At 62.6% G+C, this 57,026-nt stretch carries 48 protein-coding genes and 2 riboswitches (2 of these 50 cut by a window edge); of the genes, 11 read left to right on the plus strand and 37 right to left on the minus strand.

The window, feature by feature from the left end:
- The 18 genes from ABIE32_RS15970 to ABIE32_RS16055 form a co-directional block, all read right to left on the minus strand.
- Window positions 1–178 carry the 5' portion of a DUF411 domain-containing protein gene (locus ABIE32_RS15970; protein WP_429017597.1) on the minus strand. The gene continues 329 nt to the left of window position 1, outside the view, so only the first 178 of its 507 coding nucleotides appear in the window; it begins with the start codon at window positions 176–178; its stop codon lies beyond the left edge, outside the window.
- Window positions 179–215: 37 nt separating this feature from the next.
- Entirely contained in the window at window positions 216–698 is a 483-nt protein-coding gene (locus tag ABIE32_RS15975) for a cupredoxin domain-containing protein (RefSeq protein ID WP_224149257.1), read from the minus strand.
- 16 nt (window positions 699–714) lie between these two features.
- Complete coding sequence (locus ABIE32_RS15980) at window positions 715–2,112, minus strand: multicopper oxidase family protein (RefSeq protein WP_429017598.1); 1,398 nt, start codon at window positions 2,110–2,112, stop codon at window positions 715–717.
- 1 nt (window position 2,113) lies between these two features.
- Window positions 2,114–3,547: a TolC family protein gene (locus ABIE32_RS15985; RefSeq protein ID WP_429017599.1), complete on the minus strand. Its 1,434-nt coding sequence runs from the start codon at window positions 3,545–3,547 to the stop codon at window positions 2,114–2,116.
- Complete coding sequence (locus ABIE32_RS15990) at window positions 3,544–3,939, minus strand: hypothetical protein (RefSeq protein WP_429017600.1); 396 nt, start codon at window positions 3,937–3,939, stop codon at window positions 3,544–3,546. Before ABIE32_RS15990 ends, ABIE32_RS15985 begins: the two co-directional genes overlap by 4 nt.
- 111 nt (window positions 3,940–4,050) lie before the next feature.
- Window positions 4,051–4,479, minus strand: a complete 429-nt coding sequence (locus tag ABIE32_RS15995) for a hypothetical protein (protein ID WP_429017601.1) — start codon at window positions 4,477–4,479, stop codon at window positions 4,051–4,053.
- Window positions 4,480–4,620: 141 nt separating this feature from the next.
- Window positions 4,621–6,639: a diguanylate cyclase domain-containing protein gene (locus ABIE32_RS16000; protein ID WP_429017603.1), complete on the minus strand. Its 2,019-nt coding sequence runs from the start codon at window positions 6,637–6,639 to the stop codon at window positions 4,621–4,623.
- Between the two features lie 257 nt (window positions 6,640–6,896).
- On the minus strand, window positions 6,897–7,652 hold the full coding sequence (locus ABIE32_RS16005; RefSeq protein ID WP_429017604.1) for a sulfite exporter TauE/SafE family protein: 756 nt from the start codon (window positions 7,650–7,652) through the stop codon (window positions 6,897–6,899).
- Window positions 7,653–7,787: 135 nt separating this feature from the next.
- The gene (gene gcvP, locus ABIE32_RS16010) at window positions 7,788–10,682 is read right to left on the minus strand and encodes an aminomethyl-transferring glycine dehydrogenase (RefSeq protein ID WP_429017606.1); all 2,895 of its coding nucleotides are present in this window, start codon (window positions 10,680–10,682) and stop codon (window positions 7,788–7,790) included.
- A gap of 129 nt (window positions 10,683–10,811) precedes the next feature.
- Window positions 10,812–11,186: a glycine cleavage system protein GcvH gene (gcvH, locus tag ABIE32_RS16015; RefSeq protein ID WP_224149249.1), complete on the minus strand. Its 375-nt coding sequence runs from the start codon at window positions 11,184–11,186 to the stop codon at window positions 10,812–10,814.
- 72 nt (window positions 11,187–11,258) lie between these two features.
- Complete coding sequence (gcvT, locus tag ABIE32_RS16020) at window positions 11,259–12,395, minus strand: glycine cleavage system aminomethyltransferase GcvT (RefSeq protein WP_429017608.1); 1,137 nt, start codon at window positions 12,393–12,395, stop codon at window positions 11,259–11,261.
- 52 nt (window positions 12,396–12,447) lie between these two features.
- A riboswitch (glycine riboswitch) is annotated at window positions 12,448–12,561 on the minus strand.
- A 21-nt stretch (window positions 12,562–12,582) separates the two neighbouring features.
- Window positions 12,583–12,685, minus strand: a riboswitch (glycine riboswitch).
- A 110-nt stretch (window positions 12,686–12,795) separates the two neighbouring features.
- Window positions 12,796–15,087, minus strand: coding sequence for a hypothetical protein (locus ABIE32_RS16025; protein ID WP_429017609.1), 2,292 nt, complete (start codon window positions 15,085–15,087; stop codon window positions 12,796–12,798).
- A gap of 208 nt (window positions 15,088–15,295) precedes the next feature.
- Window positions 15,296–16,570: a TRAP transporter large permease gene (locus tag ABIE32_RS16030; RefSeq protein WP_429017611.1), complete on the minus strand. Its 1,275-nt coding sequence runs from the start codon at window positions 16,568–16,570 to the stop codon at window positions 15,296–15,298.
- Window positions 16,567–17,061, minus strand: coding sequence for a TRAP transporter small permease (locus tag ABIE32_RS16035; protein ID WP_224149245.1), 495 nt, complete (start codon window positions 17,059–17,061; stop codon window positions 16,567–16,569). Before ABIE32_RS16035 ends, ABIE32_RS16030 begins: the two co-directional genes overlap by 4 nt.
- A 167-nt stretch (window positions 17,062–17,228) precedes the next feature.
- The gene (locus tag ABIE32_RS16040) at window positions 17,229–18,206 is read right to left on the minus strand and encodes a TRAP transporter substrate-binding protein (RefSeq protein WP_429017613.1); all 978 of its coding nucleotides are present in this window, start codon (window positions 18,204–18,206) and stop codon (window positions 17,229–17,231) included.
- 312 nt (window positions 18,207–18,518) lie between these two features.
- On the minus strand, window positions 18,519–19,778 hold the full coding sequence (locus ABIE32_RS16045) for a glutamate carboxypeptidase (protein ID WP_429017615.1): 1,260 nt from the start codon (window positions 19,776–19,778) through the stop codon (window positions 18,519–18,521).
- Between the two features lie 134 nt (window positions 19,779–19,912).
- Window positions 19,913–20,689, minus strand: coding sequence for a nucleotidyltransferase family protein (locus ABIE32_RS16050; RefSeq protein ID WP_429017616.1), 777 nt, complete (start codon window positions 20,687–20,689; stop codon window positions 19,913–19,915).
- Between the two features lie 104 nt (window positions 20,690–20,793).
- The gene (locus tag ABIE32_RS16055) at window positions 20,794–21,918 is read right to left on the minus strand and encodes a sterol desaturase family protein (protein WP_224149241.1); all 1,125 of its coding nucleotides are present in this window, start codon (window positions 21,916–21,918) and stop codon (window positions 20,794–20,796) included.
- Between the two features lie 366 nt (window positions 21,919–22,284).
- On the opposite strand from ABIE32_RS16055, the gene ABIE32_RS16060 reads away from it, so the two are divergent.
- Entirely contained in the window at window positions 22,285–22,746 is a 462-nt protein-coding gene (locus ABIE32_RS16060; protein WP_224149240.1) for an Lrp/AsnC family transcriptional regulator, read from the plus strand.
- Between the two features lie 766 nt (window positions 22,747–23,512).
- Window positions 23,513–26,617: a DUF5979 domain-containing protein gene (locus tag ABIE32_RS16065; protein WP_429017619.1), complete on the plus strand. Its 3,105-nt coding sequence runs from the start codon at window positions 23,513–23,515 to the stop codon at window positions 26,615–26,617.
- Window positions 26,618–26,757: 140 nt separating this feature from the next.
- On the opposite strand, the gene ABIE32_RS16070 is transcribed toward ABIE32_RS16065, so the two are convergent.
- The gene (locus ABIE32_RS16070) at window positions 26,758–27,672 is read right to left on the minus strand and encodes a LysR family transcriptional regulator (protein WP_224149238.1); all 915 of its coding nucleotides are present in this window, start codon (window positions 27,670–27,672) and stop codon (window positions 26,758–26,760) included.
- Window positions 27,673–27,825: 153 nt separating this feature from the next.
- Between ABIE32_RS16070 and dkgB the strand changes: the two genes are divergently transcribed.
- On the plus strand, window positions 27,826–28,632 hold the full coding sequence (dkgB, locus tag ABIE32_RS16075) for a 2,5-didehydrogluconate reductase DkgB (RefSeq protein ID WP_429017621.1): 807 nt from the start codon (window positions 27,826–27,828) through the stop codon (window positions 28,630–28,632).
- A gap of 103 nt (window positions 28,633–28,735) precedes the next feature.
- On the opposite strand, the gene wrbA is transcribed toward dkgB, so the two are convergent.
- A complete protein-coding gene (gene wrbA, locus ABIE32_RS16080; RefSeq protein WP_224149236.1) occupies window positions 28,736–29,335 on the minus strand; it encodes an NAD(P)H:quinone oxidoreductase in 600 nt (199 codons plus the stop codon).
- 317 nt (window positions 29,336–29,652) lie between these two features.
- Entirely contained in the window at window positions 29,653–30,543 is an 891-nt protein-coding gene (locus ABIE32_RS16085; protein WP_429017624.1) for a LysR family transcriptional regulator, read from the minus strand.
- Between the two features lie 182 nt (window positions 30,544–30,725).
- On the opposite strand from ABIE32_RS16085, the gene ABIE32_RS16090 reads away from it, so the two are divergent.
- Window positions 30,726–32,186: an MFS transporter gene (locus tag ABIE32_RS16090; protein WP_429017625.1), complete on the plus strand. Its 1,461-nt coding sequence runs from the start codon at window positions 30,726–30,728 to the stop codon at window positions 32,184–32,186.
- Window positions 32,187–32,196: 10 nt separating this feature from the next.
- On the opposite strand, the gene ABIE32_RS16095 is transcribed toward ABIE32_RS16090, so the two are convergent.
- The gene (locus ABIE32_RS16095; protein ID WP_429017627.1) at window positions 32,197–32,856 is read right to left on the minus strand and encodes a helix-turn-helix transcriptional regulator; all 660 of its coding nucleotides are present in this window, start codon (window positions 32,854–32,856) and stop codon (window positions 32,197–32,199) included.
- A gap of 88 nt (window positions 32,857–32,944) precedes the next feature.
- Here ABIE32_RS16095 and ABIE32_RS16100 point away from each other — a divergent pair, with 88 nt between their 5' ends.
- On the plus strand, window positions 32,945–34,390 hold the full coding sequence (locus tag ABIE32_RS16100; RefSeq protein ID WP_429017628.1) for an MFS transporter: 1,446 nt from the start codon (window positions 32,945–32,947) through the stop codon (window positions 34,388–34,390).
- A gap of 99 nt (window positions 34,391–34,489) precedes the next feature.
- Here ABIE32_RS16100 and ABIE32_RS16105 read toward each other — a convergent pair whose 3' ends face one another.
- The 5 genes from ABIE32_RS16105 to ABIE32_RS16125 all read right to left on the minus strand — a co-directional run bounded on the left by ABIE32_RS16105 (window position 34,490) and on the right by ABIE32_RS16125 (window position 40,120).
- On the minus strand, window positions 34,490–35,284 hold the full coding sequence (locus ABIE32_RS16105) for an ABC transporter ATP-binding protein (RefSeq protein ID WP_224149231.1): 795 nt from the start codon (window positions 35,282–35,284) through the stop codon (window positions 34,490–34,492).
- Between the two features lie 21 nt (window positions 35,285–35,305).
- Window positions 35,306–36,190, minus strand: a complete 885-nt coding sequence (locus ABIE32_RS16110) for an ABC transporter permease (RefSeq protein ID WP_429017629.1) — start codon at window positions 36,188–36,190, stop codon at window positions 35,306–35,308.
- Between the two features lie 111 nt (window positions 36,191–36,301).
- Window positions 36,302–37,270, minus strand: coding sequence for an ABC transporter substrate-binding protein (locus ABIE32_RS16115; protein WP_377780044.1), 969 nt, complete (start codon window positions 37,268–37,270; stop codon window positions 36,302–36,304).
- Window positions 37,271–37,557: 287 nt separating this feature from the next.
- The gene (locus tag ABIE32_RS16120; protein ID WP_429017631.1) at window positions 37,558–38,217 is read right to left on the minus strand and encodes a lipocalin family protein; all 660 of its coding nucleotides are present in this window, start codon (window positions 38,215–38,217) and stop codon (window positions 37,558–37,560) included.
- Between the two features lie 196 nt (window positions 38,218–38,413).
- A complete protein-coding gene (locus ABIE32_RS16125; RefSeq protein WP_224149227.1) occupies window positions 38,414–40,120 on the minus strand; it encodes an electron transfer flavoprotein-ubiquinone oxidoreductase in 1,707 nt (568 codons plus the stop codon).
- A 281-nt stretch (window positions 40,121–40,401) separates the two neighbouring features.
- Here ABIE32_RS16125 and ABIE32_RS16130 point away from each other — a divergent pair, with 281 nt between their 5' ends.
- Window positions 40,402–40,824 carry an acyl-CoA thioesterase gene (locus ABIE32_RS16130; protein ID WP_429017632.1) on the plus strand — a complete coding sequence of 141 codons (423 nt, stop codon included), beginning with the start codon at window positions 40,402–40,404 and terminating at the stop codon, window positions 40,822–40,824.
- Window positions 40,825–40,908: 84 nt separating this feature from the next.
- Here the strand turns inward: ABIE32_RS16130 and ABIE32_RS16135 are convergent, their stop codons facing one another.
- From ABIE32_RS16135 to ABIE32_RS16170, 8 genes are all read right to left on the minus strand, one after another.
- Window positions 40,909–41,583, minus strand: coding sequence for a GntR family transcriptional regulator (locus ABIE32_RS16135; protein ID WP_429017633.1), 675 nt, complete (start codon window positions 41,581–41,583; stop codon window positions 40,909–40,911).
- A gap of 76 nt (window positions 41,584–41,659) precedes the next feature.
- On the minus strand, window positions 41,660–42,595 hold the full coding sequence (locus ABIE32_RS16140; RefSeq protein WP_429017635.1) for a 4-hydroxyproline epimerase: 936 nt from the start codon (window positions 42,593–42,595) through the stop codon (window positions 41,660–41,662).
- 44 nt (window positions 42,596–42,639) lie between these two features.
- Window positions 42,640–43,893 carry an NAD(P)/FAD-dependent oxidoreductase gene (locus ABIE32_RS16145; protein ID WP_429017636.1) on the minus strand — a complete coding sequence of 418 codons (1,254 nt, stop codon included), beginning with the start codon at window positions 43,891–43,893 and terminating at the stop codon, window positions 42,640–42,642.
- 52 nt (window positions 43,894–43,945) lie between these two features.
- On the minus strand, window positions 43,946–44,932 hold the full coding sequence (locus tag ABIE32_RS16150) for a TRAP transporter substrate-binding protein (RefSeq protein ID WP_224149222.1): 987 nt from the start codon (window positions 44,930–44,932) through the stop codon (window positions 43,946–43,948).
- Between the two features lie 26 nt (window positions 44,933–44,958).
- The gene (locus tag ABIE32_RS16155) at window positions 44,959–46,224 is read right to left on the minus strand and encodes a TRAP transporter large permease (RefSeq protein WP_184711566.1); all 1,266 of its coding nucleotides are present in this window, start codon (window positions 46,222–46,224) and stop codon (window positions 44,959–44,961) included.
- A 17-nt stretch (window positions 46,225–46,241) separates the two neighbouring features.
- Entirely contained in the window at window positions 46,242–46,877 is a 636-nt protein-coding gene (locus ABIE32_RS16160; protein WP_429017638.1) for a TRAP transporter small permease, read from the minus strand.
- Between the two features lie 14 nt (window positions 46,878–46,891).
- Entirely contained in the window at window positions 46,892–47,806 is a 915-nt protein-coding gene (locus ABIE32_RS16165) for a dihydrodipicolinate synthase family protein (RefSeq protein WP_224149220.1), read from the minus strand.
- Window positions 47,807–48,119: 313 nt separating this feature from the next.
- Complete coding sequence (locus tag ABIE32_RS16170) at window positions 48,120–48,497, minus strand: hypothetical protein (protein WP_429017639.1); 378 nt, start codon at window positions 48,495–48,497, stop codon at window positions 48,120–48,122.
- Window positions 48,498–48,794: 297 nt separating this feature from the next.
- Between ABIE32_RS16170 and ABIE32_RS16175 the strand changes: the two genes are divergently transcribed.
- A complete protein-coding gene (locus ABIE32_RS16175; RefSeq protein ID WP_429017640.1) occupies window positions 48,795–49,970 on the plus strand; it encodes a saccharopine dehydrogenase family protein in 1,176 nt (391 codons plus the stop codon).
- A gap of 343 nt (window positions 49,971–50,313) precedes the next feature.
- Window positions 50,314–51,387 carry a TRAP transporter substrate-binding protein gene (locus tag ABIE32_RS16180; protein ID WP_429017642.1) on the plus strand — a complete coding sequence of 358 codons (1,074 nt, stop codon included), beginning with the start codon at window positions 50,314–50,316 and terminating at the stop codon, window positions 51,385–51,387.
- A 218-nt stretch (window positions 51,388–51,605) separates the two neighbouring features.
- Here ABIE32_RS16180 and ABIE32_RS16185 read toward each other — a convergent pair whose 3' ends face one another.
- A complete protein-coding gene (locus tag ABIE32_RS16185) occupies window positions 51,606–53,459 on the minus strand; it encodes an AMP-dependent synthetase/ligase (RefSeq protein WP_429017644.1) in 1,854 nt (617 codons plus the stop codon).
- A 221-nt stretch (window positions 53,460–53,680) separates the two neighbouring features.
- The gene (locus ABIE32_RS16190; RefSeq protein WP_429017646.1) at window positions 53,681–54,130 is read right to left on the minus strand and encodes a DUF2007 domain-containing protein; all 450 of its coding nucleotides are present in this window, start codon (window positions 54,128–54,130) and stop codon (window positions 53,681–53,683) included.
- Between the two features lie 193 nt (window positions 54,131–54,323).
- On the opposite strand from ABIE32_RS16190, the gene ABIE32_RS16195 reads away from it, so the two are divergent.
- The 3 genes from ABIE32_RS16195 to ABIE32_RS16205 form a co-directional block, all read left to right on the plus strand.
- Window positions 54,324–55,211: a 2-keto-4-pentenoate hydratase gene (locus tag ABIE32_RS16195; RefSeq protein WP_429017648.1), complete on the plus strand. Its 888-nt coding sequence runs from the start codon at window positions 54,324–54,326 to the stop codon at window positions 55,209–55,211.
- A 229-nt stretch (window positions 55,212–55,440) separates the two neighbouring features.
- A complete protein-coding gene (locus ABIE32_RS16200) occupies window positions 55,441–56,391 on the plus strand; it encodes an alpha/beta hydrolase (RefSeq protein ID WP_429017673.1) in 951 nt (316 codons plus the stop codon).
- Between the two features lie 66 nt (window positions 56,392–56,457).
- Window positions 56,458–57,026, plus strand: partial view of a YbgC/FadM family acyl-CoA thioesterase gene (locus tag ABIE32_RS16205; protein ID WP_429017650.1) — the 5' portion only. Its footprint extends 340 nt past the window's final position; the window shows 569 of its 909 coding nt (coding positions 1–569); its start codon is at window positions 56,458–56,460; the stop codon falls past the right edge of the window.

A 57,026-nucleotide genomic window follows, 5' to 3' on the forward strand; every position in this document is an offset into this window, starting at 1 on the left:
TTTCCATCAGCACGATCCAGTCCTTGCAGCAGCCGCAGTTCGGGTCTTTCCAGACTTCGATGGGCGTTTGAGCGGGGCTGGCGGCAAGGGCGGGCAAGCCGGAAGACAGGCCTGCGGTAATGGCAGCGGCAGTGGCCAGCAGGTGCAATGCGCGGCGGCGGGTGGGAGTCTGTTTCATGGTAGGTCGTGGGTAGGTGTTCATCGTGTGCATGGGGTCAGTCGGTGACGGTGAAGGTGCCCGTCATGCCCGCCTGGTAGTGGCCCGCAATCAGGCAGGCAAAATCAAAGTTGCCCGTGCGGTTGAAGTTCCAGACCAGGTCTTCGCTTTTCTGGGGGGCGACATGGGCCATGTAGGGCTCGGCATGTTCCATGCCGGGGAACTTGAGCATCAGTTGCGCATGCTGGTCGAGCGAGGCCTTGGTGCCCAGCACCACCTCGTGCATTACCTGGCCACGGTTGAGCACGCGCAGGCGCACGGTTTCGCCCTTTTTGACGCTGAAGTGCGAGGGGGTAAAACGCATGTCGTCCGTCATGTTCAGGGTGATGGTGCGTTTGGCGTCCTTGGCATCGCCGCCGATGCCCCATTCCTTTTGCTCTTTGGTGGCAGGGACGGAAGCATGGCTTTCATTGCCGTGTGCAAATACGGTGCTTGCGCTTGAAAGAAGAGCGCAAGCAGCTATGAATTTGATAGTTTTCATGGTGTTAGTCCTTTATTCAGTGGTTGGCGTGGCTTGATGCATTGGCTGGCTTGTGCACCGTGGGTGCGCCGGGAGCCGCGCCCGGCAGGGTCTGGCGTGGCGCCTTCGCGTCGAGTGGTGCGCCTTGCCACTCATAGGCCGTTGTGTCTTTGGGTTGCGCATACCAGCCCGGATCCTTGTAGTCGCCAGCGGAGAGGTTGCTGCGCACCTTGAAGGTGGTGAACATGCCGCCCATCTCGATGTTTCCGAACGGGCCCTTGCCGGTCATCATGGGAAAGGTGTTATCGGGCAGGGGCATCTGCATGGCACCCATGTCGCCCATGCCGCGCTCGCCCATCAGCATGTAGTCGGGCACGATCTTCTGGATCCTGCCGACGAGGCCCCGGTGGTCGACGCCGATCATGGTCGGCACCTCGTGCCCCATGGCACCCATGGTGTGGTGGCTTTTGTGGCAGTGAAAGGCCCAGTCGCCGGGCTCGTCCGCCATCAGCTCCACCTGCCGCATCTGGCCTACGGCCACATCGGTCGTCACCTCGGGCCAGCGCGCAGACCGTGGCACGGGGCCGCCATCGGTTCCGGTCACCTCGAACTCGTGGCCATGGATGTGGATCGGGTGGTTGGTCATGGTCAGGTTGCCCACGCGGATGCGCACGCGGTCGCCTTGTCTTGCCACCAGCGGTGTGATGGCCGGAAACGCGCGGCTGTTGAAGGTCCAGATGTTGAAATCCGTCATCTCGCCCACCCGGGGCGTCATGGCACCGGGCTCGACCGCGTAGGCGCTGAGCAGGAATGCATAGTCGCGCTGCACATCGGCGATCAAAGGGTGCTTCGCCTTGGGGTGGGTGATCCACAGCCCCATCATGCCCATGGCCATCTGCACCATTTCATCGGAGTGCGGGTGGTACATGAAGGTGCCGGGACGGCGTGCCTCGAACTCATAGACAAAGGTCTTGCCGGGCGGGATGTGGGGCTGGTTGAGTCCGCCCACGCCATCCATGCCATTGGGCAGGCGCTGGCCATGCCAGTGGATGGTGGTGCTCTCGGGCAGGCGGTTGGTGACGAAGATACGGACCTTGTCGCCTTCGACCACCTCGATGGTCGGCCCCGGCGACTGTCCGTTGTAGCCCCACATGTTGACGAAAAAGCCGGGTGCTACCTCGCGCACCACGGGCTCGGCCACCAGGTGGAATTCCTTGACGCCGGCGTTCATGCGCCACGGCGTGGTCCAGCCATTCAGGGTGACGACCGGGTGGTAAGGCCTGCCATTGGGCGGACTCAGCGGTGCTGCGGTATCGGCGCTGGCCTGAGAGACAGGCTCGGGCAGGGCAGCCATGGCGACCCTGCTGACGGCTGCGGATGCAGTGGCGGCGGCCACTGCGGTGGCCGCGCCGGTGAAGAATTGGCGGCGTTGCATATCAGTGGCCTTGTTCAGTGCTGGCAGCGGGCGCTGCGGTGTTGATGGCGGGGGCGGTGCCGGGCGATGTGCCGGTGAGCGCCAGTTGCAGATCGGTCTCGGCCAGCCAGAAGTCGCGCTGGGCCTCCGTAGCAGTCACTACGGCCTGTGTGGTTGCACGGGCCTGGGCCAGGAGCTGCCACACGCTCACGAACATGCCGTTGTAGCGGTAGACGGTTTCTTCCTGCACCAACCGTGCAAGCGGCAGTACCTCTGCCTGCTGCTGCTGGGCCAGATCGTAGGCGGTGCGGTAGGCCAGCCACTGGCTGCGTGCCTCGCTGCGGGCCCGGATGGCGTTGTCACGCAGCACCGCCGCGCTGCGCAGCACTTCGTTCTGTGCCACGCCGCGTGCGGCAAAGCCCCAGTCGAACAGCGGCAGCGGCACATCGAACTCCCAGCCCTGGGTCTTGTCGCTGTGTCCGCCGTCCCGCTCGGTGCTGGTGTTGTTGCTGTAGGTGGCGCCAATGTCGCCAAAGATGGAGCCAATCGCAGCCCAACCCTCGCGGCCTGCGCTCACATCCAGGTCGCGGCGCAGTGCGCCCAGGTCGAGCCGCTGGCGCAGCGCGGTAGCCTCGGCATCCTCGCCGCTGCGCAGGTCGCCAGCGCTTTTGGGGAGTTCAGGCAATTGCGCGGGTAGCTGGAAGGCCAGTTGCTGGCCCCACAGCCCCATGCGCCGGGCCAGTTGCTCTCGTTCGAGCTGCGCATTCAGCCGGGCACGGGCCAACTGCGCGGCAGCCTGCTGCTGCAGGGCCAATTCGCGCGCCTGGTCCACCTTGCTGAAGTTGCCTACCTGCGCCATGCGTGCAGCGAGCTCGCCGCCCAGGGAGGCGGCTTCGTGCATGCGCTCGTTGGCGGCCAGCGCCTGTTCGGCGGCGACAGCGCGCAACCAGGTGCGGCGCGTATCGGCGGCCAGCAGCAGCACCTGCTGTGCAGCGGTCAGCGTGGCCTGCTCCATCTGCCATCCTTGCCAGCGGCTACGCCATGGCAGGGTGATCAGCTGTACCAGGCCAAAGCTGAACTGGCGCTCGATTTCGCGTTCCTGGCTGTTGCGAAAGCGGCCGAAGGTGAAGCTGGGGTTGGGCAGCGTGAGCGCCTGCACGCGCTGCGCGTCTGCAACGCCCAACTGAGCGAGCTGGCCTTGCAAGCCGGGGTTGTTCAGCAGCGCAATGCGCACGGCGGTATCGGCGTCGACGGGTGTCTCCAGCCAACGGTTGATCTGCGTTTTGGCTTCCTGGCGGGCCTTGGCATCGATGGGCGGGAGTTGCGCTCCTGGCGGTAGGCGGCCTTCGGTGCGCTGAGCGACATCGCTGCGCAGGCCGTCGGGCGACACGCTTGCGCAGCCGGCCAGCACCAGGGCGGCGAGCAGCGGCGAGAGGCGGAGGATGGCGCGCTTCATGGCTGGCCTCCGGGGTTGTGGCGATGATGCTGCGGGTGGTGCGGGCAGACGTGCGCCTCGCCGGCTGCCCGGTCATGCATGGCAGCATGGTCCTTTTCCCAGCGGATGACATCGGCATGGCCGCGTGGAAAGTCGGCTACAGCAGCGTTGGCTTCTTTCCAATCGCCCGGCTGGGCCACGATGGTGCCGCTTGCAGCCATGGGCTGGTGGCGCAGGGGGGCCGTGGGCGCTTGGGGCGAGGCGGGGTCACTCAGGGTGGGCGCAGATTCAGCCGGGTTGACGGCTGGCTGGCTGGGTTGGGCAAGGCTGTGAAAAGCCATGGCCCAGGCCGCCGCGGCAATGCCGACGGCCAGGCACTTTCGGGTGCCGAATGGGAGACGCGCGTGGCGCATGAGAAATTCCTGTCGTTGAAACCATGTTCACGACCGCAGAGCCAGAGCTTTGGCTTCTGGCGCAGACGGCAGACACAGTGGCTGCTGTCAATTGCGGACGCACCTAGGGTGTCAGACGACAGAAATGGGAGGTTTGATGATGGAGGCGGGCAAGGTGCTGGCAAAGCGCGTGGCCGCGTCTGCCAGTTGCTGAGGCGCAGAAGGCACTGAGGCCTGCACTGCAATCGCAGGCAGGCCTACCGCAGAGTGGCAGATGCCGCAGGCCGAGCAGTTGGCGCCATGTGCAGCGCTGTCACTGCAGTGAGCGGGCTCGGCAGCAGTGCAGTGGGCCGCCGCTGCCTCGAGCGTTTGCTGGCCGACAAGTGCCGCATCGCCATGGTGGCTCTCGTGCTGTTCGGCCGGGGTGATGCTGCGCGCAGCATGCGCGGCGTGTGCTCCCGTCTGGGCGACGGGCGCCACGATGCCCATGGCCATGGCGTCGCCCAGCAGGCCGCGCAGGACCATTGTGAGAACGAGCAGCAGGGACAGGCAGGAGCGCATGGTGAGAGTAGAGCGGCTATTCGCAAAAAAAGTTCCGCTTCGATATGAGGCCATTGAAGTCGCGAATCAGGCCCAAGTGTACGCCATGTACCCTGGGCTGGGGGATTGTGCGGCAGTCTTGGGCAGTTGCAGGGGCTGGGCTCATGCGGAGAGTTCGGGCGTATAGAACACGTAGCGCCCTCGGCCCTGTTTCTTGGCTTCGTAGAGAGCGATGTCGGCTTCGCGCAGCAGGCGGTCCGGGTCGAGCGTCTGTGTCTGGCCCAGGTGCATGGTGATGCCGACCGAGGCGCCGATGTTGACGCGCTGCCCTTCAAGAAAATAGTCTGCGCTCAGCACATCGATCACGCGCTGGGCGAGGCTGGCGGCTGCGTGCGGGGAAGATGCCTTTTGCACGATGCAGAATTCGTCTCCGCCCAGGCGCACCACCAGATCGGTGTCGCGCAGCAGGCCACGCAGGCGCTCGGCAACGGAGCACAGCAGTGCGTCGCCTGCCGCGTGGCCCAGGGTATCGTTGACCTGCTTGAACCGGTCCAGATCGAGATAGAGCAGGGCGCCATAGGCCCGGGCGCTGCCGACACTGTTGATATGGGTCTGCAGCAGACTGCGGTTGGGCAGGCCGGTGAGGGGGTCGTGATGGGCGAGGTAGGCGACGGCAGCCTGGGCGCGTTTGCGGTCGTCCACGTCTTCGAGCACGCCCAGCCATTCGTGGATGTGCCGGCCCGGACCCAGGATGGCAGCGCCACGCGCGCGCATCCAGCGCCACTGGCCGTCATGGGTGCGCAGCCGGAACTCCACATCCAGCGCATGTTCGCTGTCGGCCAGAAGGTCGGCTGCCTGGCGACGAAGATCGGCTACATCCGCCGGGTGGATGCGGCGCAACCAGCCAAAGCCCAGGGCCGTATCGTCAGGCGTGCCCGCAAGCACCTCCCAGCCGACCATGGAGGTAGCGCGCCCCTGGGCATCCAGCGTCCACAGCACGGCAGCACCGGCGTGTGCCAGCGTGCGGGTGCGCTGTTCGCTGACGGACAGCGCGTGGGCGATCTGGCGCTGGTGGCCGAGCGCGGATTCAAGCTGCGCGCGCGCATTGACGAGGCTTTGGCGCAGGCTTTCATATTCCTTCACCATCAGTACCTGGCTGTCATCAGTTACAGGCGTCTCGTAGGCAGAACCTGTGCGGGATGCATCCGTCAACTGGCGGATGGGACGCAGCAACTGGCGCGATACCCAGGTGCTCAGCAGCACGGCCACCGTGAGAGCCAGGGTGCCCACCAAGGCAATATTGAACATGGGCTTCTGCCAGCGGGCATTGAAAGCGCCCAGTGACTCGCCGGCAACAATGACCCAGCCCGGTGTGCCCTTGATTTCCTGAAAGGCGAAGATGACGCTGCCCTTGTCGGCACGCTCGGCCTCAAAGGCGCCGCTGGAGGCTCCCACTTCCTTGAGTTTCTGCCAGTCCGGTACCGGGGTGCCGATATACCGCTCCGGCTGCACCGAACGGGCTAGCATGCGGCCATTGCCGTCGGTGACCGCAATCAGCGCACCGTGGTCAGACGTGTCCTGCGCTGCGCTGACCAGGCTCTGTGGCGTGGTGGTCAGTATCATCACCTTGCCCCTGTCTTGTTGCACGCGCACGGCAATGGCGATGCGTGGCTTGTTGTCATGAAAGAACAGCTGGGAAAACACAGGCGTCTTGCCTTCCAGTGCGTGTTGCACCAAGTCCGGCGGGACGTAGCCTTTGATGCTCGAATGGGCGGAGACCAGAATCGGCGAAGCGTTGCCGGCCGTGGTGACGATGAGGGTACTGTCGGAGCCCATGTCCGTCAGGGTCAGCCATCTGGACATTGCCTCTGCGTCCTCTGACTGTGCGTTGGCCGCATAGGCCTGGAGCATGGCTGCGCGGCTGGCCAGATCGCTCTCGATGATATGTCCCAGATTCTTGGTGGTGTCCAGCATGTGCCGCAGACTGTTGTCGCGGTAGGAATGGGCCACGTGCTGCACGGTGTAGATGCTGGCAATCAACACTGGCAGTGCCGCCGCAAGCATCATCACTATCAGGTAGGTGCGCAGGCTGCGCGCACGCCATCGCGAGGCGACCGGGCCGCGTACAGCGACAGGTTCCTGCAAAGGGGTGGCGAAGGATCGAGCGACGGGGGAGGACATCCGGGCGCAGCAATATTGCGACTATGAAGAACAGTGTAGGGCGCTATGAAACGCTATTATCCAATTTGTCTCTATTTGTTTCCATTCCCGTCAGGGGTTCTTACATTTGTTGAAGAAGTTTGTGTTTATTCACTTAGAAGATGTGGCGTTGCGTGGCGATAGTGCGTGCAGATGCCTCCTGCCTGGGGGCAATGGCAATGGGCTTTCGTCGGGTAATCTGAGTCCTGTCCAAGTGGGGAGGGCTCTGCATAGCACCACTATCGGTGCTGTAGCGAAGACACCAGCATGGCAAGGCCCGCGAGGGTCAGCAGACCCAGCACTACCCTGCGGAAGGCCGCATCGCTGATGCGTTGGTAGAGTCGCCCGCCCCAGATGGAAGGCAGCAGCATGGCAGGCAGCGCGACGGCCAACAGTGGCAGCATCCGAAAAGTGACGAAGCCGGTGGCCACATAGCTGGCAAAGGTGACGGACAGCATGGTGAGGTTGAAGTTCTGGATCACCTGGCGCTGCCGGTCGCGGGCGATGCCCAGCAGTTGGCACCACAGGGTGGGCACAACCCCCGAGAAGCCGCCCAGGGCGGCCATCACGCCTCCTGCCAGCCCCGCTGCTCCGTTGGCGACGTGCAGCACGGCCCCCTGCATGCAGCGCCAGTCGGCGATGCGTGGCAGCCGGTGTGCAAAAGCCATGAGGGGGCAGAAAACCACCAGCAGTACGCCCAGGACGGTCTTGAACAGCTGTGCATCCAGCAGCGGCAGCAGGCGCAGCCCGAGCGGCAGTCCGCACAGCCCTCCCAGTACAAAGGGCCACAGCATGCGCCAGTCAAAGCCGCGCCGCACACTGAAAGCCTGGATGATCTGCCCGGTGAGGCCGCCAAAGACGGCCAGGGCGGCGGCAAGCGTGGGCTCCAGCGTCCATGCCCACAGTGCCATCGCCGTCATGCTGTAGCCAAAGCCGGACAGGCCCTGCACAAAGCCCGCGAGGGCCGCTCCCAGAATGATAACTATGATTTCCATAGCTGGTAGCGCTTATCAATTAAGCGCCAGAGGCTCTTTTTAATGAAAACGATAAAAGAAAACGGCCCGCAGGGCGTGTGGGCCGTTTGTCATCTTAGTAGCTGGCGCGCAGGCGCGCTGTAGCCACTGTAACCATCAGGACTCGTAGTCGGCCAGCGGCACGCAGCTGCAGAACAGGTTGCGGTCACCGTAGACGTTGTCCACCCGGCCCACGGGACTCCAGTACTTGGCGCGGCGCAGGTGGGGCACAGGGTAGGCGGCGGCCTCGCGGCTGTAGCTGTGGTTCCACTCGGCAGTCAGCAGGGTTTCGGCGGTGTGAGGCGCGTTCTTGAGCGGATTGTCGTCCTGCGGCAGCTGGCCTGCTTCGATCTGGGCGATTTCGCCGCGAATGGCGATCATCGCGTTGATGAAGCGGTCCAGCTCGTGCAGGCTTTCGCTTTCGGTCGGCTCCACCATCAAGGTATTGGGAACGGGGAACGACAGCGTAGGCGCGTGGAAGCCATAGTCGATCAGGCGCTTGGCCACGTCTTCGGCCATCACGCCGCAGGTTTCCTTGAAGTGGCGCAGATCCAGAATGCATTCATGCGCCACGTGGCCGTGTTCGCCTGCGTACAGCGTGGGGAAATGGTCCTTGAGGCGCGCGCTGATGTAGTTGGCGTTCAGGATGGCGGTCTCGGTGGCCAGTTTCAGGCCGGGCTCACCCATCATGCGGATATACATCCAGCTGATAGGCAGCACGGCAGCATTGCCCAGCGGCGCGGCGCTGACGGCGCCTACCTTGCCGGGAATGCCTGCCGTGGCGTGGCCAGGCAGGAAGGGAACCAGGTCTTCCACCACGCAGACAGGGCCGACGCCGGGGCCGCCGCCACCGTGCGGAATGCAGAAGGTCTTGTGCAGGTTCAGGTGGCTCACATCGCCACCGAACTCTCCGGGCGCCGCCAGGCCCACCTGGGCGTTCATGTTGGCACCGTCCACATAGACGCGGCCGCCATGGCTGTGCACCAGCTCGCACAGCTCCTTCACCTGGGTCTCGAACACGCCGTGCGTGCTGGGGTAGGTGATCATGATGCAGGCCAGATTGGCGCTGTGCTTTTCGCAGGCCAGCTTCAGGTCTGCCATGTCCACGTTGCCGTTGTCATCGCACTTGGTGACGACCACCTGCAGGCCCACCATCTGCGCGCTGGCAGGGTTGGTGCCGTGGGCGCTGCTGGGAATCAGACAGATATTGCGATGCGCTTCGCCCTTGGACGCATGGTAGGCCTTGATGGCCAGCAAGCCGGCGTATTCGCCCTGCGAGCCCGCATTGGGCTGCAGACTGATGCCCGCGTAACCGGTGGCCTGGCACAGCCATTGGCGCAGCTGCGCGTCCAGCTCGGCGTAGCCTTGCAACTGGTTGGCAGGCGCGAAGGGGTGCACGTTGGCGAACTCGGGCCAGGTGATGGGGATCATCTCGCTGGTGGCATTGAGCTTCATGGTGCACGAGCCCAGTGGAATCATGCTGCGGTCCAGCGCCAGGTCCTTGTCGCTCAGGCTGCGGATGTAGCGCAGCATGGCGGTTTCGGAATGGTGGGCGTTGAAGACCGGGTGCGTCAGGTAGCTGCTCGTGCGTTGCAATTCCTGCGGGATCAGCGAGGTGGCTCCCTGGTCCATCGCGTCGATGGAGGGCAGGGTGGCGCCTTCCTGGGCGAAGATGCTCCAGATCAGTTCCACATCGGCGCGCGTCGTGGTTTCGTCCAGGCTGATGCAGATGTATTCGTTCCAGGCCTTGCGCAGGTTGGCGCCCTTGGCCAGGGCCCGGGCGAGGATTGCATCCGTGGCGTCCTTGGTGTGCAGCGACAGCGTGTCAAAGGCGGTGTCGTGGTGGTGGGCGCTGAAGCCCAGCTGCGCCAGGCCGCGGCTCAGGATTGCCGTGAAGCGCGCCACGCGCTGGGCGATGCGCTTCAAGCCCGCCGGGCCGTGGTAGACCGCATACATGCTGGCGATGACAGCCGGCAGCACCTGCGCCGTACAGATGTTGGAGGTGGCCTTTTCGCGGCGGATGTGCTGCTCGCGCGTCTGCAGTGCCAGGCGGTAGGCGGGTTTGCCGTGCACATCGACGCTGACGCCCACAAGGCGACCGGGCAGCGAGCGCTTGTAGTCGTCGCGGCAGGCCATGAAGGCGGCGTGCGGGCCACCGGCGCCCATGGGCATGCCAAAGCGCTGGCTGTTGCCCACTATGATATCGGCACCCCATTCGCCGGGTGGAGTGAGCAGGGTCAGCGCCAGCAGGTCGGTGGCCACAATCGCGGCCGCCTGCTTGGCGTGGATGGCGTCCACATCGGCCTTCCAGTCGACAATCCAGCCGCTGGAGGCGGGGTACTGGATCACGGCAGCGAAGAAGTCGCCTGCCATTGCGGCTTCCCATTCTTCCTTGCTGTTGGCCACGAGCACCTCGATGCCCAGCGGCTGGGCGCGGGTGTGGATGACTTCGATGGTCTGCGGGTGCACATCACCCGCGAGCACGATGCGGTTGCTCTTGGACTTGACCGAACGCTTGGCCAGGGTCATGGCTTCCGCTGCTGCCGTGGCCTCGTCGAGCATCGATGCATTGGCAATCGGCATGCCGGTGAGGTCGCACACCATGGTCTGGAAATTGACCAACGCTTCCATGCGGCCCTGCGAGATTTCGGCCTGGTAAGGCGTGTAGGCGGTGTACCAGGCGGGGTTCTCCAGGATGTTGCGCAGAATCACGCCGGGCGTGAAGGTGCCGTAGTAGCCCTGGCCGATGAAGCTTTTGAGCACCTGGTTCCTGCCTGCGATGGCCTTGAGCTCGGCAAGCGCCGCCGCTTCGGTCACGGGCGCGGGCAGATCCATGGGCTTGGCGCGGGCGATGGAGGCCGGCACCACATCGCGGATCAAGGCGTCCAGGCTGGGTTTGCCGATGACTGCCAGCATGGTCTGCTGGTCATTGGCGTCAGGGCCAATGTGGCGGGGGATGAATTCGGTGGCGTTTTCCAGCGCGGCCAGGGGCTCTTTGGAGGACATCAGCATGGTGGGAATCCAGGTGTTTGTGCTTGAAAGTGCCACTAGCGCAGGATAGGCGGGCGGAAGCAGCTATGAATATGTGAGTGAAAGCATTGACGGCCATGCGCGCATGCCGCCAATGCAAGTGGCCAGGGTTTACGAGTTGGCCGCGAAGTCGTTGTAGGCAGTTTCGTCCAGCAGGGCGTCGAGCTGCGATGCATCGGCAAGCTTGACCTTGAAGAACCAGCCTGCGCCCAGTGGGTCGCTGTTGGCGAGCGATGGGTCGTTGCGCAGTTCCTCGTTCACTTCGACGATCTCGCCGGTCACCGGCATGTACACATCGGCGGCGGCCTTCACGGACTCGACCACACCGGCCACATCGCCCTGGTTGAACGAGGCGCCCACTTCGGGCAACTCGACAAACACCACATCGCCCAGCGCGTCCTGGGCGTGCACGGTGATGCCGACAACAGCGGCGCCAGCGTCAGCGGCGTTGATCCATTCGTGGTCGCGGGAGAACTTGATCGTCATAGGAAAACTCCAGTTGGTATGCGTGAATCTGATGTCCGGAATGGCGCGCAACAGCGCGCGCCAGCAGCTACTTTAGCCGCGGAAATAGTTGGGGGCCACGAATGGCATTGCCACCACCTCGACCGGCACCGGCTTGCCGCGCACCATCGCGTTCAGGCGGGTGCCGATGGCCGCAAAGGCTGGCTCCACATAGGCCATGGCAATGGGCTTGTCGATGGTGGGGCCGAGCAGGCCGCTGGTGGTGGCACCGATGGCTTTGCCATCGGGCGTGCAGATTTCCACCTGCTCGCGCACGGGAATGCGCTCCTGTGCAATCAGGCCCACGCGCTTGCGGGGCAGCGTGGCAGGGTTGTCGATCTGTGCAAGTACCTTCTCGGCCCCGGGAAAGCCGCCAGCACGTGCGCCACCGGTGCGGCGAACCTTCTGAATCGCCCAGTTCAGGCCTGCCTCGGGGGGCGTGGTGGTGGTGTCCAGATCGCTGCCGTACAGGCACAGGCCGGCTTCCAGGCGCAGCGAGTTACGGGCACCCAGGCCAATCGGCTTGACCTCGGGTTGGGCCAGCAGCAGGCGCGCCAGCGCCTGGGCCTGGTCGCCTGCAACCGAGATTTCAAAACCGTCTTCGCCGGTATAGCCGCTGCGGGTGATGAAGCAGGGGATGCCTTCCACATCGAAGTTGCCCCCCGTCATGAAGACCAGCTTTTCAACGCCGGGCGCCAGACGTGAGAGGGCGGTTACCGCCTGCGGGCCCTGCAGTGCCAGCAGGCCGTGGCTGGGCATGGGCTCGACTTGGCAGCGGGTGCCGATACGGGCCTGGATGTGGGCAATGTCGGCCACCTTGCAGGCGCCGTTGACGATGACGAACAGCTCATCCTGCGAGACGCGGAAGAACATCAGATCGTCCAGAATGCCGCCGTCGTCGTTCAGCAGCAGACCGTAGCGCTGCTTGCCGACCGCCAGATCGATCACATCCACGGGCATCAGGGTTTCAAAGGCGGCAGCGGCGTCGGGGCCAACCAGGCGCAACTGACCCATGTGCGACACATCGAAGAGGCCTGCGGCACTGCGCGTGTGCTTGTGCTCGGCGATCAGGCCATCGGGGTACTGCACAGGCATGGAATAGCCGGCAAATGGCACCATGCGGGCGCCCAGTTCAAGGTGCAGGGCATTCAATGGCGTGGAGAGCAGAGCGGCGGAAGCAGAGGCGGACATGAAAACTCCAGGGCAAATAACAATGCCACGCAGCTGTTGCCAGCCGCATGCTGTTTGCCCTGCTGTCCGCTTTACCTGAGAGATTCACCCCGCACCTTCGAGGCGTGGGGGGCTTGCTCCTTCGGTGGATGGTGTCTTGGCACCATCTCTCTCCAGCTGGGGACGCTGGCGGCACTAAGGCCTGCATCAGCGTGTGCCAGTCCTTTTGCCTGAGCGTTCGGCATCGAAGCCTGCGCCTTCGGCGGCCTTGCTGCCCGGTTGGGGCGAAGACTCTCTCCTGACTGCCGCGATTTTACCGGTAAACGCGGCATATCCCAAAAGCACGCCCATAATTTTGTGACAAGGCAGCTGCATGCTTTCTATGCAAAAAACGCCCGGCTTGCCGGGCGTTTTCATTTCGTCAGCAGATTCTCTGCCTGCGTCGGGCCAGTGCAGCAATGGCTATGCCAAGCCCCGCCAAGCTCCACAGCGCGTTGGCCGGTACTGGAGCAGGCTTGGGCGCTGCTGGATCGGGCGGGGGCATCACTGCATCTGCGGTCATGTAGTTGACCGTAGCGACATCGTCCTCCGGCATCAGATCCTTCACGGCCACTTCGGTTGCGCCATCATTCAACAGGGCCTTGGCTGGCGAACCTTGCAGCGCCACGGTCGCGACATTCTTGAATGAGCCTGACCGCAACAGGTTGCCGGTGATGGTGCAGTTGACGATTGCACCGCGCTCCATGTTGGTGATGGGCAACTGTAACTCGTTGTTTGCCCCTGCAATACTGCCCAGCAGCGAGCCGGTGGGAACGGTGGCATTGCCGGTGCTCACACGGCAGGATGCGGCAGTGGCCTTGAAATCAGGGCCCAAGGCGTCCTTGGCGATGGCCTGGCGTACCGTTTTAGGACCGTCTGGCGAGGTATTGTTGGCAAACTGCAGATCAAACACCACCGGAGTAGCCAGATCGGGCACTTCCATGGGGGTTACCCGCTTGTTGGTCGTAAGGTTGACGCAATAAGGCGCATTGGGCAACACATTGATCTGTGTAGCCTGCAGGTTGGCATTGCTGGGCGACTGGATGTAGGAAGGGCCAAAGGTGTAGCCGTCGGTAGATACAGACACTACGCTGAATGCGGCCTGATTCTGCAGTGCATCGTTTTGCTGCATGCATTGCAGATTGCTATCAATTTTAAAGCGAAGTGCGATCTGCATCACAGCCTTGGTACCCCATTTCACATGGATGTTCTGGCTGACCGAGGGCGTGAAGTAGGACCGGTATGGCTGGATGGGGTTGTTGGCAGGAATGCAGTTGCCGTTGCTATCCTGGCAGCTGATCCACTCCATCTGCAGCTGCAAGGCATTGGCAGGTGCAGCCATAGGCATATGGCCCTTGGCCAACAACACGGTGTCGTACACATTGAAGTTGATACCGTCCCGGTTGGAGCCTGGGGGGGCAGAGTCCTGGCTCAAGTCGACAGTCAGTTCGTAGATGGCGACATCGCCGTCCTGCTCAATCAGGTTGCTGGCCTTGGCGAGGCCTGTCTTGTCCTGAACAGACAGAAGCTTCTTGTCTGCCTTCACGTTCAGATTGACTGCCGTGCAATCCCTGCCTTGGGTAGAAAGAGCTATTGGAAACGAGAATGAAACCGTGCTGCTGTCGCTGCCTGACCCGTCCCACTGGAGGTTGACGCCATCAGCCGTGACGGCCCAGGTGGCAGTGTTGGCAAGCGCGGGGCTGCCGCACAGAGGTGCCTTGAACGAGCGCCAGTATTTGATGGTGACGCTCTCACCCGCCTGCATCACTTCATTGCCAAAGCCCGTGGTGTTGGTGTTGAGGAAGGTGTTGACATTGGTGCCAGCCTGCGACGAAGCTCCGGAGAAACCAAGCGCTTGGCAAATGGCGCTGCCGGCACCATCCACGCTGCTCGCGCAACTGGTCAGGCCGCCATCGGAGCCACTGGGCACGATCTGTGGCGACCAACTGCCTTCCCAGTCGCTCCATTTGCTGGCAATGGCGCCCAGCGAGACCGGTGTTACAGACTTGTTGGTATAGGTGACCGTGAATTCAATCGGCGCGTTGTAGGCGTTGCCGATCCAATGCGTTGCATCGTTGGGGTCCTGCGTGGCGCCGCCAGTGATTTTTTTGTCGACCGCGAGCGTGATGTTCGATTGCGTCACTGCAAACGGGTTTTCACTGGTATTGGTCGATGGCGTGGTTTCAGTATCTCCGCTGCCTGCAGCCATCGATGACCGCATCAGATAAGCGGAATCTGCCTTGGTGGGTGTGACACTGAGCACGTAATTGCATTGCTGCCTGTTCAGCATCAAGGGAAGGGTGGCGCTCATGGTTTCGCCGCCTGCGGTGGTGCCTGCGGGAACAGGGCTGAAGGCCGATGCTGCAGGGCAACCGGGCACATTGCCACTGGCTGCGGTCAGCGCAACGGATGTGACGTTGGCCGGGAGCACGATACTGCCCTTAGCGTTGGTGGCCGTGCCATTGATATTGGAGAAACTGACATTGAGCTGGTAAGGCACAAAGGTCTGCGCCGGAACGTTCGAGGCAACCGGTTCTATATTGGTGACCAGATCGACATTGGCGGCATGCGCGGCGGGCGCAAGCACGCTTGCCGAGGCTAACAGGCCCAGGGCCACCCATTGCGAGCGTGAAGCGGCAGGCGTTCTGCAGCGGTGTGCAAGACTAGCTCTCATCCATCCCTCTCTATCGATAGTTTAAGACAAACGAAAATTAAATTTCGATGTTTAAAAATTATAATATCGAAATGGAGATGCGCTCCTGTTGACACAAATTCATACTTTGTGTGAAAGATTTTTTGACAATTCGTGCCGAACGCCAGAGGGCAGCATGAAAAAAGCCGCGTCCATTGACGCGGCTTGCTGTGGAGCAAAGAGGGAAATATCAGCGGTACACGAGATCGCGCAGACCCAGTGAGATGCCGGGCACATAGGTGATGACCATCAGGCACAGCAGGATCACCCCGACAAACGGCAGCAGGTACTTGATGATCTGGTCGAGCGAGATCTTGGCCACAGTGCAGGCGGCAAACAGGTTCACGCCAAAGGGCGGCGTGATCATGCCCAGCGCCAGGTTCACCACCATGATCAGGCCGAAGTGCACCGGGTCGATGCCAAAGTGCTGGGCAACGGGCGCCAGGATGGGCGCAAGCACGATGATGGCTGCGCTGGTCTCGATGAACATGCCGATGACGAAGAGGGCTGCGTTCACGCCCAGCAGGAACATGGCAGGGCTTTGCAGTACCTGTTCCAGCCAGTGGCCGATGATTTCTGGAACGCCGGCGCGCGTGATCAGAAAGGCAAACAGCCCGGCGTTGGCGATGATGAACATGATGATGGCCGACGAGATGGCCGATTTGCGGAAGATGGCGTACAGGTCCTTGATCTTGATTTCACGGTAGATCAGCATGCCCACCACCAGCGCATAGAACACTGCCACCGCCGATGCTTCGGTCGGCGTGAATACGCCGCCGTAGATGCCGCCCAGAATGATGACCGGCATCAAGAGCGCCCAACCTGCCTGCAGCGTGGCCTTGCCAAAGCCCAGGCGGCCTTCACCGTCGTTCTTGCCCCAGCCCTTGTACTTGCAATACGCCCAGACAAAGACCATCAGCGCGGCGCTGATGAGCAGGCCCGGGCCGAAACCGGCAATGAACAACTCGCCAATCGATACCTCGGCGCTCACGCCATACAGAATCATTGGAATCGATGGCGGAATGATCACCCCCAGCTCGGCGCTGGTTGCCTGCAGCGCTGCAGCATAGTTCCTGGGGTAGCCGTGCTTGATGAGGGCGGGGATCAGGATGGCGCCAATGGCAAACGTGGTGGCGACCGACGAGCCCGAGACCGCGGCAAAGATCATGCAGGTCAGCACGCAGGTCATGGGCAGGCCACCCTGCACGCCGCCGACGATGCTCTTGGCGAACTCCACCAGTCGGCGCGAGATGCCGCCGGTCTCCATCAGGTTGCCAGCCAGAATGAAAAACGGAATGGCCGCCAGCGGAAACTTGTTGATCGCGCCGAACATCTCCTTGACCGAGATGAGCATGTTGGCGTTGCTGGCCTGGATGCCCAGGATCGAGGCAAGGCCGATCGAGACGGCGACGGAGACGGTGAGCGCAAAGCACAGCACCATCGTGGAAAGCATCACGGCGGTCATTGCGCGTTCTCCAGTTCGGTATTCTTGGGGTCCAGCAGGTTGCCGATGACGCCGATCACGGCAAACACGCCGCCGATCGGCATGGCCACATAGGCCCAGAACATGGACAGCGATTCGAGCCCGGCCATGGTCTGCACGCCGCCGCGCCGGGCGTAGTCCCAGCCCCACCAGATGATCACGGCCAGAAGTGCCAGCGTGGCAATGCACACCAGCCAGTCCAGCACGCGGCCAAAGGCGGGCGGGCTCCAGCGGCGCAGAACGTCAACGCTCACCATGGCGCCCTGGCGAAACGCCATGGGAATGGCCAGGAACACCATCCATATCAGGCTGAAACGGATCAGTACTTCGGTCCATTCGGCGGGTTCCTCCAGCACGAAACGGGTCAGGATCTGAAACATGCCGAGGGTGGAGGCAACGGCGAGCATCAGGCAGGCGACCGCCATCGCAAAGCCTGATGTCCAGCGCTCCAGGGCAAGAAATGCGTTTTTCATGGTGTTCAAAAGCGCAGGCCTGCGTGGGCAGTGCGTGGGCTCTCTCCTCCAGTTTCTTAACAAAAAACAGCTGTTTGCGCTCAACAGTCAAGCGCAAGCAGCTATCAAAATGAGAGTATTCGATAGGGGCCGCCGGCCTGTGCACAGGAGCGGCCCCCGGCCCGGGCTTACTTGTAGTCGCGGATACGGTCGAGGTTGGCCTTGCCAAACTGCTTTTCGAAGTCTGCGTTGGTCTTGGTGAGCGCGGCGACAAACTTGGCCTTGTCCACGTTCTCGATCACCTGCATGCCCTTGCTGCGCAGTTCTGCCACGCCGTTGGCGTCATCCTGGTCCACGCGGGCGCGGTTGGCCTTGGTCGCTTCCTGGGCCGCCTCCACAAAGGCTTTCTTGTCGTCGGCGCTCAGCTTGTCGTAGGCGCCCTTGTTCATCACCAGAATGCAGGGCGAGTAGACGTGGCCGGTGAGCGACAAGTGCTTCTGCACCTGGTCGAACTTGGCCGAGGTGATCACCGGCAGCGGGTTCTCCTGGCCGTCCACCGTGCCTTGCTGCAGTGCGGTAAATACCTCGGGGAAGGCCATCGGCGTGGTGATGATGCCCAGCGCCTTGTAGGCCTGGATGTGCACCGGATTTTCCATGGTGCGCATTTTCAGTCCCTTGGTGTCGTCGGGGCTGTTGATGGCGCGCTTGGAGTTGGTCATGTGGCGAAAGCCGTTTTCTGCCCAGGCCAGGGCCTTGAAGCCCTTGGAATCAAACTTGCCGAGCAGTTCCTGCCCGATGGGGCCATCGAGCACGGCTCGGGCATGCGCCTTGTCGCGGAAGAGGAAGGGCACGTCGAGGATCTTGGTCTCGGGCACGAAGTTGGGCACGGGGCCGCTGGAGCTGAAGGCCAGCTCCTGGGTGCCCAGTTGCACGGCTTCGATGGATTCACGCTCACCGCCCAGCGAACCGTTGTAGAAGGTCTGCACCTTGTAGCGGCCGCCGGTGCGCTTTTCCACCTCTTTGGCAAAGGTGTCAATGGCCACGCCCTGGTGTGAATTCTGCGCCACCGAGATGCTGATGCGCATGGTGGTCTGAGCGCAGGCAACACTGCCTGCCATCAGACCCACGGCCAATCCCACACCCCAAGCCAGTTTCTTCATCTGCATGATCTTGTCTCCTCGGCCTCGCCGATTGATCGTTATTGCCATCTGCGGATTGTCCGCGCGAGCTTTGCATTGTGGACAAAGCAGCGTGAATCCATATTGGGGTTTTTATGATGCTGCGGTGCAGCGTTGAAGAGCAGAAGAGGCGAAAATCGCTAAGTGCTTGATAGCATGGGATTTAGGTGTTGCGCTGCCTGAAACGGATTTCATCCTGGCTGTCGCAGGGTGGACAGCCGCTTGCGGTCGATCCCAATAATGAAAAAGGCGCCAGTGTCTGCTGGCGCCGGGAAGAGCGAGGAGGTATCGCAGAGGCGGTTACATGCCCTGGCCCAGGTCGGAGATGAGCTGCGCCGACAGGTACAGGCGGCGCGCGATGGGCTCGGTCAGCACGTATTCGGCCAGGTTGGAGTGGTAGTTGGCACCGGGCAGACCCAGGCCTTCAATCACCGGCTTGCCGGAGAGGGCAGCGTAGGCCGCGTCCGATCCGCCGCCGCCGCGCGTGGTGTACATCTGCGATTTGCCGCCTACGTCGGCATAGATGGTGATGGCCTTCTGGATGAGCTTGACGCCGTCATCGGTGGCATTGAAGGCCGGGCGGCCGCGGGTCAGGTTGATGTCGATGGTGGCACCGGGCACGTGGGGCGTAGCAGCTGCCTTGTCCAGCATGCCTTTCATCAGTTCCAGATCCTCGTTCTTGCCGTAGCGCACATCGGCGTTGACAACGGCCTTGTCCGGGATGATGTTGGTGGCGGTGCCGCCGGCGGTCATGGTGGTCCAGTTGAAGCCGCGCTCCTTGGACTTGTCCTGAACATCCTGCGTGCGCAGCACCAGGGCCGATGCCTCGGTCAGCGCGTTGATGCCCGCTTCAGGTGCCACACCCGCGTGCGATGCCTTGCCGTGCACCACGGCCTGTACATAGGCAATGCCCGAGGTGGCCGTGCCAAAGCCTTCTTCGAGGCCCGAGGGCTCGTACGACAGCACATAGTCATGGGCAGCAGCGAGCTTCTGGATCAGGTCGCGCGAGCCGAAGGAGCCTTTCTCCTCATCGGTGTTGAACATCACGGTGATGGTCTTGAACTTGCTGAAGTTCTGCGCCTTGAGCAAGCCCAGGCTGTGCAGGATGACGGCGATGCCTCCCTTGGCATCGGCAATGCCTGCGCCATAGGCCTTGTCGCCCTCGACCTTGAACGGAGCCGTGGCCAGGATGCCGCGCGCATACACGGTGTCCATGTGTGCCATCAAAAGCAGGCTCTTGGTGCCGCTGCCCTGGAAGGTGCCGACGATGTTGTCGCCCACCACGCCTGCTTCTGCCTTGTGGCGCACGACGTTGGCGCCCAGCGCCTGCAGGCGGGCTTCGAGGTAGTTGCTCATCTGCGGAATGCCGACCGCGTCATTGGTGCCGGTTTCGATGTTGACCAGTTCCTGCAGCGTCTTGAGGACCGCCGCCTTCTCGGCCTGCGAAGCCTGGTCGAGCGTGGCGTTGTAGCTGATGGAGGCGGCGCTGCTGTCGGAGCAGCCCGATACGGTCAAGGAAAGCGCCGCAGCAGCGGCGATGGCCAGCAAGGTTTTTTTCATGGCAATCAAAAGGGTGGGGAAGGGGGCGCGGTGAGCGCGCTGCGTTTACCGCCCAATTGTTGCTGGAATGTGAACAGCGCCAAGCCAAGGCTGTCACGGCAGAGACCGCCACAGCCGCCAGCGCCCTGGCGCCATTACCCCCCGATGGCCGCCAGGCGCTCGGGTGTGCCCACATCCACCCAGGCCCCGTCATAGCGACTGGCACCGCAACGCCCCGCCAGCATGGCCGCACGCAACTGGTTGACCAGGGGCATCTTCAGGCCCTGTGGGTTGCCGGGCGGTATGTCGCAGAACGGTGGCGCGAACAGTTCCTTTTTCAGCAGGGCGACAGAGCAGTAGGTCAGGCGCGGCCGACTGTCGTCTGCGGCAGGGGTCTCGGCGCGGCCTGCATAGGCACGGCCGGTATAGGCGCGGCCACCCTCCGTCAGCACAAAGTCCCCCTTGGGGTGGTGTGGCGCGTTGGGCACCAGCCACAGGTGGGCCAGGTCGCCTGATTGGGCAAAGCGCTGGCGCAGAGCCTCATCAAATGGGAAACCGGGGATGAATACATCGCCTGATACCAGCCAGAACGCATCATCGAGCAGCGGCAGCGCGCGGCTGATGCCGCCGGTGGTTTCAATGCCGCCGCCAAAGTCCAGGTCTTCGCGCGAGTAGCGGATCTGCACGGCATGCCCGTCCATGTCGGTCGTAGTAGGCCAGGCATCCGCCACTTGCTGGCCCAGCCAGCCGGTGTTGATGACGATGCGGTCCACACCGGCTGCGGCCAGTTGCTCCAGGCTGTGCTGCATCAGCGGTTTGCCAAGCACCGGCAAAAGCGGCTTGGGCGTGTGATCGGTGAGCGGGCGCATGCGTTCGCCCCGGCCTGCGGCCAGCACCATGGCCTGGGCACGGAATTCGGTGGTGGATGACATGGTTATCAGCAAAAGTGGCTCTGGCGCTTGCCTGTAGGGCGCAGGAAGCTATCAAAATTATAGAGCCTCCGATAGGGAGGCTCTGTGTGGATGGGGGTGAGCGCTCAGCCTTTCCAGGTGAAGGGAAACTTCAGCTGCTTGAGGAACCCGTTGGGCACATAGTCCCCCAGCACGCCGTAGGCCTGGGGCCAGAGCTTGTCGCTCTTGACTGCGGTGCCAAACAGGTAGTCCAGAAAGGCAAAGTGCGCCGCATAGTTCTTGTCCAGCGCCTCCTGGTCCTGGCTGTGGTGCCAGTGGTGGAAGTTGGGCGTGACGATGATGTAGCGCAGCGGCCCCAGGCGCACGCTCACGTTCGCGTGGTTGAACACGGCCTGGAAGCCGACGATGATGATGTAGGCATCAATCACTTCCTTCGAAAAACCCAGCACATAGATGGGGGCCAGCACCAGGGTGCGGGTGATCAGCAGCTCCAGGATATGCTGGCGCGAACCGGCCAGCCAGTCCATGCTCTTGACGCTGTGGTGCACGGCGTGAATGCGCCACAAGAGCGGCACCTCGTGGTAGGCACGGTGTGTCCAGTACTGCACCAGATCGGCCACGAGGATGATCAGGAACAGCGACACCCAGAAGTTCAGGTTGGCCACCCAGCCACGGATACCGTCGTTGGCGGCCCAGCCAAACAGCTTGTGTACCATCAGATTGGTGGCCAGCAGGATGAAGCCCACCACCATGTGGTTGACGAGAAAGTGGTGGAAGTCGGTTTGCCATTCGGGGCGGAACACCGGCTGATCCTTGCGCAGTGCAAACAGCTTCTCGATGAAGATGAAGATCAGCGAACTGCCTAGCAGATCGAGGATGAACCAGTCCAGGCCAATATAGGGTGTGTTGGTGGCAAATTCGCCCACCGGCACCTTGTGGCCGCCCAGCAGCGCCGACAGCACCACCAGCCCGAAGGCCGACGCAGCCAGCCAGCGCACACGGCCAAGCACGATCAGTGCCACGGACAGGCCGCCTGAGATCACCATGCACCAGAACAGCAGCTGCCGCATGACATCCACGTTATAGCTGCGGCGCAGCTCGGGTGTCGTCAGGTACTGCGGAAAGTGAAATGCCATGACCCCCAGAAAACACAGTGCCGCCAGGATGAGGGCGATCACCCCTGCCACCATCCCCTTGCCAGCCTGCAGGGAGCCGTGGCTTTCAGACAGATCATTGAGTCGCTTGAACATAGCTGCTTCGTTGTCGTTTGTGATTTGGCGCCACTATGCCACGGGCAGCAGCTGTAGGACAGAATGCCGTGGTCCTCTAATTGCAACAGTTCTGTTACGTCCGGGGAGCGGACCTGGAGCCTGCAGGAACACTGTTGACGGCGTGCAACAGCTGCAAAACAACGCGCCCCCACGGCAGCGGTAACTGCCTGGGGGCGGGCGGTGAGAGGGACTGCCGGTAAGCAGGCTCTGCAAGAAAGCGGCTTCGGTAAAAGTGTTTCGATGCCCAAAGTATGGGCCTGGGTCGCTGGGAAGAATTTTTGTTTTGTCTGATAATTTTCATAAAATCAGAAAAAAATTCTTATCAATGAATCATGGTGGAAAAATATGCTGCTTGATCGTCTGGATCGAAAAATTCTTGCGGTGCTGCAGTCCAACAGCCGCGCCAGCCTGCAGGACATCGGCCATGCCGTGGGGTTGAGCTCCTCGCCTTGCTGGGGCCGCATCAAGAAGCTGGAGGAGGCGGGCGTGATTGAAGGCTATACCGTGCGGCTGAACTCACAGGCCCTGGGCCTGGGTGATACGGTGCTGGTGCAGGTCACGCTCGACAGCCACTCGGACAACACGCTGGAGAAGTTTGGCGAAATGCTGGCCACCATCCCCGAGGTGGTGGAGGCGCACCTCGTCTCCGGCGAGTACGACTACCTGCTGCGGGTGGTGGTGAAAGACACGCGCGATTACGAGCGCCTGCTGCGCGAGAAGCTCTACAAGATCAAGGGCATCCGTCACAGCCAGTCGAGCTTCGTGTTGCGGACGTTGAAAAAGGCAGATCTGCCACTGGGTGTGTGAACGAATCCATGTCGGCTTGAGAGCTGCCAACGCCACCTGGCAGCCTTGCGGTGGCGACGGATGCCATGCGGTGCCAGACAGTGCCACGCCAGGCCGGGCCACGCCAGGCCGAGCCGCGTCAGGCGGTGTCACAGGCAATGCCAATGCATGACGAGACTTGGCGTCCGCAACCAGGCGTCCCCAACTAGGTGTCCCCAACTAGGTGTCCCCAACGAAGCAATGGCGTATCGGTGGTAGTGCGACGGGTCTCAATGGCAAGCGTCTTTCATAGCCCCTGCCTTGCTGTGCGTAAGAAAATCCGAGAATATAAAGAATGTGATTTTCTTTTTTTAAAAGAGAATTTCTGAAAATATCAATAATGCATGTGTAAAATCAATAATAAAACATCTGCATGAACTTATTGATTTACCATGCATGCCTCGATGCATTATACAAATACTCTATCAAATTATTGCCTGTCAGAATGAATGTTGCAACTTCTTCCATTGTGTGTTAGGCCGCAAGGAGGGCTGTAAGGCTTATTGGGTATAAGTGTAAACAAATGTTGTTTTAAGATTTTTTAAAATTACTAAGTCTTCTCGTGAAGTCTATTGGTCTGGATAATTGTGCTTCCTGAAGAGCCAGTGAGAGATCTTCGGGGGGCGCACTTCCATTGGGATATTGGGTATTTGATTTCTGCACGCAGTTAATATATGTGGAAATCGTGGATTGTGCATTTTTATTTATTTTTGGAGAGGCCTTTATACAAAGATAAAGGATCGGTTCCATGGCACAAAAAAATCCACTTTTCAGTATTTTATTGGCGGCTGCTCAATATGTTTTTGCTGCGCTGGTGCTGGTAACGTCACCATTGCACGCCTGGGCGCAGACAGCCGATGTACAAATCACCAAATTCGGCCCTTCGTCGGGTATCGGTGGTACAGGTTTTACATATGCCCTGGAAATGGATAACAACGGCCAGGATGCCGCCAATGGTGCGAGCTTCCAGGATCCATTGCCGGCCGGGGTTACCAATGTGCAGGCGACATGTACATTGGCAACGGGTGGCGCGGTATGCCCCGCCGATTTGTCGGTCGTCAATGGAACGGTGTCTGGCACGCTGTCGACATTTCCCAACCTGGGCAAGGTGCGGGTGGAGATCACAGGCCGGTTCGGTGTCACCGGCCCGACCACGTTGACGAATACGGCCACGATCAGCCCGCCCGCCGGTGTGACGGACCCCTTGCCCAATTCGAACACCAGCTCCGTCAGCACCGCCATGCGTTACGAGGTGGACCTGGAGGTTACCAAGTCGCAGAGTACAGACACCTACCAATCCGGCGTGCCCCTCACTTACACCATCAGGCTCACCAATAACGGGCCGGGCGCCGCAGACGGCGTGGTGTTGTGGGATACGCTCTCCAACAGCTTCATCAGCCATATCGCGGCCGATCTGGTGTTCAACCAGTGCACGGCAACCGGCGGCGCGCAGTGCCCGGACAACGCAAGTTTTCCCAACCGTTCCGGGCAAGGCAGCTACAGCCCGGTGTTCAACGCCACCATTCCGGCGCTGCCACCGGGCGGCGCCGTGACGGTGACCTACACCATGACACCCTATCTGGTGCCGAATGCCGCCTGCGGCAGGCCTGCCGGGCAGCTGTTCAACACCGCTTCGATCCAGTTGCTCGACGGGATGAATGACACCAGCCCCAACAACAACCAGCAAGCGGCCATCCTGCAGGTGCCCGGCACGCCCCCTTGCCGGCAGACGGACTTGCAGGTGCTCAAGACCCAGGACCCGGTCACGCCACAGATGGGAGACCTCGTCACCTACACCATGGTGCTGACCAATGCGGGGCCAGAGGCTGCCGACGGCGCCTACATCTCCGATGTGATCAGAACCCACGGCGGCTCTGCCGCATATTTCGATGCGACAGCGCAGTTCCAAAGCTGCGTGGCGGATTTCGGCGCGGTATGCCCTGCGAATTCCGAATTCCTCAATCCATCGGGCAATGCGTCAGGCGCCACGCTGTTCAATACGCAGGTGCCGGTCCTGCCGGTCAACGGGCGCCTCACCATCGTCTACGAGGTGCAGACGCGCATCAATGCCCCGATTCCATGCGGCAGAACGCTTGGGGGGCTGAACAACGAGTTCGCTGCGAATCCGCCAGACGGCCTGGAGGACTCCAATACCGGCAACAATTTTGTGTCAGTGCCCATCATCGTCCCAGCAACGCCGGATTGCCCGAGAACCGATCTTGCAGTGACCAAGACACAAAGCTCCGACGCCTACCAGCCGGGCGTTCCTGTCACCTACACCGTGACGGTGACCAACAAGGGCCCCAACCCGGCCGATGGCGCCAGCATCGCCGATCGCCTGATCCCTTTTGAGCTGGGTTCAAGCCTCGATGTGCAGTCATCGGTGATCAATTGCTCGGCGGCCAATGGCGCCGTGTGCCCGGATGCATCGGCCTTTCCTGCGCCATATTCAGGCAGCATCAGCGGCTTTTCCTTGCCCTTCCAGGCCGCGGTTCCCAAGCTGCCCGTTGGCGGCTCGCTGACGATCACCTATTCGCTGACCTATGGCTACTCGCAAAGCGGCTGCAACTGGCCCTCGGGTTATCTGGTCAATGAGTTTTCTGCAGGACCGCCCGATGGCACGGATGAGCAGACACCTTCGGACAACGTTGCCACCGTGACCATGTCGCGTTTCAGTTGCTCCAACGTCTCGGTCAACAAATCGGTGGCGCCGGTCACGGCCAATCGCGGCGCCATGGTGACGTATTCCGTGGATGTCTACAACGCCGGCCCCTCCGATACCGCCAATGTGCTGTTCTCCGATCCGCTGCCCCAGGGCGTGACTTTCGTTGATGCAGCATGCTCCGTGCTGACGGCTCCGGCTGCCTGCGGTGCTTCGGTGAATTACGATGCAGCAACGCGCACGGTCAGCAGCACCATTGCATCCCTGGGCAACGGGGGAGCGGTGCAGTTCGTGATCCGCACCACTGCAGGCTATCTGCCCGGAACCTACACCAATACCGGCTATGCCGCCGTGGCTTCCGGCGTGGTCGATCCCATCCTGGCCTCCAACGAGAGCCATGTGAATCTGCAGATCTTCAACACCAGTACGGCCCGGACGGTGACCAAGGTGATCGAAGGCCTGGCTACGGGTCTGGCCAGCCCGATGACCTTCACCGGCACCATGGTGTGCGGCTCGCAGCCTGCGCAGGCCTGGTCGGCCACTGTGCCTGCGGGCGCCACCAGCGGCACCAGCACCCCGCTTTCTTTCTTTGACGGCGACACCTGCACCGCAACCGAAGACACCCCGCCAGCAGCACCTACAGGCTACATCTGGGTGGGAACGCCCGAGGTCAGCGCGCAGAATGCGGGCTTTACAGTCACCAACCGGGTGCAGCGCCAGACCGGTGGGCTGCAACTGACCAAGCGGATCACCGGAGATGCGGCAGCCGTGGCTTCGGTCAATGGCACATTCGATTTCTCGCTGGACTGCGGTGTGGACGGTGTGCGCACTGCCAGTATTGCCGTGGTCAATGGCCAGACGGCCTCGGTCAGCCTGGCGGCGCTGCCCGCCAATGCCTCCTGCACGATCACCGAAACCGGCAAGGCCGCTGCGCCAGCCAAGTTCAACTGGGGAGCACCAAGCTACACTGGCAATCCGGTTGTCGTTCCCACAGGGGGCAATGCACAGGCCGAAGTGATCAACCCGCTGACCGGCGGTGGTGATGGCGGCGGGGACAATGGCGACGGTGGCGGCGGCAGCAAGCCCACACCAAAGCCGGTTCCGGCGGGCAGGCCCCTGGGGTATCTGCTGCTGGCGCTGATGGTGGGCTGGTTGGGGGCCTGCTGTGCCTCACGCCAGCGCCGCATTTGATCGCTTGCTATAGATATAGAGACTGCAAGCACATTCCAGGCATGCCCGGCTGCATCAGCAGCTGGGCATGTTCGCTAATGAAGGGCGAATGCGTCTGCCATGGCCGCCCGAAAGCGCTGTGAATACCGGGAAGGGCGGATTCAATCCTCGAACGCCTGCTGGCCCAGGGTCTGGGCCACGTAGTCCACAAAGCAGGTGATGCGTGCCGCAAGGGCGGTGTTGCGGTAGTAGACCGCATGGATGGATTGGCGCACGTCCAATGTCTGCGCTGCAAAGAGCTGCACGAGCTGGCCACTGCGGCGGTCCTCGCGCGTCATGAAATCCGACAGACTGGCAATGCCCAGGCCTGCAAGGGCCATGTGCCTGAGCGTTTCTCCGCTGGATGAGCTAATCGCGGGCTGGATGTGCAGGGCGTTGCCATCGACACCGCGCAGCGGCCAGTCGTTCAGTGACTCGGGCTGGGTAAAGCCCAGCAAGGTGTACGGCGCGCCCGGCTGGGTGAGCTGTGCGGGCTCGGCCGGCATGCCGTGGCGCTCCAGATAGGCGGGGCTCGCGAGCACCCGCACGCGGCTGGTGCCGATGGGGCGGGCGTGCAGGGTGGAGTCCTTCAGTACCCCGATGCGGAATGCCACATCGGTGCGCTTTTCGATCAGGTCAATGATGCCCTCGTTGGAGTTGAGCTCGAGCTCCACCTCGGGGTAGCGCTTGCTGAACCCTTCGATCAGCGGCACCAGCACATGCAGCATGAAAGGCGTGGCCGCGTCTACCCGCAACCGACCCGCAGGCCGCACGCGGCGGGCGGCCATCTGCTCTTCGGCTTCGTCCACCAGGGACAGGATGGCCCGGGCACGCTGCAAAAAGGTGGCGCCTTCCTCGGTCAGTTCCAGCCTGCGCGTGGTGCGGCGCAGCAGGGTGGTCTGCAGCTTCTCCTCCAGCCGTCCCAGGGTGCGGCTCGTGGCAGAGATCGTCAGGCCGAGCAGTTCGGAGGCTGCCGTGATCGACCCCGTGTCCACCACGGCCGCAAAGGCTTGCAATTCATCGAGGGTGGTTTTCATTATTGATTTTTAATCAAAAGATATTGGTAGATAAGGGGCTTAATCTGCAAATATTAACCGGGCACACTGTCATCCATCAAGCGCGACGGCCCAACTGCAGCACGGCTGCATCCTGTCCTTTGCGTTCCATTCACCTGATTGAGGAGTCTTTTCATGAACCCCATCCCTTCCTTCGGCGTCGGCACGTTCCGCCTGACCGACCAGACCGTCATTGATTCGGTGCGCAATGCGCTGGACGTGGGCTACCGCGCCATCGATACCGCGCAGATTTACGGCAGCGAGGCAGAGGTTGGCCAGGCGATTGCCGAGAGCGGTGTGCCGCGTGCTGATCTTTTCGTGACCACCAAGATCTGGACCGACAACTACGCCAGGGCCAAGCTGGTGCCCAGCCTGCGTGAGAGCCTGAAAAAGCTGCGCACCGACCATGTGGACTTGACGCTGATCCATTGGCCTGCGCCTGGCAATGGTGTGGAGCTGCCTGAATTCATGGAGGCGCTGGCCGAGGCCAAGGCGCTGGGCCTGACCCGCCAGATCGGCATCTCCAACTTCAATATCGAACTGACGCGCCAGGCGATTGCTGCGGTGGGCAAGGGCGAAATTGCCACCAACCAGATCGAGCTGAGCCCCTATCTGCAGGGCCACAAGCTGACGGCTTTCCTCCAGGAGCAGGGCATCCAGGTGACCTCCTACATGACCCTGGCCTATGGCAAGGTGCTCAAGGACCCGGTGCTGGCCAGGATTGCCGACAAGCACCAGGCCACGGTGGCGCAGGTGGCGCTGGCCTGGGCACTGCAACTGGGTTATGCGGTGATTCCGTCGTCGACCAAGCGCGAAAACCTGGCCAGCAACCTGCTGGCACGTGATCTGAAACTGGACGCCGAGGACATGGCCCTGATCGCGACACTGGAGCGCAATGGCCGCGAAGTCAACCCCGAAGGCCTGGCACCAGCCTGGGACTGAGCGTATGCAGGCGAGCCCACCCTGCAGTGAGGGCGGGCCCGCTGGAACTCAACGCAACCGCTGCAAGGAAGCAGACGGCTGCGTAGAGATCGTGAACACGTTCTTAAGCTGCGATCTTGGCAGCAAGGGTGGCGACCTTGGCGCCCTGGGCAAAGGCCAGATCCAGCTCGGGAGCGGAAGGCTGGCGCGAGCCGTCGGCGCCTGCCACGGTGGCGGCGCCGTAGGGCGAGCCGCCTTTGACTTGCGACAGGTCAAACTGCGAAGGCAGTCCAAAGCCAGCGGGCACGATCACCATGCCGTGGTGGGCCAGGGTGTTCCAGAACGAGGTGACGGTGGTTTCCTGGCCGCCCAGCGTGCCGGTGGAGGTGAACACGCTGCCAACCTTGCCTGCCAGCGCGCCCTTGGCCCAGAGGCCGCCGGTCTGGTCGAGAAAGCTGCGCATCTGGCCACTCATGTTGCCAAAGCGGGTGGGGGTGCCGAAGATGATGGCATCGTAGTCGCCCAGCTCGGCAGGCGAGGCCACGGCGGCTGCCTGGTCCGTCTTTCCGCCGGCAGCCTTGAAAGCGTCTGCAGGCATGGTTTCGGGCACGCGCTTGACCGTCACCTCGGTGCCGGGCACGCTCTTGGCGCCTTCGGCAATCTTGGCGGCCATGGTTTCGATGTGACCGTACATGGAATGGTAGAGAACCAGAACTTTAGCCATTGCGATTTCCTTTGTGTGAGTGAGTGGCCGACCCGGGAAGCGGGCGCGGCGCCAGAACATGAAAACCACATGGACATGGACCTGCTTTTGGATGTCCGGCTCTGTGTGATTTCCTGAAACACAACTGTAGCCAGATCCACTGTGCGCAGTAGATGCGCGATTTGAACGCAGCGTTGCATGAATTTGAACGACGCGTGCGCTCTGGCGCCTAAACTCGTGCGTAAAACGGCTTACAGCGCTTGCTGGTCAAGCGCTTTAACTTTGAAATTAATAGCAAAAAGGGCTGGATGCCCCGGGGCACTGCAGGGCCCACACTGTTACCAGTGGCTGTGCGCCAAAAGCAGCGCGCCCAGCGCCTTGATCTTGGGGGAGGCATGGCGTGTGCGGGGGTAGACCAGGGAAAGCTCACGGCTGCGGCCTTCGAGCTGGGGCAGCACGCGCACCAGGCGCCCGCTGGCAATGTGTTCGCGCACGGCAAATTCCATGACCTGTGCAACGCCCAGCCCGGCCAAGGCGCCTTCAATCAGCGGGTCGCCGCTGTCAAAGCTGATGCTGACGGGCGGCAGCCAGTCTTCGGCCTTGCCTTCTGCCAGCTTGAACTGCCAGGGCACCAGAAAACCCCGGTAATGGTTGTAGACAGAGAGGCAGCGGTGTTCGGCCAGCGCCTCCTGCGTCTGCGGCGTGCCGTGCCGGGCCAGATACTGCGGAGAGGCCACCGTCACCCAATGCAGCGGCGGCAGACTGCGGGCGATCATGCGGCTGTCGGCCAGCGGGCCGATGCGCAGAGCCGCGTCAAAGCCCTCGTCCACCATGTCAACCAGCCGGTCGGTGAAGCTGGCATCAATCTGCAAGGCCGGGTATTGCTCCAGCAACTGGCCGAGGAGCGGTGTCAGCACTACGCGCCCCAGCACCGAGGGCGCCGTCATGCGCAGCACGCCCGTGGGCTCGCAGCGGCGGTCCAGCAGCAGCTTGCGGGCCTCGTCCAGGCCGGCGATCAGCTCGGCACTGCGGTCCACCAGCGTGCAGCCATCGGGGGTGAGCGAGACATTGCGCGTATTGCGGTGCAGCAGCCGGGTGCCGAGCTCAGCCTCCAGCTGTGTAATGGCGCGCGATATGCGCGACTGCGTCGTACCCAGGCAGTGCGCAGCCTGGGTGAAGCTCTTCATCTCGGCCACCTTGACGAGCATGTGTACGGCATTCAGGTCCATGGCATCAGTCTCATCGTCTGTCTGGCAATTGATTGGTAATTGATTGATTCATTTTTGCATAAGTAAAAGATATTTTTCGTATTTATCTTTGCTGGTGAATTAAATACGATCCTGCCTGACCGGTCATCACTGCCTGCGGGGCGCCATGCGCTGCAGGCCTTTTCCTCCTGAGTGATGAAACCATGCCTAGAGAATCTGTTTCAAGCAGCGCAGCACCAACCGTGCTGCGCCATCCCCGTGCCGCGCTTGCGCTGTTGTCGCTCGCGCAGCTCCTGATCGCGCTGGACGCGACCATCGTCTTCGTGGCGCTCGATGCCATGGGCAAGCAGCTGCAACTCGATGCCCGCCACCTGCAGTGGGTGATCAGCAGTTACAGCGTGGCCTTTGGCGGCTGCCTGCTGCTGGGCGGGCGTTGCGCCGACCTGCTGGGCCAGCGGCGCATGTATGTGGCTGCCATGGCGCTGTTCGGGCTCGCCTCATGGGCGGGCGGTTTTGCCGCCGAGGCCTGGCAACTGGTGGCTGCGCGCGCCGGGCAGGGCGTGGGCGCGGCCTTGCTGTTCCCGGCCACCTTGTCGATGATCAATACCTTGTACGCCGCAGGCGCTGCGCGCAACCGCGCGCTGGCCGTCTGGAGCATGGCCAGTGCCGCAGGTCTTGCCGCAGGGGCCTTGCTTGGCGGCGTGCTGACCGAAACCCTGGGCTGGCACTGGGTGCTGTGGGTACTGGTGCCGATTGCCTGGCCCTGCGCCGTGGCGGCGCGGCGCTATCTGCCTGCCATGCCCAGTGTGCCGCGTGCGCGGCGCCGGTTCGATGTGGCGGGCTGCGTCAGTGTCACCGTGGGCAGCAGTCTGCTGGTGGCGGCGCTGGTGCAAGGCCCGCAGTGGGGGTGGACGGACTGGCGCACCGCCACGGTGCTGCTGCTCGCCATCCTGGCCTTGGCGGCCTTTGTCGCCATCGAAAAGCGTGTCGCGGCACCCCTGATGCCGCTGGCCATGCTGCGTGTGCGCGGCCTGCAGACGGCCATGCTGCTGGCCATGCTTTTCATGGGCAGCTATGGCGTGCAGTACTACTTTCTGGGCCTGTACTTTCAGCAGGTGCTGGGCTGGAGCCCCATGCAGGCGGGTCTGGCCTTCGTGCTGCCCACCATCGTCTGCACGGTGGGCATTCGCCTGGCCGAGCGTGGGCTGGTGCGGCACGGCGCGCGATCAGTGCTGCTGGCCGGTTGGGTGGCAGGTTTGCTGGGCATGGTGTGGACGGCAGCTGTGCTGCCACAGGCGGCCAACTACTGGTGGCTGGTGCCCGGCTTTGTGGTGATGAGCATCGGCCAGGGTGCCAGCTGGACGGGGATGTGGGTGCTGGTGGGCGAGGGCATTGCGCCCGGGCAGCAGGGTGTGGCATCGGGCGTGGCCGCGACGGCCCAGCAGGTAGGCGCTGCCCTGGGGCTGGCGGTGCTGGTGATGGTGGCGGCAGCGCCGTTGGCCGGCCTGCATGATGCCGGCGAGCAAGCCTGGCGCCAGGCCAATGCGCAGGGCCTGCAGTACGCGGAATGGGGCGCTGCACTGCTGGCCTTGTTGGCATTGCTGGTCTGCGCGGCCATGGCCAGGCCTGAGCGCGCCGCAGCAAGGGTGGCTGCGTCGGCCTGAAGGCCGAAGTTCAGTGGCCTGGTTGCTGCAGCGGCTGCACCACATACACGCAGCGCTGGCCTGCTTCCAGCAGGTATTCGCTGCGCTCCAGGGTGGCTACATCTGCCAGCACCTCCTGAAACAGGGCTTGCTCCGAGCGGCAGAACCCACGGCAGGCGCTTGCGGCCGCGCAGATGGGGCAGTGGTCTTCGACTAGGAGCCAGCCCTGGCCGTGTGGCTCCACATGCGCCATATAGCCTTCTTCCGTTCGGATGGCGGCCAGTTGGGCCAGGCGCTGTGCTAGCTGCGGGGCCGTGCAGTGCGCCTGGTAGCGGGTCCGCGATTGTGTTTCGCGCTCGCTGATCAGGCTGTCCATGCCTTGCTGGCCGAACAACTTCTGGATGGAGCCGATCAACTGCACGGTGAGCTGCGCATGGGCATCCGGAAAATGGCGCTGGCCTGCGGCCGTCAGGGTCCACAGTTGGCGGGGCCTGCCGGCACCGGCGGGCTTTTGCATGTGGGCCTGCACCAGCGCCTGCTCAGCGAGCCGGTTGATCTGCTGGCGCGCCGCCTCGGAGGTCATCTGCAAGGTGCGAGCCAGCTCGGCGGTGCTGGCTGGCGCCTGCTTTTTGAGCGCCTCCAGCATGCGCATGGCGGAGGAGTGTTCGGTGGTGGCGGAATGGGATTGCATTTATTTATGCAAGTGATAACTTGTTTTATTGATGAGGGTGGGTAATTTTCAAAGAGAATACTTGCATTATCTATCGGCAAGGATATCCATGGAAACCACCACTTCTTCGGCATCAGCACCCGGCAGCACTGCGGATGCGCAGCCGGCCCCCGCCAGCTGGGGCCAGTTGCTTGGCCGCCAGCACGGCCTCACGGCCCTGGCCTTGACCGGCGCCGTCGCCATGCACGCCATCAATGTGCACATTGTCACCACCATCCTGCCGTCGGTTGTGCAGGAGATCGGTGGCATGGCATGGTACGCATGGAGCACGACCTTGTTCGTGGTGGCTTCCATTGTGGGGGCCGCACTGTCTGTGCGGTTGCTGTCGCGGCACGGTGCGCGTGCGGCAATGCTGGCTGCCCTGCTGGTGTTTGCACTGGGCACCTTGCTGTGCGCCATGGCCAGCTCCATGCCGTTGCTGCTGGCAGGCAGAACCGTGCAGGGCCTGGGTGGCGGCACCGTGGGCGCGCTCAGCTACACCTTGATTCGCCTCGTGTTTCCGCCTGCGCTGTGGCCGCGTGCCATTGCGCTGATCTCGGCCATGTGGGGCATCGCCACCCTGAGCGGGCCAGCGGTGGGCGGCCTGTTTGCCCAGGCAGGGCACTGGCGCCTTGCTTTCGGGGCCTTGCTGCCCTTGCTTGTGCTGCAAATGTTTCTGGTGCAGCGCCAGCTGGCGCCTTCGCGCCTGCTCAGCCGCGCTGGCTCGGGCGATGCAGGTATTGCCGTGCAGCAGATTGCCTTGCTGGCGCTGTCGGTGCTGCTGGTGGCTGCGGCCAGTGTGGTGAATGCGCCGCTGTGGCAGTGGCTGTTGGCTGCCGCAGGCCTGCTGACCGGTGGCTATGCCATTGCCCGTGAGCGCCATGCTGCGCAGCGCCTGCTGCCCCAGGGCGGCAGCACGCTTGCCCACCCACTGGGTATGCTGTATGCCGCCGTGGCGCTGCTGTTGATCGGCACCATGACGGAGGTGTTCGTGCCCTATCTGCTGCAGCACCTGCATGGATTGCGGCCATTGACGGCTGGGTATGTCACCGCCTTGTTGGCGGGCGGCTGGTCGGCGGCATCGGTGCTGTTTTCCGGCAAGAGCGGGGCGGCGGGCCGGGCGCTGATGTTCCGGGGGCCGGTGTTGTGCGCGCTGGCCCTGGTGATCCTGGCGCTGGCCATGCCTTGGCAGGGGAGTGTGGCGCTGGTGGCCAGCGGCATGGCATTGGCATTGCTGGGCTTGGGGGTGGGCATGGCCTGGCCGCATGTGCTCAATGCCATCATGCTGAACGCAGGCAAGGAGGAGGCGGATGCGGCCGCATCCGCCATCACCACGGTGCAGCTGTATGGCATGGCGGTGGGGGCAGCCCTGGTGGGCCTGGGGGCCAATGCGCTGGGGCTCGCGCAGACAGGCGATCAGGCCGTGCTGGGTTTCTCTGCGGCCTGGCTGTTTGGGGTGTTTGCCATCTTCCCGGCCATGGCCGCCTGGTCGGTGCGGCGTTACCTGCGAGCTTGATGCGGGTCAATCGGTAGCGATGAAAGCAGAAAGGCAGCGGGTCCACCGTGGTGGAAGCCCGCTGCCTTGTTGGCTGCCGGGGTGGATGCGCGAAACCTGTCAGCTCAGCAGCAGTGCATCGTCGGCCAGTTTTTCGCCACGTACTTTCTCGAACATCTGCAGCAGATCAGGCACATCCATGCGGGCGCGCTCTTCGCCGCTCACATCCAGAACGACCTGGCCCTGGTGCAGCATCACAGTGCGGGTGCCGACGTCGAGCGCCTGGCGCATGCTGTGGGTCACCATCATCGTGGTGAGCTGGCCTTCTTCCACGATGCGTGCGGTGAGGTTGAGCACAAAGTCGGCCGTGCGCGGGTCAAGCGCTGCGGTGTGCTCGTCGAGCAGCAGGATGCGCGAAGGCTGGAGCGCTGCCATCAGCAGGCTCACGGCCTGCCGCTGGCCGCCCGAGAGCAGGCCGATGCGGTCGGTCAGGCGGTTTTCCAGGCCCAGGCCCAGGGTGGCAAGGCGCTCGCGGTACAGCTCGCGGTTGGCGTTCTTCACGGCCTTGGACAGGCCGCGGAAGTTGCCGCGCTCGTGCGCCAGGGCCATGTTCTCTTCGATGGAGAGGTCTTCGCAGGTGCCGGCCATCGGGTCCTGAAAGACGCGGGCCACTTTGTGGGCGCGGTCCCAGACGGGCTTGCGCGTCATGTCTTCGCCGTCGATGACGATGCTGCCGGTGTCGACCATCAGGTCGCCCGAGATGGCGTTGAGGAAGGTTGATTTACCGGCACCATTGGAGCCGATGACGGTGACAAACTGGCCGGCAGGGATCTCCAGCGTCATGCCGCGCAGGGCGCGGGTTTCGATGGGAGTGCCGGGGTTGAAGGTGATCTTGAGGTCTTTTGCGCTCAGCATGGCTATTCTCCGATTCTGGGCTTAGGGCTTCTTGCTGAGCTTGCGCTTGAGCTGGGGTATCACCAGTGCCACGGTCACGAGCAGCGCGGTCACCAGATTCAAGTCCTGGGCCTTCAGGCCGATGAAGTCGCTGTTCAATGCCAGGGCAATGAAGAAACGGTACACGATGGCGCCAATCACCACGGCCAGGGTTGCCAGAATCAGCTTGCGCGACGGCAGGATGGATTCGCCAACGATCACCGCCGCCAGGCCGATCACGATGGTGCCGATGCCCATGGAGCTGTCTGCGCCGCCCTGGGTCTGGGCAAACAGCGCGCCAGCCAGGCCTACCAGTGCGTTCGATACCGCCATGCCCAGCAAAATCATGCCGCCGGTGTTGACGCCCTGGGCGCGTGCCATGCGGGCATTGGTGCCGGTGGCACGGATGGCCAGGCCACGTTCGGTCAGGAAGAACCAGTCCATGGCGAGCTTGGCGAGGATCACGATCACGATCAGCAGCAGGGGGCGGAACACGTAGTCTTCCATGCCGGAGGGCTGCAACTGGTTGAAGAGGGTGGGGTCGTTGATCAGCGGCACGTTGGGGCCTCCCATGATGCGCAGATTGACCGAGTACAGCGCAATCATCATCAGGATGGAGGCCAGCAGGTCCATGATCTTGAGCTTGACGTTGAGCCAGCCGGTGATCAGGCCCGCCACGGCGCCTGCCAGCGCCGCACCGATGGTGGCGACGATGGGGCTGTAGCCGCTCGTGATCATCACCGCGCAGACGGCGCCGCCCAGCGGAAAGCTGCCGTCCACCGTCAGGTCAGGAAAGCGCAGCAGGCGAAAGGAGATGAACACACCGAGCGCGACCAGCGCAAAGATCAGGCCGATCTCGATGGCTCCCAAAAATGAAAATAAGGTCATGGATTTTTCTTATCTAAGAGGTGGCTAGATAAAACAAGCCCCGCTTCTGGCGGGGCTGCATCTTGTCATCGCCTGCGCTGCACGGTCAGCACGGCAGCAGGCAATGTGGCATTACTGAACCACCTTGGCGGCCGACTTGACCAGCTCGTCGCTCAGTTTGATGCCTTGCTTCTCGGCAGCGCCGGGGTTCACGAACAGCTCCATCTTGGTCGAGACTTCGGTCTTGATGTCGCCGGGCTTTTCGCCCTTGAGGATGCGCGCCACCATGCGGCCGGTCTGCTCGCCCAGGTCACGGTAGTTGATGCCCATGGCGGCCACTGCGCCACGTGCCACCGAGTCGGTGTCCGATGCCACCAGCGGCAGCTTGGAATCCTGGCCAACCTTGACCAGGGCTTCGTACGAGGACACGACGTTGTTGTCGGTGTTGGTGTAGATCACATCGACCTTGCCAACCAGCGAACGGGCGGCGCTGGAGACGTCCACCGAGCGCGGTGCAGCGGCTTCCACCAGGGTCATTCCCATCTTGGGCAGCAGCTCCTTCAGCTCTTTCACGACCACGGCCGAGTTGGCTTCGCCCGGGTTGTAGACCATGCCCACGCGCTTGGCGTTGGGCACGACCTTCTTGACCAGCTCCATCTGCTTGTCCAGCGCCAGCAGGTCGGACACACCGGTCACATTGTTCTTGGATGGCTCCCAGCTGGGCACCAGCTTGGCAGCAACGGGGTCGGTCACGGCGGAGAACACCACGGGCACGGTCTTGGTGGCGGCGACGACGGCCTGTGCCGAAGGCGTGGCGATGGCCACGATGGCATCGGGCTTGTCACCCACGAACTTGCGGGCGATCTGCGCGGCGGTGCCAGGATTGCCCTGGGCGCTTTGGTATTGCCACTTCAGGTTCTTGCCCTCTTCAAAGCCTTCGGTCTTCAGAGCGGCCTTGACACCGTCGCGCACCGCATCCAGTGCAGGGTGCTCAACGATGGCGGTCACGGCAACCGATTTCTGATCGGCGGCCTGCGCCGGCGCGATTGCAGCAATTGCCAGTGCCACTGCGCCCAGAGGCGCCCATGCCAGTTTCTTCATTCGTGTATCTCCGCCAGGGTGTGTTGATATTCGTAGCTGCAGCGCCCCGCGTTGCAAGCAAGTGGCAGCAGTCTACACCCCTGTTAACGGGTGATGATGGTTTTTGAACTCAGGGAGAGCCCTAGTTGCGACGATGCGGAAAAAATGAATGCTTGCAGGCGCAGTTGGACTTGATGTGGAAATAAAAGTGCTTGAAGTTGATTTTTAGCGCTGAAAAAATGCAATGTTCCTGGTTTTTTGCATGGGTGGCGCAGTAAACATGCATGGCCAAAGGTGCTGGCAGACGGCTACTTCTCGCCCTCGAGGCTGGACCAGACGAGGTTGCCCATGTCGGGGTAGTTGCGTTTGGCTAACTGCGTGAGGGCCCGGCGCAGCGGCTCCGGGATGGTGGGCGAGCGGGAGAGCACGAAATAGGAGCCCGTTCCAGGCCCCTTGACGAGCGCCCATTGGTAGTTGGCGTCGATGGCAAAGGTGCGGTAGTCGACGCTCAGCAGGTTGCCAAAGCGGTTGATGCGGAAGGTGACGGGCGGGTCGATCCTGTGGCCACTGGGGAAGGTGCTGCCATTCTTGTCCAGCGGCTCCATGTAATCCTCGACCCGTTTCCACTGGTTGGACAGCGGCAGGTAGTAGGTGTAGATGACACGCACGGCTCCGTCGTAGCGCAGCAGCATTTCGTAGCGTTCCCGGGTACGAAGCTCATTGCTGGGTATCTCGGTCTTGCCCACCTTGTACCAGAGGCCCATGTAGCGCTCGGCGCTGTAGCGGGTGGCCAGCTCCAGGATCACTGCACTGGGCGGCGCAGTGGTCGCTGCGGGGGGCGCGGCCGTTGCGGCCCGTGTCGCCTGCGCCGATGCAATTTCGGGCGCAGCCAGCATGAGCGCACCGCATACAAAACTGTACAGGGAGCGCTTGGCGTGGGTAGCACTGAAACCGAGAAGCATTGGCATGTGCCTTATTCTGGTGCGCGAGCGGGCACTGTCTTGTCGGTAAATGTCGGTATTGCCGCAGAACCCCATGGCAGGCTAGGTAAAGACTGCCGTGGGGCAGCAGGGGGGGCTGCGGAAGGGCGCAATGCCGCCAATGCAGCCGGGTGGATGCGAAAAAAATGGCCGTTGCCGGCCATGGGGAAAGGGTGAGACGGGCCTACATGCCCGAGTAGTTCGGGCCGCCGCCACCTTCCGGTGTTACCCACACGATGTTCTGAGTCGGGTCCTTGATGTCGCAGGTCTTGCAGTGCACGCAGTTCTGCGCATTGATCTGCAGGCGCTGGGCCGAGCCGCCTTTTTCCTCGTCGGCCACAAACTCGTACACGCCCGCTGGGCAGTAGCGCTGCTCGGGGCCCGCAAACTTGGCGAGGTTCACGTTGACGGGGATGGAGGCGTCCTTGAGCGTCAGGTGCGCGGGCTGGTTTTCCGCATGGTTGGTGTTGCTGATGAACACGCTGGAGAGGCGGTCAAAGGTCAGCTTGCCATCGGGCTTGGGGTATTCGATGGGCTGGCATTCCGACGCGGGCTTGAGGTAGGCGTGGTCGGGCTTGTCGCGGTGCAGAGTCCAGGGAATATTGCCGCGCAGCACGAACTGTTCGAGCCCGTTCATGACCGATGCCGTCACCAGCCCCTTCTTGAACCAGCTCTTGAAGTTGCGGCTCTTGTTCAGCTCTTCATACAGCCAGCTCTTTTCGAATGCGGCAGGGTAGGCGCTCAACTCGTCGCCCTGGCGGCCAGCCACGATGGCGTCGTAGGCCGCCTCGGCGGCCAGCATGCCGGTCTTGATGGCGGCGTGGCTGCCCTTGATGCGGCTCACGTTCAGAAAGCCTGCATCGCAACCCACCAGCGCGCCGCCCGGGAACACGGTCTTGGGCAGGCTCATCAGGCCACCTGCGGTGATGGCGCGGGCGCCGTAGCCAATGCGCTTGGCAGGCTTGATGCCCTTGGCCTCGTCCCCTTCCAGGTAGTAGCGGATGTTGGGGTGGGTCTTCCAGCGCTGCATCTCTTCAAAGGGCGAGAGATAGGGGTTGGAATAATCGAGGCCGGTGATGAAGCCGAGTGTGACCTTGTTGTCGTCCAGGTGGTAGAGGAAGGCGCCACCATAGGTGTCGTTGTTCATCGGCCAGCCGGCGGTGTGCATGACAAAGCCCGGCTGGTGGCGTTGGGGATCGATTTCCCACAGCTCCTTGACGCCGATGCCGTAGGTCTGCGGATCCTTGCCCGCATCCAGCTGGTATTTGGCAATCAGCTGCTTGCCCAGATTGCCACGCGCGCCTTCGGCAAAGATGGTGTATTTGCCGTGCAGTTCCATGCCGAGCTGGAAGTCATCGGTCGGGTTGCCGTCCTTGCCCACGCCCATGTTGCCGGTGGCCACACCCTTGACGGAGCCGTCTTCGTTGTAGATCACCTCGGCGGCAGCAAAGCCTGGGAAGATTTCCACGCCCAGGGCTTCGGCCTGGTCGGCCAGCCACTTGACGACATAGCCCAGTTGCACGATGTAGTTGCCTTCGTTGTGAAAGCAGGGAGGCAGCAGCCAGTTGGGGGTGCGCAGGCCCGATTTCTCGGTGAGGAAGATCATGGCGTCTTCCGTCACGGGTTGCGTGAGCGGGGCGCCTTTTTCCTTCCAGTCGGGGATGAGTTCGGTGAGGGCGCGTGGGTCCATGATGGCGCCCGAGAGCGTATGCGCGCCGGGCTCGGAGCCTTTTTCCAGCACCACGACGGAAACGTCCGTGCCTTTTTCCGCAGCCAGCTGCTTCAAACGGATGGCCGTGGCCAGACCGCCGGGGCCGCCGCCCACGATGACGACGTCGTACTCCATCGACTCGCGGGGGCCAAATTGGGCCAGTATTTCTTCGTTGGTCATCGGGGCTCCGTATCGGTAATTCTTGAAAAAGGCTCAGGCAAATCACACTGCCATGTCTTGCGCGCATGGTGTCCTGCAATGCCAAGGATTTTATGTGTATGTTGCAGTGCGGTAACTGCTTGGTTCCTAGGGTTAGCCCTAGATTATTGCGGTAAATGCCTGCCAGCACTCTGTTTTTATGAGATGGAGGGTTCGCGTGCCTGAAAGTCGGCGACACCCTGCGTTGCTGCGGTGCAGCAGCAGACCTGGGCAGATCGTAAACAGGTTCTAAGATGGCGGGCATGAAAATCCTGCTGCCTGATCACAAACGCTGGGTGTACGACTCTCCCATGGATGTCCGCTGGGGAGACATGGACTGCCTCGGCCACGTCAACAACACCGTGTACTTTCGCTACATGGAGAGCGCCCGGGTCGAGTGGCTGCGCTCCACGCGCGAGACGCCGCACGACGGCAACCAGGGGCCGGTGGTCGTCAACTGTTTCTGCAACTACCTGCGCCAGATCGAGTATCCGGCGCAGCTGGTGGTGAAGATGTCTGTGAGCGACCCGGCCCGCACGGCATTCGAGACCTGGTACGAGATCGAGAAGGCAGGCGAGCCCGGCGTGGTGTATGCCAATGGCGGCGCCACGGTGATCTGGGTGGATTTTGACCGCCAGAAGGCCGTCGATCTGCCCGCGTGGATGCGGGCGATGGTGGATGGCTGACGGCAGATTTGCTATTGAATAGATAGCTTCTAGCGCTTGATGTTTATGCGCTGGCGGCTGTTTTTCATCGAAAGCACTGACGAATCATTGGTCGATGATCCGTCGCGCAAAGTGCTCCAGGTAGTCCATCAGCTGGTTGGAGCCCGCGACGGCTGCCGCCTCGTTGCCTGATGAAATGCCCTGCGCAAACGCCAGGTGGGCACGGGCGCCTTCCATCAGATCGCCTGCGTGCTGGTACGCGTACCAGAAGCGGCGGCATTGCACGATGAGTGGCACCACACAGTTGACGGCAGGCAGATTGCGGCTGGCCAGGTGGCTGATGGTGTCGAGTTCATGGTCGGCGCGCATGTAGTCGTCGATGCGGCCACGCTCTGCCGCATCGTGCATGCGGGCTGCGCAGCGCACGATTTCTTCTCGCTGGTGGGTGGTGGCCCGGCGTGCGGCGCAGGCTGCAATCAGCTGGTCCAGCACGCGGCGGGTGGCCACGATGTCCAGGTGGCCCGCCAGGTCGATGCCCGACACCAGAAGGCCGCGCCGGGGCTGCGGCTCGATCAGCCCAATGGACACCATCCGCAGCAAGGCCTCGCGCACGGGTGTGCGCCCCAGCCCCGTGCGCTCGGCGATTTCGGCTTCAACCACCGGGCTGCCCGGCTGAAGCTCCAGCGTGCAGATCAGGGCCTCAATGGCGTCATAGGCCATATCGGCAGCCCGGCGCTTGGGGGGAGGGAGAGGCTTGGTTTGGACGGTGCGTGGGCTCATGGGGTACGGAAAGAATGCCTGCCAGACGGTGAGGCCATCAGCGTCAAACAACGAATCGGATGCCGCGCAGCAAAGTCTACAGCCTAATTCCCCAGGCAAACGGATCACCATCCTCTATCAACAAGTGTGCGTCTGCGCTGAGGTGGGCGCGCCCCCGGATGGTGGGCAGCACCTGGCCTTCGGCGCCTGGCTGGTAGCTGGCGTCGAACACGCTGCCGATCACGCTCGCCTGGCGCCACACGGCGCCCGGTGCGAGCTTGCCGTCTGCCGCCAGGCAGGCCAGCTTGGCGCTGGTGCCGGTGCCGCAGGGAGAGCGGTCATAGGCCTTGCCGGGGCACAGCACAAAGCTGCGGCTGTCGGCGCTGTCGTCTGGTGCAAACAGCTCGATGTGGTCGATCTCGCCGCCATCATCGCCGCGTATGCCTTGCGCCTCCAGCGCCTGGCGCACAGCCCAGGTGTAGTCGGTCAGGGCGTCCAGGTTGTCGCTTTGCACGCGCGGGCCGTGGTCGTTGATGAGAAAGAACCAGTTGCCACCCCAGGCAATGTCGCCGGTGACGGCTCCGATGCCGGGCACCTGCACCGTCAGGTGGTGGCGGTAGCGTCGGGACGGCACGTTGTGCACGCTCACGCTGCCGTCTTCGTGCAGGTGTGCGGAGATATTGCCGACGGGGGTCTCAATGGTGTGCTCGCCGGGGCCAATGCGGCCCAGGTAGGCGAGCGACGCCACGAGGCCGATGGTGCCGTGGCCGCACATGCCCAGGTAGCCGCTGTTGTTGAAGAAGATCACGCCCGCTGCATGCGCCGGGTTGACCGGCGCGCACAGCAGGGCCCCCACCACCACGTCGCTGCCGCGCGGCTCCAGCACGGTGGCGGCACGCCAATCGTCGTGGCGCTCGGCCAGCAGGGCGCGGCGCTCGGCCATGCTGCCCGTTCCCAGGTCAGGAAAGCCATCGATCACCAGGCGGGTGGGCTCGCCACCGGTATGGCTGTCGATGATATGGATTTTGTGCATGGCAGAAAGCTCCGAGGGTGGCTGAAAAAGGGGGCGAAAAATACTCAGGCGAAACGCGCCGCGCTGAAGGACGCCAGGGCGAGCGGCGGCGTGCGCTGGCAGGCCAGATCGGCCACCAGGCGGGCCGTACCCGCCGATTGCGTGAGGCCCAGGTGTCCATGGCCAAAGGCGTAGACGACGTTGGGGGTGGCGCGCGCGGTGCCGATAACGGGCAGGCTGTCGGGCATCGATGGGCGAAAGCCCATCCACTGTGTGCCGCCCTGGGTATCGAGCTGCGGCAGAAAGCGCTGGGCCTTGGCCAGCATGGCGCGGGAGCGCTCGAAGTTGGGCGGCAGTGCCAGACCACCCAGTTCCACGGCGCCGCCTACGCGAATGCCATCGGCCAGCGGCGTCACGACAAAGGCGTGGTCGTTGAAGTAGAGCTGTCGCTGCAGTGCAAAGCCTTGCAGCGGCAAGGTGGTGTTGTAGCCGCGCTCGGTATCGAGCGGTACCACATCGCCCAGGCTGGCTGCGAGCGGTTTGCTCCAGGCGCCGCAGGCCACCACCACCGTGCGCGCCTGCAGTACACGGCCATCGGCCAAATGCACCTGGGCGCCTGCGGGCGTGGTGGACAGCGCCCGCGCCTCGCCCGTGGTCAGCACTGCCCCGGCTTGCAGAGCCAGTTGCGCAATCGCTTCCGTCAGTTGCCTGGGGTTGCCGACCTGCGTGCCCTCGGGGGTGAACATGCCGTGCTGAAACTGCGGTGCCAGGCCGGGTTGCAGGCGGTCGATGTCGGCACGGCCCACGCGGTGAAAACGGGCCCCCGCCTGTGCGCGGTTGTCCCAGTCCTTCTGCGCGGCCTGCAGGCTCGCTTCGGTGTCGTACAGATCAAGCGTTCCCACCTGCCGGAAATGCGACTGCAGCGCGCGCTCGCACATCACCTGCTGCATCTCCGTTTTGGCCAGATGCATCAGCTGTGTTTGCGCCGCGAGCGACTGTGCATAGGCCTGCGGCCTGCTGGCCCGCCAGAAGCGCCACAGCCAGGGCGTGATCTGCGCCAGATAGGCGGGGCGGATGCTGAGCGGCCCGAGCGGATCGAGCAGCCAGCCCGGAACCTTGCGAAAGACGCCGGGCGCGGCCATGGGGCTGACTTCGGGAAAGGCCAGAATGCCGGCGTTGCCCTGGCTGGCGCCGTGCGCGATCTGCTGCTGCTCCAGCAGCGTGACCGAGCGGCCCTCGCGCTGCAGGTACCAGGCCGACATGGCGCCGATGATGCCGGCCCCGATCACGATGACATCGCAGGAGGTGCTTGCTTGCATGGAGGGCATTGTCAATCAGAAAGGGCGGGTGCTGCGGCCATGGCGGGCTGCTTCATAGCGAGGCTCCCACCTTGCGCAGCTCGGCAATGGCAGGTGCCTTGGGCAGCCAGATCTTGTCGTAATCGCGGGCGAGGGCGGCGACGTCCAGCGAAGGCTCGCTGCGCATCGGGAAATTGGTGGCCTTGAACTTGTCGATCAGCCCCAGCTCGGTGGTGACGATGTCCTTGATCTGCGCATCGAGGGACTGGCGCACCAGCTCGCGGATCAGCTCCTTGTCCTTGTTGTCGAGCTTGGCCCAGATGCGGCCGGACACCAGTGGCGCAAACGGCATGAACAGCGCGTTCATCTGCAGCATGCCTTTGGCGACCTTGTCGTAGCGCTGGTTCCACGACAGTTCAATGTCGGCCTCCAGCCCGTCGACCTGGCCGTTGGCCATGGCATCAAACACCTGGGGCGTTGGAATGGGGGTGGGCGCTGCGCCCAGTTGTTGGTAGAAATCGCGGTAGGCGGGCGTCGGGTTGATGCGCAGCTTCATGCCTTTGATATCTTTGACGCCCGTGATGTCCTTGGTGGCAAACACCACCCGCATGCCGGTAATGCCCCAGCCCAGGCCAATGGTGCCGGTCTCCTTGGGCAGCACCTCCAGCAGCTTGAGGGCGGCGTCGTGGCGCACGAGCTTGGCGACATCGGTGGTGGAGCGCACCAGGTAGGGCGCATTGATGGCGGCGATGGTGGAGACGCGCGAGCCCAGCTCGGCGGCCTGTATCCAGCCCATGTCCAGCGCGCCGGTCTGCATCTGCTGCATCATGGCCGCTTCGTTGCCCAACTGGCCGGAATGGAAGACGACAGCCGAGAGGCGACCGTTGGTCTCTTTCTTCAATAGCTCCCCAAAAGCGAGGGCAGCACGGTTCCAGGAGTGGCCGCCCGGCGTGATCAGGCCCAGCCGGAACTCCTTGGCCTGGGCACGGGCCTGGCCGATGAAGGCGGGGGCTGCCAGTGCAGCGCTGCATTGCAGAAAACGGCGGCGTGAATGGGTCATGGAAAACACCTTTCGAGGAGTTGCGGTTACTTGATCAAGGCCAGGGAGAGCTGCGGAAACAGCGACAGCAGCACCAGTGCGATGCAGCAGATCAGAAAGAACGGCAAGGTGACCAGAAACATCTTGCCCGGCTTGGCGCCGGTGACGGCGGCGGCCACGAAGAAGGACAGGCCCACGGGCGGCGACATCAGGCCGAGCACCAGGTTCACCACCACCACCACGCCGAAGTGACGCGGATCAATGTGGTAGATCTCGGTGGCAATGGGCAGCAGGATGGGCACGGTCATGATGAGCCCGGGAATACCGTCGATCACCGTGCCGATGACCAGCAGAATCACATTGGTGAGCAGCAAAAAGCTCACCGGATCCTTGGCGACGGTCTGAATCCATGCAGCCGCTGCCTGCGGCACCTTGCCGTAGATGAGCAGCCACGAAAACACGGCTGCCGCCGCCACCAGAAACAGCACAATGGCCGAATACACGGCAGAGCGCAGCAGAATCTGCGGCAGCATGGCAAAGCGGAATTCCCGCGTCACGAACTTGCCCACCAGGGCCGACACCAGTGCGCCAACGGCCGCTGATTCGGTCGGGTTGGCAACGCCGGCCAGAATGGAGCCGACGATGACGATGGGGATGAGCAGGGTGGGAGAGGCCTGCACGATGGTGCGGGCACGCTCGCGCAGGGTTTTGCGCTCGCTGCGCGGGTAGTTGTAGATGAAGCCCATGCAGGCGATCACCAGGAAGAACAGCAGCGTCAGCAAAATGCCGGGCAGGATGCCTGCCATCAGCATGTCGCCCACGGCCACCTGGGCGAGCACGCTGTACACCACAAACATCACCGAAGGCGGAATGATCGGGCCCAGCATGCCGCCATAGACGGTGACGCCTGCGGCAAAGGTCTTGTCGTAGCCCTGGCGCTCCATCTCGGGAACCATGATCTTGCTCATGATGGCGACCTGCGCGGTCGCCGAGCCGATGATGGATGCCAGCATCATGTTGGCCAGAATGTTGACGTAGGCCAGCCCCCCGCGCACCGAACCGACAAAGCCCATCGCCAGGCTGACCAGGCGCCGGGTGATGCCCCCGCTGCTCATGATCTCGCCGATCAGGATGAACAGGGGAATGGCGATGAGGCCGTAGCTGTCCACGCCACCGAACATTTGCGTGGGAAAGGACTGGAAGAGGACGGTGGCGTCGGTGTCGACGATATAGACAATGCCCGCCAGGCACAGGCACACGCCAATGGGCACGCCCAAAAGCATGATGGCAAGAAAGAAGATGCTGGTGATCATGGTGTGCGGCCGGGCGATTAGTTGACGGTTTCTTCTGCATTGCCCAGGTCGAACCCCTGGATGGTGGCGCGCGGCACCACGCCCATGTCTTCGGCCAGGTTGGCTGCGGCATGCACCGTAAAGCTCACGGCAAACAGCGCCACCACGATCTGTACCACCCAGGTGGGCCAGTTCAGGGTCTGCGTGCGCTCGGTGTAGAGAAAGTTGAAGCTTTCGGCGGCATAGGCCTTGGCATCAAAGCCGAAACTGGCGATGCCCACCGGGTCCAGCCAGACCCAGCACATGGCGATCATGGCCAGGCCAAAGAGCAGCACGCATAGCGTGGCCGCCATCTTGAGCCAGCGCGCAGCGCGCTCGCCCACGGCATCGGTCAGCAAGGTTACGGCAAAGTCCAGCCGCAGCCGGGTCATGGCCGATGCACCGATGAAACACAGCCATACCACCAGATACACCGCCGCCTCGTCCACCCAGTAGATCGGCATGCCGCTGTAGCGGGTGGCGACGTTCAGCAGAATCAGCGCCGCAATCAACCCCATGAGCCCGGACAGCGCCCAGCGCTCCAGGCCCAGGATGGCGGCAGAGGCCCGCTGCAGGCCACGGGCCCACAGCGGGCCCGCCAGTGCTTCGTTGCCTGTATGTTCTTGTGAAGGCATGGCGGGCTGCCGGTTCAGTCGACCGAGCGGTACTGGGCCGGACGGGTGGCCAGGGCCTTGTTCACGATGCGGGTGATGAACTCGCGCTCTTCGCCCACCACGGGCATGCGCGGCAGGCGCATGTGCTCGCTGCCCGTGCCCGCCAGCACGTCGATCAGCTTGAGGTTTTGCACCAGCTTGTTCGAGACATCCAGGTGCAGCATCGGCGTCATCCACTGGTAGAGCTTGAGGGCTTCGTCAAACTTCTTGGCCTTCATCAAGTCGTAGAGCGCCACCGTCTCGCGCGGAAAGGTGCAGCCCACGCCGGCGAGCAGGCCGTCAGCGCCCAGCGCCAGGGCTTCGTAGGCGAGGTCATCCACACCGCAGAACAGCTGGTAGCGGTCGCCCACGGTGTTGCGCAGGTCGGTGATGCGGCGGATATCGCCGGTGCTTTCCTTGATGGCGGCAATGTGCGGGTTGTCTGCCAGCTCGACAAAGTGCTCGGGTTTCAGGTCTACGCGGTAGGCGACCGGGTTGTTGTAGACCATGATGGGTTTTTGGGCCGCATTGGCCATGGCGCGCACATTGGCCATCGCCTCGCGGGAGTCGGCCACATAGATCACCGATGGCATGACCATGAAGCCTGCCACGCCCAGCTTGTTGGCCCCGTCGATATAGCGCAGCGCCTCGCGGGTGCTGGTTTCCGACACATTGGCCAGCACCGGAACGCGGCCACCCGATGCGTCGAGGGCGATTTTCGCCACTTCCAGCTTCTCTTCCAGCGACAGGGTGCTGGCCTCGCCCAGCGATCCGCAGGTCACGACGCCATGGATGCCATTGCGGATCTGGAAATCGATATGGCGAGCCGTGCCTTCGGCATCGATGCTTTCGTCAGCGTGGAACTTGGTGGTGACGGCAGGGAAAATGCCTTGCCAGCGTGGATTGCTCATGCGTGTGCTCCTGATGTAGATGCGGATCGCCCGGTTGAAGTTGTTAAATATATTAATGAGATATTTAAAATATCCTTTAGGTATTTTCGAGCACAGGAAAAGCACGCTAGGCGGCTGGCGCAATTGGGTGTAATGGGGTGGGGCGCACGGCGAGAGTGCCTGTACAAACCGGGCTTGCCAACCCATGCAGCGGGAATGCCGTACGCGGAAACGCTACGGGGAGGGTTACGCCCGCACCCGTATTCGCCCCTGCGGGGCCTTTGGAAGGAAGGTGTTGCAGCAGCCGGTCACGGGTTGCCTGGCACCGTGGCCGTCAACGCGCCGAGCCTGGTACTTTTGCAGGAACCTTTGCAGGAGGGGCCTGCCAGCGCGCTACAAACCAGAAATAAAAGCCTGCACCTGAAAAAATGGCCGCCAATACGCCCAGCAGCATTTGCATGTCGGGATGGTCGGCGTAGGGGCCCCAGACCAGGCGGGCCAGCAGAACGAGCACCACGATGGCGGAGATCACCGCGCAGCGCCGGTTGCGGGCCAGCACCTTGCGCTCTGCCTGGGCGATGAACTGCGCGGCGTGCTCGCCGCTGAAGCCCGCGGCCTCCAGCTTGGCCAGCAGGTCTTCACGCGACTTGCCTTTGCGGATATCGCGGGCAAGCAAAAAGCGCAGGATGGAGTTGGATGCAGAACCGGCCATGGCAGTGAGAAAAACGCTGAAAAAGGGATGCCCGGCTTGTTATGGATTTGTGCTTGGGCGTTGCAGGGATTGCCATTGTGCCTGCAGCGCAAGGCGCGGGTGCTCACCAGGGCTGCTCTATGTTCGCATTCTGGCATTTCTCGACTCAAGGGTTTGTTCTTATATTGGTATAAATGACTAAAATAAAAGCTAAATTGACTATATAAAACAAATAATATGACGTTTTAACATGTTCATATTGACATGAGTTGCTTGTAACATTTCTCCATCCAGATTGCGGATTCAAGGAGAAAAATCATGGGCGACAAAGCCAAGAAAAAGCTGGGAAAAGCCAACCCATCCACTGCCATTTCGCCGGGCGCGGCAGGGAGTGCTGAAGTGAAGAAAGTCACCATTCTGGGCGCCGGAAAAATCGGTTTTGCCATGGCAGTGCTGCTGCAGGCCGCTGGCGGCTACCAGCTGCGCATGGCGGACCAGTCCAAGGCCCAGCTCAAGGCTGTCGCGGCGCTGGGCGTGGAGACAGTGCACATCGGCAAGGGAGACGACCTGGCCGTGGCGATGCAGGGGCAGTTTGCCGTGCTCAACGCCTTGCCTTTCCACATGGCAATCGAAGTGGCCACTCTGGCAGCCAAGCTGGGCGTGCACTATTTCGATCTGACCGAAGACGTGCAGTCCACCCACGCAATCCGCAAGCTCGCGGCCAAGGCTGGCAGCGTGCTGATGCCGCAATGCGGCCTGGCGCCGGGCTTCATCGGCATCGTGGGCAACGACGTGGCCCAGCACTTTGACGAGTTGCATGACCTGAAGATGCGCGTGGGCGCATTGCCACGCTACCCGCAGGGCACCTTGCGCTACAACCTGACCTGGAGCACCGAGGGCCTGATCAACGAATACATCAACCCCTGTGAGGCCCTGGTGGACGGCGAGCCGCTGACCGTGCATGCGCTCGAAGGCCTGGAGACCTTTGCGCTCGACGGCATCGAGTACGAGGCCTTCAACACCAGCGGCGGCCTGGGCACCCTGACTGAAACCTGGGCCGGCAAGGCCCGCAATGTGGATTACAAGTCGATCCGCTACCCGGGCCACTGCGCCATTCTGAAACTGTTGCTCAACGAGCTGAAGCTGCGCGACCAGCGCGAGCTGCTCAACAAGATCTTTGACAGCGCCATTCCTGCCACGCGCCAGGATGTGATCGTGATCTTTGCCAGCGCCACGGGCAGCAAGAGCGGGCGCCTGATGCAGGAATCCTATTCCGCCCGCATCGTGGGCACCACGGTGGCTGGCCACGCGCTCACCGCCATCCAGCTGACCACGGCCGCAGGCATCTGCTGCGCGCTTGATCTGGTGGCGGGCAAGGTGCTGCCGCAAAAGGGCTTCATCGGCCAGGAATCCATCCGGTTTGCGGACTTCATCGCCAACCGCTTTGGCCAGTACTACCGTGCGCAGGATCTGAACGCGGCACTGGCGGCATAACACCACTCTCTCCCAGGGAGCTGCCCGCGCTTGCATGGCAAGTGCGGGCAGTTTTTCTTTTGGGTCGCAAGCGCTATTCGGGCATGGTGGCTGTGGTGAGGAGGGCCAGGGCCTGTGCCATAGGCGCATCCGTCTCAGTCGTGACATATATCAAGAAATGTTGCGCCTAAGACAAACGCGCATTGCCTAGTTGGAATGTCCACGGTAGATTCCGTGCGCTTTATGACCAATTGTCAGTCGTGTAAGACTATGATTCAAGCTTGGCTGGCAGAACGCAGTTTTCGCACTTGCAGGGTGCGCGGCGCTTTGGCGACCTGCGGAACTTCATCGAGGGAAAGGTTTTATGGTGGATCACAACAAACAGGCTCATGCATCGGTGGCGACACAGGCACTGGCACCGCTTGCCCATCCAACACGGCGTCAACTGCTGGCCACGCTGGGCGCCGCCGCTGGTGCAGGCGTTGCCAGCTGGCTGCCCGCCGGTGCGCAGGCTGCAACCACCACCTTGCAATGTGCGGGTGCCTATACCGACACCTTGTTCCATACCCAGAACCTGCAGCAGTTTGCCAAGCAGGCCGGTGAGGCCAGCAAGGGGGCGTTGCAGATCAATGTGGTCACCAATGCCAAGCTGATGCCGATGACCGAGGTCATGCCCGCTCTCAGCAAGGGCGATCTGGCCATTGGCGAGATCTTCATGTCCAACTTCGCGCAGCAGTACCCGCTGCTGGGCATTGATTCCTTGCCCTTCATCGTGCGCAGCTTTGACGATGCCAAGCGCCTGTGGGAGGCCACGCGCCAGCCGATCGAGGCCCTGCTGCAAAAACAGGGCATTCGCGTGCTCTACACCGCGCCGTGGCCCGGCCAGGGGCTGTTTGCCCGTGCGCCAGTCAACAAGCTCGAAGACGTGAAGGGCCAGAAGTTCCGCGTCAACAACGATGCCACCAAGTTCATTGCCCAGGTCGCGGGTGCCACGCCGGTGGACACGGCAGCCAACAACCTGGCCAAGGCAATCCAGGGCGGACAGGTCGATGTGATGGTGACATCGAGCACCACCGGCGTGGACAGCCAGTCGTGGAACGCCATGGGTATTTTTGTGGACATGCGCGCCTGGATTCCCAAGAACCTGATCCTGATGAGCGAAAAGCACTGGGCCAAGCTGCCCGAGGACGCGAAAAAGGCTCTGGAGACAGCCTCCAAGCAGGCCGAGGCGCGTGGCTGGCAACTGGCGCGCGACGCGGACGATGCCGCCCAGCGCGTGCTGGTGGAGCACGGCACCAAGATCAGCCAGCCTAGCTATGAGCTGCGTCGTACGCTCGATCTGATGGGCGAGAAGTTTGCCCGCGAATGGTCGAGCAAGGCAGGGGTGGAGGGCGCGAGCGCGCTGATCACCTATTACTTCCCCACCAGCAAGAGCTGATGCCGGCCAGGCGGGCCGCGCTTTGCCGTGCCTGCGGGTGAAGACACAGCGATTTTCCTAAAAAAAAGCTGCCTGCGCTTATCAGAAAAGCGCAGGCAGCTATTTATTTTGTAGCAATCATCCTCTGTTGTCCTCTGTTGTCCTCTGTTGTCCTCTGTTGTCCTCTGTTCCCGATGTTCTCGTCTGGTGACCGATAGAGGGCGGGTAACGCAGCCGGCTTACTTGGCGTACATCGCCGCGATCTCGGCCGCGTACTTCTGCATCAGTTGCGGGCGGCGCAGCTTCAGCGTCGGGGTCATCAGGCCGTTGTCCACGGTCCAGGGCTCGGCCACCAGGTACACGGCACGAGGCACTGCATATTTGGCAAAGCCGTGGCACAGGTTTTCGATGCGCTGGAGCACTGCCTTGCGCACGGCAGGGGCCTGCAGGCTCACGCTGTTGTCCGGGTCGAGGCCATGGCTTGCGGCCAGCAGCTTCCATTCTTCGCGGTTGACCACGGCCACGCAGGCAATGAAGGGCTGGTGCTCGCCCACCACCATGGTCTGCTCAAACAGCGGATCGGCGCACAGTGCCTGCTCGATGTCGCCGGGCGGCACCTTCTCGCCGGTGGCGGTCACGATGATTTCCTTGATGCGGCCGACAATGCGCACCTCTCCATCGATGATCTCGGCCTGGTCGCCGGTTTTCAGCCAGCCATCATCGGTAAACGCCTTTTGCGTGTCTTCGGGGCGGTTCCAATAGCCCACCATCACATTGGGGCCGCGCGCCTGCAGCTCCTTGTTCTCGCCGATGCGCACTTCCATGCCTGCGAGCGGCTTGCCCACGGTGGAGGGGTCATTGTGCTCCAGCGAGTTGGCGGTCAGCACCGGAGAGGTTTCGGTCATCCCGAAGCCTTGCACCAGTTGCAGCCCCAGGCCCAGGAAACTGTGCGACACGACGGGCGGAATGGCTGCGCCACCAGTGACGGCGATGCGCAGGCGCCCGCCAAACAGATCCAGAATAGGCTGCGCCACACGCTTTTGCAGAAAGCTCCAGGGCAAAAGGCGCGCCAGGCCACCCTGGGGTGCATCCTTGTTGGCAAGGCCATGGGCTTCGCAGTGACGCGCCCAGCCTTTGGAGCAGGCCGCAGCAAACAGCGCGCGCTTGAAGGCAGAGCCGGCCAGCTTTTCCTGGATCTTGGCGTAGATGCGCTCGTAGATACGCGGCACCGACACGAGGATGGTGGGCCGCACGGCCAGCATGTCCTCGGCCAGTTGTGCCACCGAGCGCGCATAGACCACGGTGCTGGCCACGGCCATGGGCAGGTAATAGCCACAGGTGCGCTCAAAGGTGTGGGAGACGGGCAGGAAGGACAGGAACACATCGTCCTGTGTGGGCACCACGCGGCCAAGAACGGCCTTCACGTCACTCATCACATTGCGGTGGCTCAGCATCACGCCCTTGGGTTTGCCAGTGGTGCCGCTGGTGTACACGATGGCAGCCAAATCTTCGGCCTGGGGCTGAGAGGCGGCTGCTACAGCGGAAACTGCCGGTGCCTGCAGCCATTCCTGCAAGCGAACAATGCGAACGGCGCCTGCCTCACTTGCGCCAGAAGCTCCTGTTTCGATAGCGGGCTGGTTGGGGTCATCCACCACCACACAGCGCAGGGCTGGCAGCGGAGTGCCGGTGGCGGCAATCTTCTGCCAGGCTTCGAGCCGGTTGACGAGCAGCAGCGAAGCGCCTGCGTCGGCCAGGATGAAGGCGATATTGCCGGCGTTGTCGTTGGCATGCAGCGGCACGGTCACGCAGCCCTGGGCGAGGCCCGCCTGGTCAATGCAGATGGCATGCACGCTGTGGGTGAGCAGGGTGGCGATGCGGGCGCCGCGTTCGAGCTGCAGATTGCCGATGGCGCTTGACCATGTAGCAACGGCCTGTTGCATGCCGCTCCAACTGAAGGACTGCCATTGGTTGCTGGGTGCATCGAACCATCGGTAGGCCTCGCGGGCCGGGGTGGTGTTGCAGCGGTACTGAAAAAGCGCGGGCAGGGTGTCAATGGTGCGCAGATCGGGCATCTGGCCTTGGCTCGTCGTCATGTTCTTCCATTCTCCTCATGGCAATCATCGCATCGATTGGCACTTGTTTTGGCCAGCGGGGGCAGTGAACGATCGTAAACACGCTCTTGCGGCCCACCGGTGTGCGATGGGCGCGATTGTGGATGCGCGTTGCGGCCGGTGCGCTTTTTCGTGGCAGGGTGTACGAAAGAGGCCAGTGAGGTATCTTCAATCGATACTTTTTTGGCAAAACGCCTCAAAAGTCATAGAAAAACCCACGCCAGAAGCGCGATTGCAATCCCGATGGCCATTGCCAGCGGCAGGCCACTGATGGCGCTGCTATGGCCGCCTTGGCCGTTTTGGCTGCCTTGGTCGCTTCGGTCGCGGGATGCCAGCACCGGCAGGGCCTGCGCAGTGTCGGCAACTGGCGCGGGGGAGGGTGCGGTCGCCGCAGTTGCCATCGCGCTGCGGTCCAGCCGCGCCAGATCTTCCTCGTCCATCGGGATGGCGCGCTCCCATTCCTCCACGGCGCGGCGGGCTGCTGCGAAATCGCCGTCCGCCACCAGCAGCCGCACCAGATTGCCGGCGGGCAATTCGCCGATCGCCCCTTGCAGATGTTCGCCCTGTACATGGCTGGCAATACCGTGCTGGCGCAGCACATCCTGCAGCACATGGGCCTGGATGGCACCAGAGGGTTCGTACACGCTGCGCATGGATGCCTCCTGAAAATGTTCTTATCAATAACTATAGCGCCAGGCGTGCTTCGGGCGGGTTGTTGCTTGATATACATCAAGAACTCTGAGCGAGGCCCTGGATTGTGGGCGCGTGCCGTGGTTTCCCTGAGTCGGGCCTTGCGGCGCCGATGGTATGTTGGAGGCATTGTCTGGAACGCCCTGGAGATTTTGGATGCAGCAACAGCCCTCGTTTTTTCGTCCCTCCCGCCTTGCTGTGGCCGCGCTGGCTCTGGCAGCGGCCCCCTGGGCCCAGGCGGTCTGTCTGGACGACGCGCAGATTGCCCAGTGGGTTCAGGCCTATGAAGCCAGGACGCCTGCCGCCAACCCGCCCGAGATGAGCGCTGAAGATGGCAAATGCACGCGCAACAAGCTCATGGCTGCATTTGAAGCGGCAGGCCGCAAACCGGTGGGCTACAAGGCGGGCCTGACCAGCGCTGCCGTGCAAAAGCGTTTCAACACCGACCAGCCCGTGTGGGGCCGCCTCTACAAGGGCGCGCTGCTGGCCAACCGCACGGTGGTGCCTGCCAGCTTTGGCGCGCGGCCCCTGTTCGAGGCCGATATGCTGGTGCGAGTCTCCAGCACCGCCATCAACCGCGCCACGACGCCACTGCAGGTACTGAACAGCATTGACCGCGTGGTGCCTTATATCGAACTGCCCGATCTGATGGTGGAAGACCCCAAGACCTTGAACGGCGCATCGGTGGAGGCGATCAACGTGGGCTCGCGCCTGGGCGTGATTGGCGATTCGATACGGATTCCAGCATTCCGTGACGAGCGCTATGCCTTTCTGGCGGCATTGCAGGGCATGGAAATCACCATCCGCGACCAGACCGGCGCCCGCCTGGGCGGTGGCCGTGGCGGCGATCTGATGGCGCAGCCGCTCAATGCCGTCATTTGGCTGACGCAGGCGCTGCAGAAGGAGGGCCATGCGCTGAAGGTGGGCGACTGGGTGAGCCTGGGGTCCTTTTCGGCCTTGCTGCCTCCGGCGGCGGGCCAGACCATTACTATCGACTACAAAGGCCTACCGGGCGCACAACCCGTGGAAGTCACCTTTGAATAAGCCTGCCATGGGCTGATGGGTATGGGAGCATAGGTGACGGCGATTGGCCGGTCGGATGGCCGATAATCGCCGCAGTCCGCATGGCTGGGCGGTGGAGCGTTTGGCACCATGCGCACAGTCATTTTGCTCTTGTTTTAATAGCTTGTAGCGCATTACCATATTGCGCCAAGCCGCGTTTATGCCTGAATCCTCCGCCCGATCTGCCGCCCATGCCGCCGTAGAACTGCCCATGCCCGCCGGGGTGCTTGCCGAGTTGACGCCTACCATGCGCAGCGTGGTGGAGCGCATGGCCCGTGCCCAGCACACGCCGATGTGGGAGCTGCCGGTGGAGCAGGCGCGCCAGGGCTATGAGGTGGGCTCGGGCGTGCTGGAGATTCCCAAGCCCGCGCTGGACCGTGTCGAAGACCTCCACATTCCCGCGCGGGATGGCTACCCGATCCCTGCACGCCTCTATGCCGCAACCTGGGACCCGCTGCAGCCGGTGCTGCTGTTCACCCACGGCGGTGGTTTCACCATCGGCAGCGTGGCCACGCACGACACTCTGTGCCGCGAACTCGCGCACCAGGCAGGCTGCATGGTGATCTCGGTGGATTACCGGCTCGCGCCGGAGCACAAGTTTCCCACGGCCAGCAACGATGCCTGGGATGCGCTGCAATGGCTGGCACAGGAGGGCATGCAACTGGGTGCCGATACCCGGCGCATGGCTGTGGGCGGCGACAGCGCGGGCGGCACCCTGGCGGCGGTCAACGCCATTCTGGCGCGCGATGCCGGCATTGCACTGGCGCTGCAGTTGCTCATCTACCCGGGCTGCACCGCGCACCAGGATACGCCTTCGCACGCCCGGTATGCGCAAGGCCCCATCCTGACCGAGCCGATGATCAGCTGGATGTTCGCCAACTACACCCGCAACCCGGGCGACCGCGATGACTGGCGCTTTGCCCCGCTGCTGGTGCCTGACGTACGTGGTGTGGCGCCTGCCAGCCTGCATCTGGCGCAATGTGATTCGCTGGCGGATGAAGGCGTGCTGTACGCTGACAAGCTGCGAGCGGCTGGCGTGGCGGTCGAGCTGGAGATGTATGCTGGCGTGGCGCACGAATTTGTGAAGATGGGCCGGGCGCTGAAGGAGGCCAGAGCCTGCCACGCGAACATGGCCCAGGCATTGCGGGCCGCGTTTGATTGATTGCAGCCCATCGGTGGCAATCCTGCGAAAGGATTGCTGCATTCCTCCCCGTTTTTCAGATACACCATGTCAGCAGCACCCGTCATTTTGTTTCCCCAACCCGCCCAATCCCTCAGCGACTTCCGCTGCCGCAACCGCCAGCGTGTGCGCTGGTCCGAAGTGGATCTGCAGAAGGTGGTTTTCAACGCCCATTACCTGAACTATGTCGATATCGGCATGTCCGAATACTGGCGCCAGTTGGCGGTGCCGTATGAAGAGGGTACGCAGCGCCTGGGCGGCGAGCTGTTCTTGAAGGCCACGCAGATCGAGTACCACGCCTCGGCCCGGCTCGATGATGTGATCGATATCGGCATCCGCGTCACCCGGCTTGGCAATACCTCGGTGCAGTTCGAGGCAGGCATTTTCTGTCCCGACCGGCTGCTGGTTTCGGCCTCCATGGTCTATGTGTTTGCCGATGGCGCGCAGCGGCCTGTGCCGCTGCCCGATGCCTATCGCCAGATGGTGCAGCGCTACGAGGCGGGCGAGGAGGTGGTGGAGGTCAGGACCGGCAGCTGGAACGTTCTTGGCCAGGAGGCGATGCGCCTGCGCATGCAGGTGTTTGTGCGCGAGCAGGGCATCCCCGAGGAAATTGAGGC

The sequence above is a fragment of the Comamonas sp. 4034 genome (assembly GCF_050434545.1).
Lineage (GTDB): Bacteria > Pseudomonadota > Gammaproteobacteria > Burkholderiales > Burkholderiaceae_C > Comamonas > Comamonas odontotermitis.

What these genes read in the sequence shown, in the direction of transcription:
- wrbA (WP_224149236.1), bottom strand. Translation starts at nt 29,335, where the DNA reads ATGGCTAAAGTTCTGGTTCTCTACCATTCCATGTACGGTCACATCGAA.
- ABIE32_RS16185 (WP_429017644.1), bottom strand. Translation starts at nt 53,459, where the DNA reads ATGACGACGAGCCAAGGCCAGATGCCCGATCTGCGCACCATTGACACC.
- ABIE32_RS16135 (WP_429017633.1), bottom strand. Translation starts at nt 41,583, where the DNA reads ATGAGCCCACGCACCGTCCAAACCAAGCCTCTCCCTCCCCCCAAGCGC.
- ABIE32_RS15975 (WP_224149257.1), bottom strand. Translation starts at nt 698, where the DNA reads ATGAAAACTATCAAATTCATAGCTGCTTGCGCTCTTCTTTCAAGCGCA.
- ABIE32_RS16130 (WP_429017632.1), top strand. Translation starts at nt 40,402, where the DNA reads ATGAAAATCCTGCTGCCTGATCACAAACGCTGGGTGTACGACTCTCCC.
- ABIE32_RS16090 (WP_429017625.1), top strand. Translation starts at nt 30,726, where the DNA reads ATGCCTAGAGAATCTGTTTCAAGCAGCGCAGCACCAACCGTGCTGCGC.
- ABIE32_RS16180 (WP_429017642.1), top strand. Translation starts at nt 50,314, where the DNA reads ATGGTGGATCACAACAAACAGGCTCATGCATCGGTGGCGACACAGGCA.
- ABIE32_RS16105 (WP_224149231.1), bottom strand. Translation starts at nt 35,284, where the DNA reads ATGCTGAGCGCAAAAGACCTCAAGATCACCTTCAACCCCGGCACTCCC.
- ABIE32_RS16035 (WP_224149245.1), bottom strand. Translation starts at nt 17,061, where the DNA reads ATGAAAAACGCATTTCTTGCCCTGGAGCGCTGGACATCAGGCTTTGCG.
- ABIE32_RS16055 (WP_224149241.1), bottom strand. Translation starts at nt 21,918, where the DNA reads ATGTTCAAGCGACTCAATGATCTGTCTGAAAGCCACGGCTCCCTGCAG.
- ABIE32_RS16160 (WP_429017638.1), bottom strand. Translation starts at nt 46,877, where the DNA reads ATGCCTTCACAAGAACATACAGGCAACGAAGCACTGGCGGGCCCGCTG.
- gcvH (WP_224149249.1), bottom strand. Translation starts at nt 11,186, where the DNA reads ATGACGATCAAGTTCTCCCGCGACCACGAATGGATCAACGCCGCTGAC.
- ABIE32_RS16005 (WP_429017604.1), bottom strand. Translation starts at nt 7,652, where the DNA reads ATGGAAATCATAGTTATCATTCTGGGAGCGGCCCTCGCGGGCTTTGTG.
- ABIE32_RS15990 (WP_429017600.1), bottom strand. Translation starts at nt 3,939, where the DNA reads ATGCGCCACGCGCGTCTCCCATTCGGCACCCGAAAGTGCCTGGCCGTC.
- ABIE32_RS16140 (WP_429017635.1), bottom strand. Translation starts at nt 42,595, where the DNA reads ATGCACAAAATCCATATCATCGACAGCCATACCGGTGGCGAGCCCACC.
- ABIE32_RS16190 (WP_429017646.1), bottom strand. Translation starts at nt 54,130, where the DNA reads ATGCGCAGCGTGTACGAACCCTCTGGTGCCATCCAGGCCCATGTGCTG.
- ABIE32_RS16070 (WP_224149238.1), bottom strand. Translation starts at nt 27,672, where the DNA reads ATGAAAACCACCCTCGATGAATTGCAAGCCTTTGCGGCCGTGGTGGAC.
- ABIE32_RS16170 (WP_429017639.1), bottom strand. Translation starts at nt 48,497, where the DNA reads ATGGCCGGTTCTGCATCCAACTCCATCCTGCGCTTTTTGCTTGCCCGC.
- ABIE32_RS16060 (WP_224149240.1), top strand. Translation starts at nt 22,285, where the DNA reads ATGCTGCTTGATCGTCTGGATCGAAAAATTCTTGCGGTGCTGCAGTCC.
- ABIE32_RS16065 (WP_429017619.1), top strand. Translation starts at nt 23,513, where the DNA reads ATGGCACAAAAAAATCCACTTTTCAGTATTTTATTGGCGGCTGCTCAA.
- ABIE32_RS16110 (WP_429017629.1), bottom strand. Translation starts at nt 36,190, where the DNA reads ATGACCTTATTTTCATTTTTGGGAGCCATCGAGATCGGCCTGATCTTT.
- ABIE32_RS16145 (WP_429017636.1), bottom strand. Translation starts at nt 43,893, where the DNA reads ATGCAAGCAAGCACCTCCTGCGATGTCATCGTGATCGGGGCCGGCATC.
- ABIE32_RS16100 (WP_429017628.1), top strand. Translation starts at nt 32,945, where the DNA reads ATGGAAACCACCACTTCTTCGGCATCAGCACCCGGCAGCACTGCGGAT.
- ABIE32_RS16045 (WP_429017615.1), bottom strand. Translation starts at nt 19,778, where the DNA reads ATGAAAAAAACCTTGCTGGCCATCGCCGCTGCTGCGGCGCTTTCCTTG.
- gcvT (WP_429017608.1), bottom strand. Translation starts at nt 12,395, where the DNA reads ATGTCCGCCTCTGCTTCCGCCGCTCTGCTCTCCACGCCATTGAATGCC.
- ABIE32_RS16150 (WP_224149222.1), bottom strand. Translation starts at nt 44,932, where the DNA reads ATGACCCATTCACGCCGCCGTTTTCTGCAATGCAGCGCTGCACTGGCA.
- ABIE32_RS16025 (WP_429017609.1), bottom strand. Translation starts at nt 15,087, where the DNA reads ATGAGAGCTAGTCTTGCACACCGCTGCAGAACGCCTGCCGCTTCACGC.
- ABIE32_RS16085 (WP_429017624.1), bottom strand. Translation starts at nt 30,543, where the DNA reads ATGGACCTGAATGCCGTACACATGCTCGTCAAGGTGGCCGAGATGAAG.
- ABIE32_RS15980 (WP_429017598.1), bottom strand. Translation starts at nt 2,112, where the DNA reads ATGCAACGCCGCCAATTCTTCACCGGCGCGGCCACCGCAGTGGCCGCC.
- ABIE32_RS15985 (WP_429017599.1), bottom strand. Translation starts at nt 3,547, where the DNA reads ATGAAGCGCGCCATCCTCCGCCTCTCGCCGCTGCTCGCCGCCCTGGTG.
- ABIE32_RS16120 (WP_429017631.1), bottom strand. Translation starts at nt 38,217, where the DNA reads ATGCCAATGCTTCTCGGTTTCAGTGCTACCCACGCCAAGCGCTCCCTG.
- ABIE32_RS16155 (WP_184711566.1), bottom strand. Translation starts at nt 46,224, where the DNA reads ATGATCACCAGCATCTTCTTTCTTGCCATCATGCTTTTGGGCGTGCCC.
- dkgB (WP_429017621.1), top strand. Translation starts at nt 27,826, where the DNA reads ATGAACCCCATCCCTTCCTTCGGCGTCGGCACGTTCCGCCTGACCGAC.
- ABIE32_RS16095 (WP_429017627.1), bottom strand. Translation starts at nt 32,856, where the DNA reads ATGCAATCCCATTCCGCCACCACCGAACACTCCTCCGCCATGCGCATG.
- gcvP (WP_429017606.1), bottom strand. Translation starts at nt 10,682, where the DNA reads ATGCTGATGTCCTCCAAAGAGCCCCTGGCCGCGCTGGAAAACGCCACC.
- ABIE32_RS16030 (WP_429017611.1), bottom strand. Translation starts at nt 16,570, where the DNA reads ATGACCGCCGTGATGCTTTCCACGATGGTGCTGTGCTTTGCGCTCACC.
- ABIE32_RS16175 (WP_429017640.1), top strand. Translation starts at nt 48,795, where the DNA reads ATGGGCGACAAAGCCAAGAAAAAGCTGGGAAAAGCCAACCCATCCACT.
- ABIE32_RS15995 (WP_429017601.1), bottom strand. Translation starts at nt 4,479, where the DNA reads ATGCGCTCCTGCCTGTCCCTGCTGCTCGTTCTCACAATGGTCCTGCGC.
- ABIE32_RS16115 (WP_377780044.1), bottom strand. Translation starts at nt 37,270, where the DNA reads ATGAAGAAACTGGCATGGGCGCCTCTGGGCGCAGTGGCACTGGCAATT.
- ABIE32_RS16165 (WP_224149220.1), bottom strand. Translation starts at nt 47,806, where the DNA reads ATGAGCAATCCACGCTGGCAAGGCATTTTCCCTGCCGTCACCACCAAG.
- ABIE32_RS16200 (WP_429017673.1), top strand. Translation starts at nt 55,441, where the DNA reads ATGCCCGCCGGGGTGCTTGCCGAGTTGACGCCTACCATGCGCAGCGTG.
- ABIE32_RS16040 (WP_429017613.1), bottom strand. Translation starts at nt 18,206, where the DNA reads ATGCAGATGAAGAAACTGGCTTGGGGTGTGGGATTGGCCGTGGGTCTG.
- ABIE32_RS16195 (WP_429017648.1), top strand. Translation starts at nt 54,324, where the DNA reads ATGCAGCAACAGCCCTCGTTTTTTCGTCCCTCCCGCCTTGCTGTGGCC.
- ABIE32_RS16050 (WP_429017616.1), bottom strand. Translation starts at nt 20,689, where the DNA reads ATGTCATCCACCACCGAATTCCGTGCCCAGGCCATGGTGCTGGCCGCA.
- ABIE32_RS16000 (WP_429017603.1), bottom strand. Translation starts at nt 6,639, where the DNA reads ATGTCCTCCCCCGTCGCTCGATCCTTCGCCACCCCTTTGCAGGAACCT.
- ABIE32_RS16125 (WP_224149227.1), bottom strand. Translation starts at nt 40,120, where the DNA reads ATGACCAACGAAGAAATACTGGCCCAATTTGGCCCCCGCGAGTCGATG.